Annotated in this window: 57 protein-coding genes (2 of these 57 only partly in view); 43 read left to right on the top strand and 14 right to left on the bottom strand. The window is 59.9% G+C overall.

From position 1 onward, the window contains the following. The 4 genes in view from WC392_09425 to WC392_09410 are tightly spaced (at most 55 nt apart) and all read right to left on the bottom strand, a layout consistent with a single transcriptional unit that may run on beyond the window. Positions 1-421, bottom strand: the start of a protein-coding gene (locus tag WC392_09425) for a peptidylprolyl isomerase (protein ID MFA5242578.1). 449 nt of this gene lie to the left of the window's left edge; the window shows 421 of its 870 coding nt (coding positions 1-421); its start codon is at positions 419-421; its stop codon lies beyond the left edge, outside the window. 55 nt (positions 422-476) lie between these two features. Beyond that, positions 477-740: a BolA family protein gene (locus WC392_09420; GenBank protein ID MFA5242577.1), complete on the bottom strand. Its 264-nt coding sequence runs from the start codon at positions 738-740 to the stop codon at positions 477-479. Next, positions 737-1,033, bottom strand: a complete 297-nt coding sequence (locus WC392_09415; protein MFA5242576.1) for a YciI family protein — start codon at positions 1,031-1,033, stop codon at positions 737-739. Before WC392_09415 ends, WC392_09420 begins: the two co-directional genes overlap by 4 nt. Next, positions 1,033-1,572, bottom strand: a complete 540-nt coding sequence (locus tag WC392_09410; protein ID MFA5242575.1) for a septation protein A — start codon at positions 1,570-1,572, stop codon at positions 1,033-1,035. Before WC392_09410 ends, WC392_09415 begins: the two co-directional genes overlap by 1 nt. Before the next feature lie 72 nt (positions 1,573-1,644). Here WC392_09410 and WC392_09405 point away from each other — a divergent pair, with 72 nt between their 5' ends. The 7 genes from WC392_09405 (at position 1,645) to WC392_09375 (ending at position 6,828) form a co-directional block, all read left to right on the top strand. Further along, positions 1,645-2,511 (top strand): 3',5'-nucleoside bisphosphate phosphatase, encoded by an 867-nt coding sequence (locus WC392_09405; protein ID MFA5242574.1) that lies wholly within the window; start codon positions 1,645-1,647, stop codon positions 2,509-2,511. A 19-nt stretch (positions 2,512-2,530) separates the two neighbouring features. After that, entirely contained in the window at positions 2,531-3,160 is a 630-nt protein-coding gene (locus tag WC392_09400) for an L-threonylcarbamoyladenylate synthase (protein MFA5242573.1), read from the top strand. 151 nt (positions 3,161-3,311) lie between these two features. Further along, positions 3,312-3,959, top strand: coding sequence for a site-2 protease family protein (locus tag WC392_09395; GenBank protein MFA5242572.1), 648 nt, complete (start codon positions 3,312-3,314; stop codon positions 3,957-3,959). Positions 3,960-3,977: 18 nt separating this feature from the next. Further along, positions 3,978-5,180, top strand: coding sequence for a tryptophan--tRNA ligase (locus WC392_09390; GenBank protein MFA5242571.1), 1,203 nt, complete (start codon positions 3,978-3,980; stop codon positions 5,178-5,180). Positions 5,181-5,354: 174 nt separating this feature from the next. Beyond that, positions 5,355-5,588 carry a type II toxin-antitoxin system VapB family antitoxin gene (vapB, locus tag WC392_09385; protein ID MFA5242570.1) on the top strand — a complete coding sequence of 78 codons (234 nt, stop codon included), beginning with the start codon at positions 5,355-5,357 and terminating at the stop codon, positions 5,586-5,588. Then, a complete protein-coding gene (locus WC392_09380) occupies positions 5,588-5,998 on the top strand; it encodes a PIN domain-containing protein (GenBank protein MFA5242569.1) in 411 nt (136 codons plus the stop codon). Before vapB ends, WC392_09380 begins: the two co-directional genes overlap by 1 nt. A gap of 14 nt (positions 5,999-6,012) precedes the next feature. Beyond that, on the top strand, positions 6,013-6,828 hold the full coding sequence (locus WC392_09375; GenBank protein MFA5242568.1) for a M48 family metallopeptidase: 816 nt from the start codon (positions 6,013-6,015) through the stop codon (positions 6,826-6,828). 24 nt (positions 6,829-6,852) lie between these two features. Here the strand turns inward: WC392_09375 and nhaR are convergent, their stop codons facing one another. Continuing rightward, a complete protein-coding gene (gene nhaR, locus WC392_09370; protein ID MFA5242567.1) occupies positions 6,853-7,764 on the bottom strand; it encodes a transcriptional activator NhaR in 912 nt (303 codons plus the stop codon). A gap of 118 nt (positions 7,765-7,882) precedes the next feature. Here nhaR and htpX point away from each other — a divergent pair, with 118 nt between their 5' ends. From htpX to WC392_09335, 7 genes are all read left to right on the top strand, one after another. After that, positions 7,883-8,770 (top strand): protease HtpX, encoded by an 888-nt coding sequence (htpX, locus tag WC392_09365; protein MFA5242566.1) that lies wholly within the window; start codon positions 7,883-7,885, stop codon positions 8,768-8,770. A gap of 175 nt (positions 8,771-8,945) precedes the next feature. Further along, entirely contained in the window at positions 8,946-10,148 is a 1,203-nt protein-coding gene (locus WC392_09360; GenBank protein ID MFA5242565.1) for a TolC family protein, read from the top strand. After that, on the top strand, positions 10,145-11,296 hold the full coding sequence (locus tag WC392_09355) for an efflux RND transporter periplasmic adaptor subunit (protein MFA5242564.1): 1,152 nt from the start codon (positions 10,145-10,147) through the stop codon (positions 11,294-11,296). Before WC392_09360 ends, WC392_09355 begins: the two co-directional genes overlap by 4 nt. Before the next feature lie 119 nt (positions 11,297-11,415). Next, on the top strand, positions 11,416-14,517 hold the full coding sequence (locus tag WC392_09350; protein MFA5242563.1) for an efflux RND transporter permease subunit: 3,102 nt from the start codon (positions 11,416-11,418) through the stop codon (positions 14,515-14,517). Between the two features lie 80 nt (positions 14,518-14,597). Beyond that, positions 14,598-14,924: a P-II family nitrogen regulator gene (locus WC392_09345; GenBank protein MFA5242562.1), complete on the top strand. Its 327-nt coding sequence runs from the start codon at positions 14,598-14,600 to the stop codon at positions 14,922-14,924. 81 nt (positions 14,925-15,005) lie between these two features. Beyond that, positions 15,006-17,411 carry an AAA family ATPase gene (locus WC392_09340; protein ID MFA5242561.1) on the top strand — a complete coding sequence of 802 codons (2,406 nt, stop codon included), beginning with the start codon at positions 15,006-15,008 and terminating at the stop codon, positions 17,409-17,411. A gap of 176 nt (positions 17,412-17,587) precedes the next feature. Further along, on the top strand, positions 17,588-17,995 hold the full coding sequence (locus WC392_09335; GenBank protein MFA5242560.1) for a DUF3301 domain-containing protein: 408 nt from the start codon (positions 17,588-17,590) through the stop codon (positions 17,993-17,995). Here WC392_09335 and WC392_09330 read toward each other — a convergent pair. Next, positions 17,892-18,236 carry an FKBP-type peptidyl-prolyl cis-trans isomerase gene (locus WC392_09330; GenBank protein ID MFA5242559.1) on the bottom strand — a complete coding sequence of 115 codons (345 nt, stop codon included), beginning with the start codon at positions 18,234-18,236 and terminating at the stop codon, positions 17,892-17,894. The genes WC392_09335 and WC392_09330 overlap by 104 nt on opposite strands. 92 nt (positions 18,237-18,328) lie before the next feature. Here WC392_09330 and WC392_09325 point away from each other — a divergent pair, with 92 nt between their 5' ends. Genes WC392_09325 through WC392_09305 form a run of 5 tightly spaced genes read left to right on the top strand, consistent with a single transcriptional unit; the run spans position 18,329 to position 24,072 of the window. Next, positions 18,329-19,093, top strand: a complete 765-nt coding sequence (locus tag WC392_09325; protein ID MFA5242558.1) for a ParA family protein — start codon at positions 18,329-18,331, stop codon at positions 19,091-19,093. A 48-nt stretch (positions 19,094-19,141) separates the two neighbouring features. Continuing rightward, positions 19,142-21,523 (top strand): EAL domain-containing protein, encoded by a 2,382-nt coding sequence (locus tag WC392_09320; GenBank protein ID MFA5242557.1) that lies wholly within the window; start codon positions 19,142-19,144, stop codon positions 21,521-21,523. After that, entirely contained in the window at positions 21,504-22,574 is a 1,071-nt protein-coding gene (gene corA, locus WC392_09315; GenBank protein MFA5242556.1) for a magnesium/cobalt transporter CorA, read from the top strand. The genes WC392_09320 and corA overlap by 20 nt, the downstream gene beginning before the upstream one ends. Before the next feature lie 2 nt (positions 22,575-22,576). Further along, positions 22,577-23,578 carry a glucokinase gene (locus tag WC392_09310; GenBank protein ID MFA5242555.1) on the top strand — a complete coding sequence of 334 codons (1,002 nt, stop codon included), beginning with the start codon at positions 22,577-22,579 and terminating at the stop codon, positions 23,576-23,578. 59 nt (positions 23,579-23,637) lie between these two features. Beyond that, positions 23,638-24,072, top strand: coding sequence for an SseB family protein (locus WC392_09305; protein ID MFA5242554.1), 435 nt, complete (start codon positions 23,638-23,640; stop codon positions 24,070-24,072). Between the two features lie 22 nt (positions 24,073-24,094). On the opposite strand, the gene WC392_09300 is transcribed toward WC392_09305, so the two are convergent. The 3 genes from WC392_09300 to WC392_09290 all read right to left on the bottom strand — a co-directional run bounded on the left by WC392_09300 (position 24,095) and on the right by WC392_09290 (position 25,970). Next, positions 24,095-24,697: a DUF4202 domain-containing protein gene (locus WC392_09300; protein MFA5242553.1), complete on the bottom strand. Its 603-nt coding sequence runs from the start codon at positions 24,695-24,697 to the stop codon at positions 24,095-24,097. Between the two features lie 143 nt (positions 24,698-24,840). Beyond that, positions 24,841-25,269, bottom strand: a complete 429-nt coding sequence (locus WC392_09295; protein ID MFA5242552.1) for a ferritin-like domain-containing protein — start codon at positions 25,267-25,269, stop codon at positions 24,841-24,843. Positions 25,270-25,367: 98 nt separating this feature from the next. Then, entirely contained in the window at positions 25,368-25,970 is a 603-nt protein-coding gene (locus tag WC392_09290) for a peroxiredoxin (GenBank protein MFA5242551.1), read from the bottom strand. A 299-nt stretch (positions 25,971-26,269) separates the two neighbouring features. Here WC392_09290 and WC392_09285 point away from each other — a divergent pair, with 299 nt between their 5' ends. Further along, the gene (locus tag WC392_09285; GenBank protein MFA5242550.1) at positions 26,270-28,792 is read left to right on the top strand and encodes a glycogen/starch/alpha-glucan phosphorylase; all 2,523 of its coding nucleotides are present in this window, start codon (positions 26,270-26,272) and stop codon (positions 28,790-28,792) included. A 121-nt stretch (positions 28,793-28,913) separates the two neighbouring features. After that, positions 28,914-29,291: a disulfide bond formation protein B gene (locus tag WC392_09280; GenBank protein ID MFA5242549.1), complete on the top strand. Its 378-nt coding sequence runs from the start codon at positions 28,914-28,916 to the stop codon at positions 29,289-29,291. Here the strand turns inward: WC392_09280 and WC392_09275 are convergent. Next, on the bottom strand, positions 29,278-29,532 hold the full coding sequence (locus tag WC392_09275) for a hypothetical protein (protein ID MFA5242548.1): 255 nt from the start codon (positions 29,530-29,532) through the stop codon (positions 29,278-29,280). The genes WC392_09280 and WC392_09275 overlap by 14 nt on opposite strands. Before the next feature lie 73 nt (positions 29,533-29,605). On the opposite strand from WC392_09275, the gene WC392_09270 reads away from it, so the two are divergent. From WC392_09270 to moaE, 5 genes are all read left to right on the top strand, one after another. Further along, entirely contained in the window at positions 29,606-30,340 is a 735-nt protein-coding gene (locus WC392_09270; GenBank protein ID MFA5242547.1) for a pseudouridine synthase, read from the top strand. 161 nt (positions 30,341-30,501) lie between these two features. Beyond that, positions 30,502-31,002, top strand: coding sequence for a molybdopterin-guanine dinucleotide biosynthesis protein B (gene mobB, locus WC392_09265; protein ID MFA5242546.1), 501 nt, complete (start codon positions 30,502-30,504; stop codon positions 31,000-31,002). Beyond that, positions 30,995-32,221 carry a gephyrin-like molybdotransferase Glp gene (gene glp / locus WC392_09260; protein MFA5242545.1) on the top strand — a complete coding sequence of 409 codons (1,227 nt, stop codon included), beginning with the start codon at positions 30,995-30,997 and terminating at the stop codon, positions 32,219-32,221. Before mobB ends, glp begins: the two co-directional genes overlap by 8 nt. Before the next feature lie 2 nt (positions 32,222-32,223). After that, a complete protein-coding gene (gene moaD / locus WC392_09255; protein ID MFA5242544.1) occupies positions 32,224-32,478 on the top strand; it encodes a molybdopterin converting factor subunit 1 in 255 nt (84 codons plus the stop codon). Positions 32,479-32,482: 4 nt separating this feature from the next. Next, positions 32,483-32,932, top strand: a complete 450-nt coding sequence (gene moaE / locus WC392_09250; GenBank protein MFA5242543.1) for a molybdopterin synthase catalytic subunit MoaE — start codon at positions 32,483-32,485, stop codon at positions 32,930-32,932. A gap of 214 nt (positions 32,933-33,146) precedes the next feature. Here the strand turns inward: moaE and WC392_09245 are convergent, their stop codons facing one another. Next, a complete protein-coding gene (locus WC392_09245) occupies positions 33,147-36,284 on the bottom strand; it encodes an EAL domain-containing protein (protein ID MFA5242542.1) in 3,138 nt (1,045 codons plus the stop codon). A 2-nt stretch (positions 36,285-36,286) separates the two neighbouring features. Next, on the bottom strand, positions 36,287-37,258 hold the full coding sequence (locus WC392_09240; GenBank protein ID MFA5242541.1) for an ABC transporter substrate-binding protein: 972 nt from the start codon (positions 37,256-37,258) through the stop codon (positions 36,287-36,289). Between the two features lie 85 nt (positions 37,259-37,343). Here WC392_09240 and WC392_09235 point away from each other — a divergent pair, with 85 nt between their 5' ends. The 15 genes from WC392_09235 to WC392_09165 all read left to right on the top strand — a co-directional run bounded on the left by WC392_09235 (position 37,344) and on the right by WC392_09165 (position 52,525). Further along, positions 37,344-37,814, top strand: a complete 471-nt coding sequence (locus tag WC392_09235) for a hypothetical protein (GenBank protein ID MFA5242540.1) — start codon at positions 37,344-37,346, stop codon at positions 37,812-37,814. Positions 37,815-37,984: 170 nt separating this feature from the next. Further along, the gene (locus tag WC392_09230; GenBank protein ID MFA5242539.1) at positions 37,985-38,329 is read left to right on the top strand and encodes a metalloregulator ArsR/SmtB family transcription factor; all 345 of its coding nucleotides are present in this window, start codon (positions 37,985-37,987) and stop codon (positions 38,327-38,329) included. A 170-nt stretch (positions 38,330-38,499) separates the two neighbouring features. Further along, positions 38,500-39,009: an arsenate reductase ArsC gene (locus tag WC392_09225; GenBank protein MFA5242538.1), complete on the top strand. Its 510-nt coding sequence runs from the start codon at positions 38,500-38,502 to the stop codon at positions 39,007-39,009. A gap of 4 nt (positions 39,010-39,013) precedes the next feature. Beyond that, positions 39,014-40,090, top strand: a complete 1,077-nt coding sequence (gene arsB, locus WC392_09220; GenBank protein ID MFA5242537.1) for an ACR3 family arsenite efflux transporter — start codon at positions 39,014-39,016, stop codon at positions 40,088-40,090. Further along, positions 40,083-41,042, top strand: a complete 960-nt coding sequence (locus tag WC392_09215; GenBank protein MFA5242536.1) for a permease — start codon at positions 40,083-40,085, stop codon at positions 41,040-41,042. The genes arsB and WC392_09215 overlap by 8 nt, the downstream gene beginning before the upstream one ends. Then, on the top strand, positions 41,039-41,341 hold the full coding sequence (locus tag WC392_09210) for a hypothetical protein (protein ID MFA5242535.1): 303 nt from the start codon (positions 41,039-41,041) through the stop codon (positions 41,339-41,341). Before WC392_09215 ends, WC392_09210 begins: the two co-directional genes overlap by 4 nt. A gap of 116 nt (positions 41,342-41,457) precedes the next feature. Then, the gene (locus tag WC392_09205) at positions 41,458-42,252 is read left to right on the top strand and encodes an arsenite methyltransferase (protein ID MFA5242534.1); all 795 of its coding nucleotides are present in this window, start codon (positions 41,458-41,460) and stop codon (positions 42,250-42,252) included. A gap of 26 nt (positions 42,253-42,278) precedes the next feature. Continuing rightward, complete coding sequence (locus WC392_09200; GenBank protein ID MFA5242533.1) at positions 42,279-42,548, top strand: thioredoxin family protein; 270 nt, start codon at positions 42,279-42,281, stop codon at positions 42,546-42,548. Next, the gene (locus tag WC392_09195; protein ID MFA5242532.1) at positions 42,500-42,958 is read left to right on the top strand and encodes an arsenate reductase ArsC; all 459 of its coding nucleotides are present in this window, start codon (positions 42,500-42,502) and stop codon (positions 42,956-42,958) included. The genes WC392_09200 and WC392_09195 overlap by 49 nt, the downstream gene beginning before the upstream one ends. A 189-nt stretch (positions 42,959-43,147) precedes the next feature. Then, positions 43,148-46,645: an EAL domain-containing protein gene (locus WC392_09190; protein ID MFA5242531.1), complete on the top strand. Its 3,498-nt coding sequence runs from the start codon at positions 43,148-43,150 to the stop codon at positions 46,643-46,645. Between the two features lie 263 nt (positions 46,646-46,908). Next, positions 46,909-48,339 carry a TolC family protein gene (locus WC392_09185; GenBank protein MFA5242530.1) on the top strand — a complete coding sequence of 477 codons (1,431 nt, stop codon included), beginning with the start codon at positions 46,909-46,911 and terminating at the stop codon, positions 48,337-48,339. Positions 48,340-48,492: 153 nt separating this feature from the next. Beyond that, positions 48,493-49,686 (top strand): efflux RND transporter periplasmic adaptor subunit, encoded by a 1,194-nt coding sequence (locus WC392_09180; GenBank protein ID MFA5242529.1) that lies wholly within the window; start codon positions 48,493-48,495, stop codon positions 49,684-49,686. Then, positions 49,686-50,477 carry an ABC transporter ATP-binding protein gene (locus tag WC392_09175; protein ID MFA5242528.1) on the top strand — a complete coding sequence of 264 codons (792 nt, stop codon included), beginning with the start codon at positions 49,686-49,688 and terminating at the stop codon, positions 50,475-50,477. Before WC392_09180 ends, WC392_09175 begins: the two co-directional genes overlap by 1 nt. Beyond that, positions 50,477-51,697, top strand: coding sequence for an ABC transporter permease (locus tag WC392_09170; protein ID MFA5242527.1), 1,221 nt, complete (start codon positions 50,477-50,479; stop codon positions 51,695-51,697). The genes WC392_09175 and WC392_09170 overlap by 1 nt, the downstream gene beginning before the upstream one ends. Before the next feature lie 36 nt (positions 51,698-51,733). Further along, positions 51,734-52,525, top strand: coding sequence for a secretin N-terminal domain-containing protein (locus WC392_09165; GenBank protein ID MFA5242526.1), 792 nt, complete (start codon positions 51,734-51,736; stop codon positions 52,523-52,525). A gap of 23 nt (positions 52,526-52,548) precedes the next feature. Here the strand turns inward: WC392_09165 and WC392_09160 are convergent, their stop codons facing one another. Further along, the gene (locus WC392_09160; GenBank protein ID MFA5242525.1) at positions 52,549-53,670 is read right to left on the bottom strand and encodes a GAF domain-containing protein; all 1,122 of its coding nucleotides are present in this window, start codon (positions 53,668-53,670) and stop codon (positions 52,549-52,551) included. Positions 53,671-53,778: 108 nt separating this feature from the next. After that, the gene (locus tag WC392_09155) at positions 53,779-54,822 is read right to left on the bottom strand and encodes an AI-2E family transporter (protein ID MFA5242524.1); all 1,044 of its coding nucleotides are present in this window, start codon (positions 54,820-54,822) and stop codon (positions 53,779-53,781) included. A 96-nt stretch (positions 54,823-54,918) separates the two neighbouring features. Here WC392_09155 and WC392_09150 point away from each other — a divergent pair, with 96 nt between their 5' ends. Together WC392_09150 and WC392_09145 are read left to right on the top strand one after the other, a co-directional pair. Then, positions 54,919-55,476 carry a YaeQ family protein gene (locus tag WC392_09150; protein ID MFA5242523.1) on the top strand — a complete coding sequence of 186 codons (558 nt, stop codon included), beginning with the start codon at positions 54,919-54,921 and terminating at the stop codon, positions 55,474-55,476. Between the two features lie 24 nt (positions 55,477-55,500). Continuing rightward, positions 55,501-56,440, top strand: partial view of a serine/threonine protein kinase gene (locus tag WC392_09145; GenBank protein MFA5242522.1) — the 5' portion only. It continues 44 nt past the right edge of the window; only the first 940 of its 984 coding nucleotides appear in the window; its start codon is at positions 55,501-55,503; its stop codon lies off the right edge, out of view.

Genomic DNA, 56,440 nt, shown 5'->3' with positions numbered 1-56,440 from the left:
GGGCCTTGATCTTGTCATACTCGGCTTTCAGCATGTCGTCGCTGACCGGGTTGTTCTTGATGTAGTCCTGCACGAAGGCATTGGCCAGGATGGACTGCCTGGTCAGGTCGATCTGGTCCATGACTTCAGGGGTCTTGTCCAGGCCTTTCTTGAGTGCTTCCTGGGAAACCAGCAGTTGCATCGCCAACTGGTCGATGATGGACTTGCGTGTCTCGGCGTTGTCCGGCTGGCCCATGCCCGCGCGCTGCTTGATCAGCATTTCGACGCGGTTTTTGCTGATGGGTGAGCCGTTCACGGTGGCGGCAGACTCACTCTTTGCAACAGGAGCGGCGTTTTTTGCATTTTCGTCGGCGTTGCAGGCGCTCAGGGTAAGCAGTGATGCTGCGCTGGCCAGCAGAATGCGTGATTTGATTGACATCATTTACAGTTCCTTAACATGATTGGACAAGGGTAATAAAACACAGGGTCAAGCGGCCTTAAAGCTCTCCAGGTGCATAGGCATTTATGCTCAAGGCATGGATCTTGGTTTGCATCAGATTGCCGAGGGCATTATATATCAGGCGATGGCGCTTGATGGTTAACAATCCCTCAAACTGGGGTGACACAATGGTGAGATTGTAATGTCCGCCGCCACTCCTGGCGCCAGCGTGTCCGGCGTGGAGCGCGCTGTCGTCGCCGATTTCGATCGTTTCCGGCGCGAGTGTGGCAAGTCTTTGTTGCATTTCTTCTATCGTGGTCACAATACTTTCCTGAACGGTTTGACACTGACCCTGGCATAAACCCCAGCGGCCACATAGGGGTCGGCCTCGGCCCAGGACTGTGCTTCCTGCAGCGAGGGAAACTCCGCCACGATCAGGCTGCCGGTGAACCCCGCCGGTCCTGGATCATTGCTGTCGATGGCGGGAAAAGGCCCGGCCAGCAGCAGGCGGCCATTCTGCTGTAGTTCCGTGAGGCGCGCCAGATGCGCCGGGCGGGTGGCGAGGCGCTGTGCGAGACTGTCCGGCGCATCCTCGCCCTGAATGGCGTAGAGCATCAGGAGCCTTTCTCTTCTTCAATATACTTGGACAACATCAGGCCCTGCAGAATGACGAAGGCGAACATCAGCCCCATGCTGCCAAAGAGTTTGAAGTTGACCCAGTCATCGGTGGAGTAGTTGAAGGCAACATAAAGATTGAGCATGCCCATCAACAGGAAGAACCCCATCCAGCTCAGATTCAGGTTGCGCCACACGAAATCCGGGGCGGAGAACTGCTTTTCCATCATGGTGCGTATGAGATTTTTGCGGAACAGGCCCGCGCTTGCGGCCAGCGTCACGGCAAACAGCCAGTACAGCACGGTGGGCTTCCACTTGATGAAGGTCTCGTCATGCAGGAACAGGGTCGCGCCGCCGAACAGCGTGATGATGGCCAGGCTCACCCACAGCATGGTCTCCACCTTGCGATGCCTGTACCAGACCCAGCCAATCTGGCCGAAAGTGGCAACCATGGCGACTGCGGTGGCGGTGTAGATGCCATATAGCTTGAAGGCGGCGAAGAACAGGATGATGGGGAAAAAATCGAACAGGAATTTCATTTTTGGGTGGCTTCATTTCAATAGATCGAGCATTTTGCTATGATTAACGTCCTTCTTACAAGTTCCCCCTGCATGCCAAAGATTGACTTGCACAGTCACTCCACCATTTCCGACGGTTCCTACACGCCAGCCGAGCTGGTGACTTACGCTGCATCCAAAGGCGTTGAAATCATGGCGCTGACCGATCATGACGATGTTGGCGGCCTGGCGCAGGCGCGCATCGTGGCCGAGGAGCTGGGCGTCAGTCTGATCAACGGGGTTGAAATATCCGTGACATGGAACAAGCGCACCATTCACATTGTCGGCCTGCGCGTGGACCCAAGCCATCCCGGGTTGCTGGCGGGGCTGGAGTCGATTCGCGCTGGAAGGCTGACACGGGCCGTGGCGATTGCGGCGGAGCTGGACAAGGCGGGGATCACCGGTAGCCTGGAAGGCTCGCGTGCCTATGCCAGGGAGCGCATTATCAGCCGCACTCACTTTGCACGTTTTCTGGTGGCGCAGGGTTATGCCAAGGATGTGAAAACGGTGTTCAAGAAGTTTCTGGTCAAGGGCAAGCCAGGCCATGTGTCGCACCAGTGGGCAGACATGAGCGATGCCATCGGCTGGATCAGGAACAGCGGCGGCGTGGCGGTGCTGGCGCATCCGGGCCGTTACGATATGGGTAAAACCACCCTGCACGGGCTGTTTAACACCTTCAAGGAAGCCGGCGGCGAAGCGGTGGAAGTGGTGTCAGGCAGCCATACCGTTGACCAGTACCGCATTTTTGCCGAATTCGCGCAGCTTTATGAGTTGCAGGCTTCAGCTGGCTCCGATTACCACGGCCCGGCGCATAATTATTTCGACATGGGCAGGCTGCCTCCCTTGCCGTCCGGTTGCGTGCCGGTGTGGCAGGGCTGGCCGGAGTTGGCACAATTTGAGGCACGGCGCATCAGCGCCTGAAACCAGGAGCATTCTTTACTTGTCACAGTTTTTTACCATTCATCCAGACAATCCCCAGCCGCGCCTGATCCGGCAGGCGGTGGACATCATCAGGGACGGCGGCGTGGTGGTGTATCCCACCGATTCCTGCTACGCCCTGGGCTGCCAGATTGGCGACAAGGACGCGATGCAGCGCATCCGCGATATCCGCGGCGTGGACGAGCGCCACCATTTCACCCTGGTGTGCCGCGATCTTTCCGAGCTGGCGCACTACGCCCGGGTGGACAACCAGCAATATCGCCTGCTCAAGGCCAATACGCCGGGCAGTTACACTTTCATTCTGCTGGCCACCAAGGAAGTGCCGCGCCGCCTGCAGCACCCGAAGCGCGCCACCATCGGCCTCAGAGTGCCGGATCACCCGGTGGCGCTGGCCTTGCTGGATGAACTGAAAGAGCCGCTGCTGAGTTCCACCCTGATGCTGCCGGGGGACGAGGATCCGCTGAGCGATGGCGAGGAAATCCGCGACCGGCTGGAAAAACAGGTGGACCTGATTCTCGATGCCGGCAGTTGCTGTATCGGGATGTCCACGGTGATCGACCTGACCGGCAGCGAGCCGGTGTTGATTCGTGCCGGCAAGGGTAGCCTCGAACCTTTCGGACTCGAAGCTTGACGATCATGAAGCTTGCCCTGATCGTCCCCCTCTCTCCTAACTCTCTCCCGAAAGGGAGTGCCCGCAAGGGGTATCACCGCCGGGATTGGCGGCAAAGCCGCTCAATCCGGCGAGAAGAGGGGCGAAGTTTCGCTACGCGAGGTTTGTTTTAATGGAACTTACCCTGATTCAGCAAATTGCGGTTTACGCGCTGCCGGTGATTTTCGCCATTACCCTGCACGAGGCTGCCCACGGTTACGCCGCCAGGCATTTCGGTGATACCACGGCCTACATGCTCGGGCGCATCAGCGTGAACCCGCTGCGTCATATCGACCCTGTCGGCACGGTGCTGGTGCCGCTGGTGACGCTGGCGCTGGGCGGTATCCTGTTCGGCTGGGCGAAACCGGTGCCGGTGAATTTCAGCCATCTGCGTAACCCCAAGCGGGACATGCTGTGGGTCGCCGCTGCCGGCCCCGCGGCTAATCTGGTGATGGCGCTGTTCTGGGCGCTGGTGATGAAGGCCGGGCTGTCCATGCCGGAAAACAGCCTGGGACTGCCCATGGCGCTGATGGGCAAGGCCGGCATTACGATCAACGCCGTGCTCATGGTGCTCAACCTGCTACCCCTGCTGCCGCTGGATGGCGGGCGCATTGCCGTCAGCCTGCTGCCATCGCCCCTGGCCTATTCCTATTCGCGCCTCGAGCCCTACGGCATGATCATCCTGGTGGTGCTGTTGTTTTCCGGCGCGCTGAACGTCATTCTGTGGCCCATGATCAATGCCACCATGGCGCTCATCTCTTCTTTATTTGGCCTTCATTAAAAAGGACGTTTGAACAACATGTATCAGGAACGCGTTTTATCCGGCATGCGCCCCACGGGCGGCCTGCACCTTGGCCACTACCATGGCGTGCTGAAAAACTGGGTGGAGTTGCAGCATGAATTCGAGTGCCTGTTTTTTGTTGCCGACTGGCACGCGCTCACCACCCATTACGACACCCCCGAGGTGATCGAGCGCAACGTCTGGGACATGGTGATCGACTGGCTGGCCGCAGGAGTCGATCCGGCCAATGCCACCCTGTTCATCCAGTCGCGCGTACCGGAACATGCCGAACTGCACCTCCTGCTGTCGATGATGACCCCGCTGGGCTGGCTGGAGCGCGTGCCGACCTACAAGGACCAGCAGGAAAAGCTGTCGGAAAAGGACTTGAGCACCTACGGCTTCCTCGGCTACCCCCTGCTGCAAAGCGCCGATATCCTGATCTACCGCGCCAACCAGGTGCCGGTGGGCGAGGACCAGGTGCCGCATATCGAGTTCACGCGCGAAATCGCGCGCCGCTTCAACCACCTCTATGGCCGCGAGGCCGGTTTCGAGGAAAAGGCCGAGGCCGCGGTGAAGAAACTTGGCAGCAAACGCGCCAGGCTTTATGAAGAGATGCGCAAGCGCTACCAGGAGCAGGGCGACGACGAGGCGCTGGAGGCGGCGCAGGCCCTGCTCAACGAACAGCAGAACCTGTCCATGGGCGACAAGGAGCGCTTGTTCGGCTATCTCGAAGGTGGCGGCAAGATGATCCTGGTTGAGCCGGACGCGCTGCTGACCGCGGCCTCGCGCCTGCCTGGCCTGGACGGGCAGAAAATGTCCAAGTCCTACAACAACACCATCACCCTGCGCGAGGATGCGGAGAGCGTGAACAAGAAAATCCGCACCATGCCCACCGACCCGGCACGGGTGCGCCGCACCGATCCGGGCGATCCGGAAAAATGTCCGGTATGGTCGTTTCACCTGGTCTATTCGAACGGTGCCACGCGCGAATGGGTGCAGCAGGGCTGCAAGAGCGCCGGCATTGGTTGCATCGAGTGCAAGCAGCCGGTGATCGAGGCGGTGCTGAAAGAGCAGGAGCCGATGCGCGAGCGCGCCCGCATGTACGAGGAAGACCCGACCCTGGTGCGCAACATCATCGCCGACGGCTGCGAGAAAGCCCGCAAGCTGGCGAATGAGACCATGCGCGATGTGCGCGAGGCGATGGGGCTGAGCTACAGCTGATGTGACAGCCCGCCAAAAGCGCTGGATAAAAAACCTGGTGTTGGGCTGCGGTTCTCCAGACATGCCTTCTTGCTACGTTTTTCAGCGCCCGATCTTACTTTGCTTGATTCCAAACAAATTTGCTTGCGTGGCAACGCGGTATATACTTGTGTGAATACATAAAGGAGGTGCGCCATGTTGCATACCAAGGTGTTTAAAAGCGGAAATTCTCAAGCCGTGCGCTTGCCCAAGGACTTTAATTTCGACGTGACGGAAGTGGAGATATTCCGTCGCGGTGAAGAAATTGTGCTGCGCAAGCCCCGTCGCAGCGGCAAGGAAATATTTGAGGCGCTGGCGCGTATAGAGTTGCCCGATGATTTTCCCGACGATATTGCCGATGCTCCTGCCGAAGCGCGGGAAATGCTCTGATGCGTTACCTCCTCGACACCAATATTGTCATTTACATTATCAAGCGCCGCCCGCCCGAAGTGGCGGCGCGTTTCGCCGAACTGCGGGCGGATGAACTGTGCCTATCCTCCATTTCCCTGTCTGAACTGCTGTTTGGCGCGGCGAAAAGTCAGCAGCCGGCCAAGGCAATGGAGGCGATCAGCGCCATTGGCGAAGTTCTGGAAATCGCGGCTTTCGACCAGGCTGCTGCGCGTGCCTATGGCCCCCTGCGTGCCGAACTGGAGCGCCAGGGCCGTCCCATCGGCGCTCTCGATACCCTCATTGCAGCTCATGCACTGTCACTGGATGCTACGCTGGTTACCCACAACATTGGCGAATTCAGCCGGGTGCCGGGCTTGCGGGTGGAGGATTGGTGTGCAGGAGTGTCTTGAAGGGTGTGATTCCTATGCCAATAAACGTTAAATACTTACTCGGTGTTGCGCTGGCGCTGGCGGCGCTGGCGGGCTGTGCCACCAATCCGATTACCGGCCGTTCCCAGCTGATGCTGGTTTCGGGGCAGGAAGCGGTGGCCTCTTCCTATCAGGCCTATTCGGCCATGACGGCCAGCTTGCAGCAGCAGGCGAAAATCAATCGCGATGCGGCAAAAGTCGCGCGCATCCGCGCCATTACCGGCCGCCTGATTCCTCATTCCTTTGCCTGGCGCAGCGATGCGGCCCGCTGGAAGTGGGAAGTCAATGTCATCGACAGCCCGGAGGTCAATGCGTTCTGCATGGCGGGCGGCAAGATGGCGATCTACAGCGGTTTCTTCGACAAGATGAACCCGAGCGACGATGAACTGGCGCAGGTGATGGCGCATGAAATTGCCCACGCCCTGTCCGACCATACGCGCGAAAAAATGTCCATGGCCATGGCTTCCGACCTGGGTGTGCAGCTGCTTGCTACCGGTGCCCAGGCATCTGCAGGCCAGACGCAGATGGCGCATGCGCTGGCACTGTATGTGATCCAGATGCCCAACAGCAGGACAGCGGAAAGCGAAGCCGACCAGATTGGTATCGAGTTGGCCGCGAGAGCTGGCTACAACCCCGCGGCAGCCATTAGCCTGTGGCAAAAAATGGCCCGGCAAGGCAATGGCTCGCCCGAGTGGCTCAGCACCCATCCTTCGCACGAAACCCGCATCGCCGAGCTGTCGCGCCTGACGCCACGGATGGAGCCGCTGTACCGCGAAGCCAAGGGCAAGAAGCAGCAAACCTACTCCTTTTGACCTGATTGGCGCGGTAGCCGCGATTCAGGGGGTGCGTTTGATGAACAGTTCCTGGCGTGCTGCCCGGCTGATGGCGACCACGGCAGGGTGAGTGAGCTTGCGTTCCACCGAGATGGCATAGAACTGCTCGATCACTTCTTCAGTGGCGCCGATGCTGACCACCTCGTACTGACGTTTCACCTGTTCCGCAATGGCCGAAGGGGCGGTGAAAATGCCTGCTCCGGCCTGCCCGAAGGCTTTCATCAGGGCGCTATCGTCGAATTCCCCGGTAATGCGTGGGCGAATCCGCTTGTCGCCGAGCCAGCGTATCAGCCTGGACCGTACCGCGACATCTTCGCCCGGCAGGAGCAATGGCGCACCGTCCAGGCAGTGCGGAAATGGCCCCGTGTGCCGTTGCGCCAACTCCTTTGTGGCAAAGAAGGTGAGCCCGCATTCGCCGAGCAGGTGGCTGAATCCCCGCACATCGATGCTGCGCGGCATGGGGCTGTCGGCAATCACCAGGTCGAGCCGGTGCACCGCCAGTTCGGTCAGCAGGTCGGCCACTTTCCCTTCGCGGCAAACAATCCGCGGTGGTTGAGCTTCCTGCATTGCCGGTTCCAATAACAGGTAGGCGAGCGCCTTGGGCACCGAGTCGGTGATGCCAACACTGAATTGCAGCGGGCGCCCAGTGGGGCGGTGGTGCAAAACTTCTTCGAGCTCCTGCCCGAGCGAAAAAATTTCATCGGCGTAACTCAACACCATCCGTCCCGTCTCGGTCAGCTCGAAACTGCGGCCTACGCGCTTGAACAGCTTTTCCCCCAGCACTTCCTCGAACAGGCTCAATTGCCCGCTGATGGTCTGCGGCGTCAGATGCAGCCGCTCGCTGGCACGGGTCACTCCGCCAGCCTTGGCTACTGCCCAGAAATAGTGAAGATGCTTGTAGTTCAGCGCGCCCATGGCTTTTCGATTCGAGATTGACGAATAATAAATCAATTATATTCGACTTTATGGAATTGCGGATGATGATTAAACTGCGTCTCATTGTAAAATTATGAATTCTCAGGAGTCTCGAATCATGAAACGCATCATCTTGTTCCTCGCCACCAACCTGGCCATCGTCCTGGTGCTTTCGCTCACCATGAAGATCCTCGGGGTAGAGCCTTATCTTAACGAGAACGGTCTGAATCTCGGTAGCCTGCTGATTTTCGCTGCTGTGATGGGCATGGGCGGCTCCTTCATCTCGCTTGCCATCTCCAAGTGGACTGCCAAGCGCATGACGGGTGCAAGGGTGATCGAAAACCCCGCCACCCCCGGTGAAGTCTGGCTGGTGGAAACCGTGCGGCGCCAGGCGCAGACCGCCGGCATCGGCATGCCGGAAGTGGCGATTTTCGACTCGCCCGATGTCAACGCCTTCGCCACCGGCTGGAACAAGAACAATGCCCTGGTGGCGGTTTCCACCGGTCTGTTGCAGGCCATGACCAAGGCCGAGGCGGAAGCGGTGCTGGGGCACGAGGTTTCCCACGTGGCCAACGGCGACATGGTGACGCTGGCGCTGATCCAGGGCGTGGTCAACACCTTCGTGATGTTCCTGTCGCGCGTCATCGGTTACCTGGTGGACAAGATCGTGTTCAAGACCGAGCGCGGTACAGGCCCGGCGTTTTTCGTCACCATGATCATCGCCGAGATGGTGCTGGGTGTCCTGGCCTCGATCATCGTCATGTGGTTCTCGCGCCGGCGCGAGTTCATCGCCGACTCGGGCGGCGCTGCGCTGGCCGGCAAGAGAGCCATGATCTCCGCGCTGGAACGCCTCAAGGCCCAACACGAGCCGGCGCCGCTGCCGGAAAAGATGGCCGCCTTCGGCATTTCCGGCGGGATGGCCTCGGGCCTGAAGCGCCTGTTCATGACCCATCCGCCGCTGGACGAGCGCATTGAGATGCTGCGGCATCTCAAGGAGCGCGATTAACCCGGCGGGACCCTGCCTTAGCTCCAGTTTACCAATCCTGAAACCGGTACTGCCCTGCGGCTGATTTCCAGCCGTAGGGGAAGTGTTGCCTAAAATCCGAGCAAATATGAACATGAGACCAATCCATCATCAGCGGTGTTTACGACCCGTACACGCCTGGCTGCTGGCGCTTGCCATGATTGCCGCACCCGCGAGCCATGCGGCGCCGCTCACCCTGAATGAAGTCTTGCGCCTTGCCGCAGAGCACAGTCCGGTAATCGCTGCGGCAAAAGCCCGGGAGCAGGGCGCACAGGCGGCCATGAACACGGCGCTGGCCTATCCCAATCCAGAGCTGGAACTGGCCGCCGGCAATTCGCGTCCGCGCCAGCCGGGGGGCGCCAGCGGGCGCAACGAGATGCTGGGATTGTCCCAGCAGCTTGAATCGCCTTCCCTGCGCGCAGCCCGGCGCGAGGGCGCGGAAGCCGGCATCGTCTCCGGCACGGCGGCGCTGGGGGATGCGCAGATCAGCCAGCGCACCGTGGTGAAGCAGGCTTTCTTCGATGTGCAGCGCCGCCAGGACGAAGCCAGCCTGGCCGCGGAAAACCACGCCCTGCTGCTGCTCATCCGCAACCGGGTGAAGATCAAGGTGGATGTCGGCGAATCCCCGCGCTATGAACTGGTGAAATCGGAAGCCGAGGCGCTAGCGGCGGAAAGCGCAGCCAGGAGCGCAGAGTTGCGTGTGACCCAGGCCCGTGACCGGCTGCGGGCGCTGACCGGTGCGCCGCTTGAGGACGGCTTCGCGGTGGCTGCCGAGCCGCTGCTGGCGGCTGACTTGCCGGCGCTGGACGAATTGCGCCGGGATTTGCTGGAACGCCAGCCCTTGCTCAAGGTGGCCGAGGCCGAGACGCGCCGTGCCCAGGCACGGCTGGAACAGGAGCGCGCCTCCCGCCTGCCGCAGCCCACGCTCAAGTTAAGCGCCGAGCGCGATCCGGACATGAACCAGTGGCGCGCCGGCGTGGTTCTGCCGCTGCCGTTGTGGAACCGCCGCGCGGGGCCCATCGGCGAGGCCGTTGCCGATGTGCACCGTGCCGAGGCCGAAGCGCGGCAGATGCACCTTGGCCTGCTGGCGGAGCTGGATCAGGCTTACGGCCGCTACCAGATTGCCAAACGCCAGGTGCAGACGTTTGAAACCGGCCTGCTCAAGGAAGCGGAAAACGCCATGAAAGTGGCCGAGGCCGCCTACCGTTTCGGCGAGCGCGGCATTCTCGATTACCTCGATGCCCAGCGCGTACTGCGCAATACCCGTACGGATTTCCTCAATGCCCGTTATGAACTGCAAGCCGCGCTGATCGAGATCGAGCGGCTGCGTGCCACCCCATTCCCTGGAGATAAATCATGAAGCGCCCGCTGTTTCCTATTCTTATAGCTGCTTTGCTGGCTGCATCCCTGAGCGGATGCCAGGACAAGGAAAAGCTCCCTGCCGCAGCCGCCGTACCTGTCGACCCGTCGCTGGTGACGGTGCCGGCAGATTTTCTCCAGCGCCTGAAAGTCGCTCCAGCCGGTGAGGGCGAGACTACGGAGACCTTGCGCGTGCCGGCCCGCATCGAGGTCGATGAGCAGCGCGTGGCGCGCATCGGCGCCGCCGTGACCGGGCGCGTGACCCAGATCCATGCCTCTCTCGGCCAGCCGGTGCGGCGCGGCGAGCAGCTTGCCACGCTGCACAGCACCGAGCTGTCCGCCGCCCAGCTGGCCTACCTCAAGGCCCTGTCCCAGGCGGAATTGCAACGCCGCGCGGTGGATCGCGCCAGGTTGCTGTTCGCATCCGATGTCATCGGCGCCGCCGAGTTGCAAAAGCGTGAAAGCGAGCTGGCCCAGGCGCAGGCCGAAATGCAGGCCTCGCACGATCAGCTCAGCGTGCTGGGCATGCCCGAGAGCGCCCTCGTCAAACTGGCGGCAAGCCGCACCGTGCATTCCCTGTCCTCGATCTCGGCAACGCTGGACGGAGTGGTGATCGAACGCAAGGTGACGCCGGGCCAGGTGGTGCAGCCGGCGGATGCGCTCTTTACCGTGGCCGACCTGTCGCATGTCTGGCTGGTGGCCGAGGTGCCCGAGCAGCAGGCGGTTCTGGTGAAGAAGGGCGAGGCGGCCCAGGCCGAAGTTCCGGCGCTGAACGGAAAGCGCATCGAGGGACGGCTGATCTATGTTGCGGATACCGTCAACCCGGACCGGCGCACGGTCACGGTGCGCATGGACGTGGATAATTCCGAGCGCCTGCTCAAGCCGGAAATGCTCGCCTCCATGCTGATCCAGGGCGCCCCGCAGCGCCGCCTGCTGGTGCCGGCGGCCGCCGTGGTGCGCGAGGACAACAAGGACCATGTCTTCGTCCAGCTGGACGGGACGCGCTTCCAGTTGCGCCCCGTCGTCCTGGGGCAGGAAAGCAACGGCCACGTCCCGGTTCAGAGCGGCCTGAAGGGCGGCGAATCCGTCGTCACCGAGGGCGCGTTTCACCTCAACAATGAGCGCAAGCGCAAGGAGCTTGAGGGGTAATGGTGAGGCGGGAGGGGTGAGGGGTGAGGCGCAAAACCGGGTTCGGTGCGTGCCTTTGACTTTCCGCCTCACCCCTCACTTTCTCACCCCTCACCCTTACATAACATAAGAGGCAAAATATGCTGGAATCCCTAATACGAGCGGCGCTCAAGCAGCGCCTGGTGCTGGCCGTGGTGGCGGTATGCCTGGTGGTGTTCGGGCTGGACGCGACACGCAAGCTGTCGGTGGATGCCTTCCCGGACGTCACCAACGTCCAGGTGCAGATCGCCACCGAGGCCCGTGGCCGCTCGCCCGAAGAGGTTGAGCGCTTTGTCACCGTGCCGCTGGAAATGGCCATGACCGGCTTGCCGGGGCTGGAGGAGATGCGCTCGCTCAACAAGCCGGGCCTGTCGCTGATCACCCTGGTGTTTACTGACGCCACCGATGTCTATTTTGCGCGCCAGCTGGTGATGGAGCGGCTGATCGAGGTGGGCGGGCGCATGCCGCAGGGCGTGACGCCGACGCTGGGGCCGCTCTCCACCGGTCTGGGCGAGGTGTACCAGTTCACCCTGGAGCGGCCCGACGATGGCGACAAAGTGCTCTCGGTAGAAGAGCTCACCCAGCGCCGCATTGCCCAGGACTGGGTGGTGCGCCCGCTGCTGCGCGGCATTCCCGGCGTGGCGGAGATCAACTCGCAGGGCGGCTATGTCAAGCAGTACCAGGCGCTGGTCAACCCGGACCGCATGCGCCACTACAAGGTCACGCTGCAGGACGTCTATCAGGCGCTGGCCAACAACAATGCCAACTCCGGCGGCGGCGTGCTGCCGCATTATGCCGAGCAGTATCTGATCCGCGGCGTTGGCCTGGTCAAGGATCTCGACGACATCCGCAGCATCGTGCTCAAGGAGCAGGACGGCGTGCCGGTGCTGGTGCGCGACGTGGCGGAAATCAGCATCGGCCACGAGGTACGCTATGGCGCGCTGCTGAAGAACGGCGTCACCGAGTCGGTGGGCGGCATCGTCATGATGATCCGCGCCGGCAACGCCAAGGAGGTGGTGTCGCGCATCAAGGACCGGGTGGCCGAGATCAACGACAAGGGCATGCTGCCCGACGGTCTCAGGATCGTTCCCTACTACGACCGCAGCGAGCTGGTGGATGCCGCGCTCGACACCGTGGTGAAGGTGCTGATCGAGGGCGTGGTGCTGGTGATCATCATCCTGTTCCTGTTCCTCGGCGACGTGCGTTCGTCGCTGGTGGTGGTGGCCAGCCTGATCCTGACGCCGCTGATCACCTTCATGGTGATGAACCATTACGGCCTGTCCGCCAACCTGATGTCGCTGGGCGGCCTGGCCATCGCCACCGGCCTGATCGTGGACGGCGCGGTGGTGGTGGTGGAGAACACTTTTCAGCGCCTGGCCGAGAACAAGGGCAAGGGGGTGAGCCGGGTGCGGGTGGTGCTGGATGCGGCGACGGAAGTGGCCACGCCGGTGATCTTCGGCGTCTCCATCATCATCCTGGTGTTCCTGCCGCTGATGACGCTTGAAGGCATGGAGGGCAAGATGTTCGCTCCGCTCGCCTTCACCATCGCCATCGCGCTGTTCGTGTCGCTGGTGCTGTCGCTCACCCTTACGCCGGTGCTGTGTTCCTACCTGCTGGTGGGCAAGGACGAGCACGACACGCGCCTGGTGGCCCTGGCCAAGAAACCCTACCTGCGCCTGCTCGACTGGGCGCTGGCCAACGGCAAGAAGACCATCCTGGCCGCATCCGCGGTGTTCGTCGGCACTGTCGTGCTTCTGCCCTTCCTCGGCACTGCCTTCATTCCCGAGATGAAGGAAGGTTCGATCGTGCCCGGCATCAACCGCGTGCCCAACATCTCGCTGGAGGAATCCATCAAGCTGGAAATGGAGGCGATGCGCCTGGTGATGCAGGTGCCTGGCGTGAAGACCGCCGTTTCCGGCGTCGGTCGCGGCGAAAGTCCGGCCGACTCGCAGGGGCAGAACGAGTCCACCCCCATCGTCAGCCTCAAACCGCGCAGCGAATGGCCCAAGGGCTGGACCCAGGACGACATCGCCGCGGGCATCCGGGAAAAACTGATGGCCTTACCGGGGGTGCAGGTCGTCATGGCGCAGCCGATCTCCGACCGGGTGGACGAGATGGTCACGGGGGTGCGCTCCGATGTGGCGATCAAGCTGTTCGGCGACGACATGGACCTGCTCAAGCAGAAGGCCGATGCCATCGCCAAGGTGGCCGCCGGCGTCCAGGGCGCGCAGGATCTGAAAGTGGAACGGGTGACCGGGCAGCAGTACCTGTCCATCGAGATCGACCGCCAGGCCATTGCGCGCCACGGTCTCAACGTGTCGGACATCCACGACGTGATCGAGGCCGCCATCGGCGGACGCACCGCCACCGAGATCTACGAGGGCGAGCGCCGCTTCGGCGCGGTGGTGCGCCTGCCGGAGAAATTCCGCGGCGACGTGGAAACCATACGCAGCCTGCTGGTCAATTCTCCCAACGGCGCCATGGTGGCGCTGGAAAATCTGGCTCATATCCGCGTCGCGGACGGGCCGGCCCAGATCAGCCGCGAAAAAGCCAAGCGCCGCATCGTGGTGGGGGTGAACGTGAAGGACCGCGATCTCGGCAGTTTCGTGACCGAGCTGCAACTGGCGGTGGACAGCAAGATCAAGCTGCCGGAAGGCTACTACCTGGAGTGGGGCGGCCAGTTCCAGAATATGGAGCGCGCCATGGGCCACCTGAAGATCATCGTGCCGGTGACCGTGGCGGCGATCTTCTTCCTGCTGTTCCTGCTGTTCGGTTCGCTGCGCTATGCTTCGCTGATCATCCTGGTGCTGCCGTTCGCCTCGATCGGCGGCGTGGTGGCGCTGTTTGTCACCGGCGAATACCTGTCGGTGCCGGCCTCGGTGGGCTTCATCGCCCTGTGGGGAATCGCGGTCCTCAACGGCGTGGTGCTGGTATCCTATATCCGCAGCCTGCGCGACGAGGGCATGAGCCAGGCCGAAGCGGTGTTGCAGGGCTGCAAGCAGCGTTTCCGTCCGGTGCTGATGACCGCCACGGTGGCGATGCTGGGCCTGATCCCCATGCTCTTCGCCAGCGGGCCGGGGTCCGAGGTGCAGCGGCCATTGGCGATCGTGGTGATCGGCGGGCTGATTACCTCCACCCTGCTCACGCTGGTGGTGCTGCCGACGCTGTATAAATGGTTTGAAGAAAAGCCCGTCGAGGCATAGGAGAAGAATGCAGGTTGGGTTAGCGGCTTTATCGCGTAACCCAACAAACCCAATATGTGCGAGTCTCAAGGAGAATAGACATGAAAGAAATCAAGGCCATCATACGGCCAACCCGGCTGCACAAGATTCGCGACGCTTTCCGTACCCTGCCCGGCTTCCCCGGCATGAGCATCTCCCATATAGAGGGGTGCAGCGCCCATGTGGGGGCGGAGCAGCACGACACGCTGAAGGAGGAATTGACCGACTTCACGAAAAAAGTGCGTATCGAAATCGTCGCGCCCGACGAAATGGTTCCGGAAATCGTACGCATCATTCACCACAATGCTCATACCGGCCAAAATGGAGATGGCGTGCTGTGGGTCACCGAAGTGAGCGATTTTATCCGCATGTGTCACTTCGAGGGCTGAGCGCTAAGGTAATATCCGGGGGCATCCTGCATTTTTTTCTGACTCGTGGGACAATGCCGGTTCCACGCAGACAGGTTCGCCATGCCCTCTATCAAGTTGCTTCCGCATCAACTCCGTCTCACCGTCGATCCCGGAGACCTGGGATGTTCTGATACTTCGCTGCTGGTTTCCGAGCCCCTGCCCTGGATTGGCCAGGAGCGTGCCGAGAAGGCAGCGCGCTTCGGCCTGTCGCTGGATCAGCCGGGTTACAACCTGTTCGTGCTGGGCGAAGTGGGCAGCGGGCGCTCCTCGCTGATGGAAGTGGCGATGCGGGAAGCGGCGGCGCTGCGTTCCGTGCCGCCCGACTTGTGTTATCTGCATAATTTCGATTGCCCCGAGCGGCCGCTGGCCTTGCGTCTGCCTGCCGGGCAGGGGCGGGTGCTGCGCGACCTGATGGCTGAACTGGTCAAAAAGCTGCGTTCGGATATCCCCGCACGCCTTTCCGGGCCGGAGTTCAAAACCGATAGCGAAGCCATCCAGAAATCCTTCAAGGACGAGGAATCGCTGGCCTTTGCCGCACTGACGGCCTTTGCCTCGGCCCGGCACTTCACTCTGCAGCGCGAAGAAGCACGCATGATTTTCACCCTTCTGGGAGAAGGCGGACATGCGCTGACCGAGGATGAGGTGCTTTCCCTTTCGCCGGAGCGCAAGACCGAGGTGGATCGTGCCGAGCTGGAATTGCGCGCCGAGATCAGCCGTTTCCTGGAAAAAATGCAGCCCAAGGAGCGGGCTGCAAACGAGGCGGTGGCCCAGCTTAAACGGCGTGTCGTGAAAGCCCTGCTGGAACACGAGATCGGCAGGATTCGCGCCGCCATGAAGCCGCAGATCAAGGATTCCGTCAAGCTGGGCGGTTATCTTGACCGGGTGGGCGAGGATATTCTGAACCAGATCGAGCTGTTTGGCGCGCAAGATGCACAGGACGAGCTGGCTGCCGCGCTGGGGCGCGAGCGCGTGAACCTGATGGTGGATAACGGCGGACTCGGCGGCGCGCCGGTGCTGATCGAGGACAACCCGCTGTTCCGCTCGCTGTTTGGCAGCATCGAATACCAGGTGGAAAACGACGTGCTGATGACGGACTTCTCGCGCATTCGCGCCGGCAGCCTGCTGCGCGCCCATGGCGGTTTCCTGCTGCTGCATCTGCGCGATCTGCTGGGTGATCCGCTGGTGTGGGAGAAGCTGCGCCGTTTTCTGCGCAGCGGGCGCCTGCAGATCGAGGAGCCGGGCACGCAGTATGCGCCCAGCGCCGTGGTGTCGCTGGAGCCGGAATCAGTGGATGTCAGCGTGAAGGTGATCCTGGTCGGCACCCGTGAGCACTATTACGAATTGCAGGAGGAAGACCCGGAATTCGGCCGCCATTTCCGCATCAAGGTCGATTTTGCCGAAAGCTTCAAGGTCTCGACGGCCTCCCGCCGCGCGACGGCGATCTTCGTGGCGCATACCTGCCAGCGCCTGGGGCTGCCGCATTTCACCGCTGCCGCGGTTGCGCGCCTGCTGGAGGAGATGCAGCGCGAAGCGGACGACCAGCGGCGCCAGTACGCGGTATTCGCCTACCTGGAACAGCTGGTGACGGAGAGCGCCGCGCTGGCAGCGGGCGAACTGGTGCAGCGTGAAGAGGTGGAAGCGGCGCTGGCAGCCAGGATTGGCCGTCATGATTATCCCGGCCAGCGCCTGCACGAATCCATCGCGGAAGGCGAATTGCTCATTGCCGTTCAGGGCGAAAGGATAGGGCGCCTCAATGCCTTGACCCAGATCGACCTTGGCGACCATCGCTTCGGTATGCCGGTGGCAGTTTCGGCGCGCACTTTTCCCGGCAAGGAGGGCGTGCTCAATATCGAACGCGAAGTGCAGATGTCCGGCCCCATCCACGACAAGGGCATGTTCATCCTGCAAACCTATTTTGCCGCCTTGTTTGCACACCTCGGGCCGCTATCGGTGAATGGCGCGCTGGTTTTCGAGCAGGAATATCATGGCGTGGAAGGCGATTCCGCCTCCTGCGCCGAACTGTATGCGCTGCTTTCCAGCCTTTCCGGCCTGCCCATCCGGCAGGGGATTGCCGTGACTGGCGCGCTCAACCAGCATGGCGAGGTGCTGCCCATCGGCGGCATGAACGAAAAAATCGAGGGTTTCTTTCGGGTCTGCCAGACTGCTGGTCTGGATGGTAGCCAGGGCGTGATCCTTCCGGCGCGCAATCTTTCCCACCTGATGCTGAATGCGGAAGTGGTGGCGGCAGTGGAACTGGGGCAGTTCCATATTCATGCCATAGAGGATGTGATGGATGGCCTGGAGTTATTGCTGGGCCAGCCAGCCGGCGAACTGGATGAGAGCGGGGGCTACCCGCACAACAGCGTGCTGGGGCAGGTGCAGAAAACCCTGCTTCATTATCGCCGCATCTGTCATTTGTCCGAGCATCCGAAACCGGCGCGCAAGTCGCGCTATGGAGCTTATTAAAAAATGATCCTGAAAAAAGCGGTTAACCACGGAGTTCACGGAGAACACGGAGAAAAAACAATAGATAGCATGATATTTGGCAATCACCTGTTGGGTGAGGTCATAAATTTCCGCAAACTGCCTTTCTCTGTGTTCTCCGTGCCCTCCGTGGTTATCGAACTGAGGTTTTTTGGGTGATGGAGTTATTCCTGATCATATTTTTTCTCGTCCTCGGCTGGTTCTGGATCGACAGCATGGCGGCACGGGAGCAGGCGGAACTGACAGGCAAGCGGGCCTGCCGCGAGGAAGGTGTTCAGTTTCTCGATGATACGGTGGCCTTTTCCGGGCTGGGCTTTGGCCGGGATGGCTGGGGCCACCTCAAGCTCCGCCGCACCTACCGCTTTGAATTTTCAGACACCGGCGATAACCGGCTCAAAGGCATGGTGGTGATGCTGGGGCGCGAGGTGGAAACCCTGGATCTGGAAAAGCGCTTTCTTGAAGTCAAAGCACCTTTAGTAATTCCACCTCAAATACCAATGTGGCGTTGGGAGGGATCACACCACCCGCGCCACGGGCACCGTAACCCAACTGAGGAGGAATCGTGAGCTTGCGCACGCCGCCTTCCTTCATGCCCCGCACGCCTTCATCCCAGCCCTTGATGACATGGCCGGCGCCGAGCGGGAAGGTGAAGGGGTCGTTACGGTCCTTGCTGGAATCGAACTTGCTGCCGTCGGTCAGCCAGCCGGTGTAGTGTACCGATACCATGCGGCCAGCGGTGGCCTCGGTGCCTTCACCCGGCGTGATGTCTTCGTAAATCAGGCCGTTTCCGGTGGTGGTTTCAGACATGAAAATCTCCCTTTGGGATGAAAAAGCGCCCATTATGCCAGAGCGCAGTAATCTTGCCGAACGCGGGCAAAATCCTTTAGGATTCAGGGATCATGACAATTATTGCGGTATTCAATCAAAAGGGCGGAGTCGGCAAGACCACTACCAGCCTTAATCTGGCCGCGGCCCTGGCGCGTGGCGGGCTGGACCCGCTGGCGATCGATCTCGATCCGCAGGCACACCTGACGATTATCGGCGATGTGCCGGTAGCCTCGGGCGCGGACAGCATGTTCGGTTTTTATGCCCAGTCGCGCCCCCTGTCCGATCTGGTGAGAAAATTTCCGCCCGGCGGCAACATCATTCCATCGCACATGGAGTTGTCCAAGGTTGACGCGCTTCACGGCAAGGGGCTGAAATCGGTCATGCGCCTCAAAACCGCGCTTGAGGAAGAAATGCTGGAACAGGAGGGCGCGCCGATCGTGATCGATTGCTGCCCCATGCTCAATGTGCTGTCGCTTAATGCCATTTTTGCTTCGGGCAAGGTGCTGGTGCCGGTCTCGGCGGATTTTCTTTCGGCCAAAGGCGCATTCCAGCTGGAGAGCACGCTCAAGGCACTGGAGCATGTGGTGAAAAAGCGTATCGAGCGCCGCTATGTGGTGACCCGTTACGATGCACGCCGCCGCATGTCTCGTGAAATTACGGAACAATTGCGCGAGCGCTTCGGTAACGAACTATGTACCACCCATATTTCAGAAAATGTCAGCCTGGCGGAAAGCCCCGCCTACAACAAGGATGTTTTTGCCCATGCACCGCATAGCCAGGGAGCGAAGGATTATGATGCCCTGATCACCGAGCTGGCGGCGGCGGGATTCCTCTGATGTTCCGCGCCAGATTGTTCTCTCTGACCGGTGTTTAAGCAGTAGCCAGTGCTTAAAAAGAATTCAAAATTCATCATCGCTTTCGGTTTTGGCGTTGCGGTGGCGCTGATGCTGACGCTCACCTTTATCGGTATTTCCCGCATGTATGCCATCAAGGGCGAACTGGAATCCATTGTGAACAAGCACAATGTCCAGACCGAGCTGGTGTCCACCATGCGCACCGTGGCGCGCGAGCGGGTGATCAACCTGTATGCCATGACCATGCTGGAAGATCCGTTTGAAAAAGATGAGGCTTACCAGCGCTACAAGTCACTGGCCAATGAGTTTGTAAAGGCGCGCGCGCAGCTTGAGGAGATGCCGCTCGGCCCGGTGGAACGCGAAGCGCTGCGCGATACCCTGCGGCTGATCGGCCAGGCTTCAAAATCCCAGGAAGAAGTGGAACTTTTCGTTGCGCAGGGAGAAATTGCCAGCGCGAATCGCACCTTGCTGCAGAAAGTCATTCCGGTGCAGGGTGAGATTTTCAAGTTGTATTCCCGTTTGATCGACATGCAGCGCGGTTTGGCACGTCAGGCCGTTTCATCCGCCGATGAGGAATTCCGTTTTGCCACGCTGTTCATGTTGCTGAGCGGAGCGACCGCAGTGGTGCTGGCACTGTGGATCGCATCCTACGTTATCGGACGCACGCGGGCGATCGAGGATGCGCTGTTTCAGGAAAAGGAATTGGCGCAGGTCACGCTGCATTCGATCGGCGATGCGGTCATTACTACCAACAGCCAGGGGCAGGTTGATTATCTGAATACCGTGGCCGAGACCCTGACCGGCTGGCCGCTTGCGGAGGCACGTGGCAAATCGCTGCGCGAAGTGTTTTACGTGCTGGATGAGGCGACGCGCGAGCAGATTTCGCACCTTGCCAGCTATACCCTGCCGGACGGTCAGGCCGTTGGGTTGAAAAGCCATTCCCTGCTGGTGCGGCGTGGCGATAGACATGAGTTCGTGATCGAGGATCGTCTGTCGCCGATCTGCAACCGTACCGGAGAAGTGATCGGTGTGGTGGTGGTGTTCCACGATGTATCCCAGGCACGCCAGATGGCCAATCAGCTGTCCTGGCAGGCAAGCCATGACGCCCTGACCGGGCTGGCCAACCGGCGCGAATTCGAGCGTCTGCTAAATGGCCTGATCGATAGCGCCGCGATCGATGGAAAGCATCATGCCGTGCTGTTCATGGATCTGGACCAGTTCAAGGTGGTTAACGATACTTGCGGTCACATGGCCGGCGACGAATTGCTGCGCCAGCTGGTATCCGTGTTCATAGGGCGTGGCCGTGAATCGGACGTGGTGGCGCGCCTGGGTGGCGACGAGTTCGGCATGCTGCTTTACAATTGCGCGCTCGAACCGGCGCTGCGCCTTGCCAATGAGGTGCGCGAGGGGGTGCAGAAGTTCCGCTTTATCTGGCAGGACAAGGTCTTTGAAGTGGGTGTCAGTATCGGCCTGGTGGAGGTGAATTCTTCCAGCGGCGACCTTGCCGCTGTGATGAGCAATGCGGATGCCGCTTGTTACGCCGCCAAGGAAGGGGGGCGCAATCGCGTCCATGCCTACCTGGAAAATGATACCGAACTGGCCCGGCGCCATGGTGAAATGCAGTGGATTTCACGCATCACCAAGGCTTTCGAAGAGGATCGTTTCCGCCTTTATTTTCAGGAAATTGTTGCGGTGTCGCAGCGCCGGCGGGACCAGCAGCACTTCGAGGTGCTGCTGCGCATGGTGGATGAGAAGGGCAAGGTCATTCCGCCCGGGGTCTTCATTCCCGCAGCCGAACGTTATAACCTGATGCCGACCGTGGATCGCTGGGTGATTCGCACCCTGTTCCGATCCCGTGGCGAGGCGTGGCGGCGTTTGTGGCAGGAATGCAAGGGCAGGAATGAGCCATTCCCGATTCTGTGCGCGGTGAATCTCTCCGCCACCAGCCTTAACGATGAGATGTTCCCGGATTTTCTCAAGGAGCAGCTCGAGCATTACGGTATGCCCCCTCAGGCACTGTGTCTGGAAATCACCGAAACTTCCGCCATTGCCAATCTTGGAAAAGTCTCGCAGTTCATGCGCGAACTTTCCAGCCTGGGCTGCCGTTTTGCACTCGATGATTTCGGCAGCGGCATGTCGTCTTTTGCCTATCTCAGGGATCTCCCGGTTCACTATCTGAAAATTGATGGTGCTTTCGTGCGGGACATGGATCAGAACCTGATCAATCATGCCATGGTGGAGGCGATTGCCCGCATCGCCGGCGTGATGGGTATCGAGACCGTGGCGGAGTTTGTCGAGGACCCTGAACTGATCGAGAAGCTGGCGGTGCTGGGGGTGGATTACGCCCAGGGCTACGGAATCCATATGCCGGCACCAATGGAGGGTATGCACTATGGCTCGATACGCACTTAAAAAACGTTCGAAAAAGGCAGGCTTGCCGCCTGGCACCCTGGTCCATATCGGGGAGAAAAAAACCAGCGCCATATCGGTTTCAGTGCTGGATTACGATGAGCAAAATTGCAGCGAAGCCACTTTGACCGATCTCGATCAGTGCATCAGCTTGCGCAACAAGCCGAGCGTAAGCTGGGTCGATATCGAAGGGGTGCATGACATTCAGGCACTGGAAAAAATCGGCCTCTGTTTCGGCCTGCATCCGCTGGTGATGGAGGATATCCTCAATACCGACCAGCGTCCCAAGATCGAGGATTACGGCGACTATCTGTATATCGTGCTGCGCATGCTGAGTCATGAAAAGGAGAGCGGTGAAATCAGTTCCGAGCAGGTGAGCCTGATCCTGGGCGAAAATTTCGTGCTTTCCATCCAGGAAGGGGCCAAGGGCGATGTGTTCGAGCCGGTGCGCACCCGCATCCGCAGCGCTAAGGGGCAGACGCGCAAGCTGGGCGCGGATTATCTCGTCTATTCGCTGATCGACGCAGTGGTGGACAATTATTTCATCATTCTGGAAACAATCGGCGAGCGTGTCGAATTGCTGGAAGAAACCCTGATCAGCGACCCCGGTCCGGAAACCTTGCACCTGATCCACAACCTGAAACGCGAGATGATCTACCTGCGCAAATCGGTATGGCCCCTGCGCGAAGTGGTGAGCGGCATGCAGCGCCGTGATTCGGCCCTGATTCGCGAGGAAACCGGTTACTACCTGCGGGATATATACGATCACACCATTCAGGTGATTGACACCGTCGAGACTTTCCGCGACATGCTTTCCGGCATGCTGGATATTTATCTCTCCAGCATCAGCAACCGCACCAACGCCGTGATGAAGGTGCTCACCGTGATTGCGACCATTTTCATCCCGCTGACCTGGATTGCCGGGGTGTATGGCATGAATTTCAAAAATATGCCGGAGTTGGAGTGGCAATACGGCTATCTGCTGTCCTGGATCGTGATGATGGGTGTCGCGCTGGGCATGGTGGTGTATTTCAAGAAAAAGAAATGGTGGTAGGCGTGGAAAGACTGATCCTGGCAGGGGATATTGGCGGCACCAAAACGCTGCTGCAACTGGCGGCGGTGCGGCAGGGTGCTTTTCACGTCATCTGCGAGCGCCGCTTCGACAGTGCCGCCCATGCTGATTTCAGCTCGCTGCTGGGGGAATTCATGCGCACGGCGGCGCTTCATGCCGCCGACGCGCGGCCGGTGGATGCGGCCTGTTTCGGCGTGGCCGGCCCGATTCATGGGCAAGGCGCAAAAGTCACCAACCTCGCCTGGACGATCCACGCAGACGCGGTGGGCGCCGAATTCGGCATTGCCGATGTCAGACTGATCAATGATTTTACTGCCGTGGGCTGTGGGATCGAGGCGCTGCAGGAAGGTGACGTGACCGCTCTGCAGGAAGGGGTGCCCGAACTGCGCGGCACGCGCGCCGTGCTGGGCGCCGGAACCGGCCTGGGCGAGGGCATTCTGGTGTGGCGGGACGGCCACTATCAGGCCTTGCCTTCCGAAGGGGGGCACGTGGATTTTGCGCCTGCCGATGAAGAGCAGGACGGTCTTTTGCGTTACCTGCGGCCCATTTTTGGCCATGTTTCCTATGAGCGCATTCTCTCGGGGGATGGCCTGGTGAAGATTTTTGAATATCTGGCCGGGAGCGGGCTGGAAACAGCCACGGCCGCACTGCGCCGGGCCATGCTGGAGTGCGACCCGGCGGCAGCCATTTCTGAATTCGGGATCGCGGGCCGCGACCCCGCGGCCGTTCGGGCGCTCGACATGTTTGCCGCCATCTACGGGGCGCAGGCCGGCAACCTGGCGCTCACCACGCTGGCCAGGGGTGGCGTTTACGTGGCGGGTGGCATCGCGCCCAAAATCATGGCCAAACTCAATGGCGGCGGCTTCGTGCGTGCCTTCAACGACAAGGGGCGTTTTTCAGGCTTGATGCAGAGCATTCCGCTGCGCGTGGTCATGAATCCGAAAGTGGGATTGATGGGCGCGGCGCTGGTGGCAAGCAGATTATAGGTGGGTTGACGGCGCTGGCAGGTTAGAATGCGGCCTGATGCGAATTGCGGAGAAACAACATGAGTGACGAGATTTTTGAGCCCAAGAACGATCTTGAGCAGAAGCTGCTGGCAGCGGCGAATGGTGAGCTGGATGTGGATGATCTGATCGGCGGCTTGCTGGATGATCAGGTGTTCATGCCGGTGGAAGATGAAGAATCAGGTATCCAGGGTTTTCAGCGCTCCGTTCATGCCCGCCCGCTGGTGGTGCAGGCTGAGGAAGGGGTCCATGTGCTGGTACTGTTCAGCAGTCCGGAGCGGGCCAAGGTGGTGATGGAAGAATTTCCCAGGTTCGGCGGCGGCTTGCTGGCAGATTTTCGCTGGGTTCTGGAGCACATCGATGCGGGTGCCGGCGTGACCATCAATCCGGGCTGGGATGTGGGAATCGATCTCGATACCGAAACCGTGGCGGCCTTGTCTCAGCAGTTGGCCGAGGAAAAAGCCCAGTTGCACTAAATCTCCGCAGGCGGGGGGGGAATCAGTTCAGTGCTTTCTGCACCACCGCCAGCATTTCTGGCGTGAAATCGAGTTTCAGCGCTGCTTCATGGCCTTTTTCAGACATTTTTTTCCACGTCTTGCGCACGATGTCGAGCAGCTTCTCCTCATCGTACTGGCTGCTGTATTTCTGCACAAAAGCTTCCAGATAATGCTGCAGGAAAGTCAGATCCACCACGTCCTCGAGTAGCTGGGTTTCCGGATTGAGCTTGAGTTTTTCCTTGCGCAACAGGGATTGGAGCCTGGCTATCGTGTCCTCGTCATAGCCCGCTTCCCGCATGATGGCGCCGGCGGTCTCGCCGTGAAATTTGTACAGATAAGTGCGCCATTGATAGTAGCCGGGCTTGTCCATCGGGTAGTCTGCGCGCGGAACTTTCCAGCGGCAGATGTGCTGGGCGCGCACGGCCAGCTGGACATGTTCTGGCGCGTCAGGGGCGAAATGCTTGAGCATGTCGCTCATGCGCTGGGAGTAGAGCAGCTCCTTGGGGTATTCCTTGCCTTCAAACACTTCCTTGTTGGGGTCTTGCGCATTCGCGGCGTCAAACCTGGCTATGGTCAGGTCAAAGCGGGCATTATCAGAAATCATTTTGCTTATCCTTGATATGGGTCAAGACAATATAAAGATATATTACCATTTTCTGATGGAGGCGGTTTTGCTGAAATCAAGGACGAGAAGAGGGAAGTGAGGGTCCGGCATCCGGAGTGAATGCCGGGGATCCCTGAGGAGGTTTACTTGTTGACGATGGCGTTCGACAGGTCGCGCTTGTGTTCTTCTTCCTGAATCAGGATGTCTTCCAGCACGCGGCGCAGGCCATATTCCCTGAGTTCTTCGGCCTGGGCGATGCGTTCCTTGTAACGCTTGATGGCATTGTCCTCGCCCCACAGATCCTGTTTCAGCATTTCCTTGCTGTCGCTGGAGATCTCGCGCTTCTCGACATTGACGGTCGGTACGCCGCCGAGAAAATCGATTTGCTCGGACAGCATCACGGCATGCTGCATTTCTTCCTGTGAGTGGATAATCAGCTCCTTCTGGATCGAATCATACTGTGCACCGCTGATCGCAGCGGCGTGCTGCACGTACTGCACCGCCGCCGCATATTCCCATTCCAGATCCTTGTTCAGTTCCTCGATCAGTTTCTTCTTGGTGATTTTCATCATCGTTCTCCTTGCGGGTTATGAAAATACTCTCTTCAGAAGCAAAAAAGCCGCCTGGGGATCAACTCCCTGGCGGCTTTCGCGAGGCGAAAACTAGAGACTTACAGTTCGCCGGCGTGCTTTGCCAGGTACTCTGCCACGCCCTTGGTGTCGGCCTTCATGCCGGCCTTGCCCTTGTTCCAGCCAGCCGGGCAGACTTCGCCGTGCTGTTCGGTGAATTGCAGTGCATCAACCATGCGCAGCATTTCGTCGATGTCACGGCCCAGCGGCAGGTCGTTCACTATCTGGTGGCGAACCACGCCGCTCTTGTCGATCAGGAAGGAGCCGCGGAAGGCGACACCGGCATCGGCTTCGACATCATAGGCCTTGCAGATTTCATGCTTGATGTCGGCAACCAGCGGGTACTGGACCTGACCGATGCCGCCATTGTTGATGGCCGTATTTTTCCATGCCAGGTGGCTGAAGTGGGAGTCAATGGAGACGCCGATCACTTCCACGTTGCGGTCCTGGAATTCCTTCAGGCGGTGATCAAAGGCGATCAGTTCGGAAGGGCACACGAAAGTGAAGTCGAGCGGATAGAAAAAGATCACCGCGTACTTGTTCTTGATGTGGGTCTTGAGGTTGAAGCCTTCTTCGATGCTGTTATTGCCCATTACCGCCGCGGCGGTGAAATCGGGAGCGGCCTTGCCAACGAGAACTGCCATGATGATTCCTTTCTGGTTATTGACGAAGTGAAAAGCTGCCACGATTTTAGGGCGCAGCCTTAATTTGCTTGCCTGAATACTTCAAGTTTGAAAGCCTATTATATTTAGACTTAGTCCAGAGTGCAACTGAACATTCTTTTGCGGAGAAGGAGTGGCGCTTTCAGATTCGCTATCAGTAGGTAATCTAAGTTAAAATTAAGGGTGTTTGATTGCAGATTTTCTGCCTATCGTATTTTGCTGGAACGGATGGTACGGATGGCAAAGCCATCTTCAACCACGTATTCAAGAAAGAGACCCCCATGATCCAATGCTCGCAGACTGACCTGACCAGTACCCCTTATCCTCTTTTAGTCAATTTGCCGCCTTTGGGCATGGATGCCGGGAGCCTGGCACTGGACTTTCGTCAATATTTCAATCACACACTTGGCCGCGACCAGCATGGAACCCCGCCACACTGTTTCTATACCGCGCTGGCCATGACCCTGCGCGACCGCCTGGTCGAGCGCTGGAAGGCAACCGATGCCGCTTATGATGCCAGCGGCTGCAAGCGTACTTATTACCTGTCCATGGAATTCCTGATGGGACGGGCCTTGTCCAACTCGGTACTTAACCTCAGCATCGCCGATGAGGCAATGAAGGCGCTCAGCCAGCTTGGATTGCTGATGGAGGAGGTGGCGGACGAGGAGCACGATGCCGGCCTTGGCAATGGTGGTCTGGGGCGGCTTGCAGCCTGTTTTCTGGATAGTTGCGCCACCCTGCAACTGCCGGTGATGGGTTATGGTATCCGCTACGAATACGGCATGTTCCGCCAGCATATCGAGAATGGCTATCAGCTGGAGGAGCCGGACCACTGGCTGCGTAATGGCAACCCCTGGGAGCTGGAGCGGCCCGAGTTTACGCAGCGCATTCATTTTGGCGGGCACTGTGATTATTACCAGGACCAGGACGACCGGATGAGGGTGCGCTGGCTGGATACCCATGACGTGCTGGCCGTGCCTTATGACGTTCCGGTGCCGGGTTTTCAGAATGGCACCGTGAATACCCTGCGCCTGTGGAAATCCGCAGCCACGGACGAATTCGACCTGGGCGAGTTCAACGCCGGCAGCTATCCCGAAGCCGTGGCGGCCAAGAATGCCGCCGAGCACATCACCATGGTGCTCTACCCCAATGATACGAGCGAGAATGGCAAGGAATTGCGCCTGCGCCAGCAATATTTCCTGGCATCGGCCAGCCTGCAGGATGTGCTGCATCGCTGGGTGCGCGATCACGGCGAGGACTTCAGCCGGTTTGCCGAGTTGAACTGCTTCCAGCTCAACGATACGCATCCCACCTGTTCCGTGGCGGAACTGATGCGCCTCCTGATGGATGAATATGGCATGGATTGGGATGAGGCCTGGAGCATCACTTCCCGCACCATGGCATACACCAATCACACCCTGCTGCCGGAAGCGCTGGAAAAATGGCCGGTGCGCCTGTTCCGCTCGTTGCTGCCGCGCCTGCTGGACATTATTTATGAAATCAACCGGCGCTTCCTGAATGAGGTGTCCCTGCGCTGGCCGGGTGACAGCAAGCGTTTGGCGCGCATGTCCATCATCGAGGATGGACATGAAGCCCAGGTGCGCATGGCTTATCTGGCCGTGGTGGCCGGTTTCTCGGTCAACGGCGTGGCTGCGCTGCACTCCGAGCTGCTGCAACAGGATCTGTTCCGTGATTTCTTTGAACTCTGGCCGGCCAAGTTCAACAACAAGACCAATGGCGTCACGCAGCGCCGCTGGCTGGCATCGAGCAATCCCGCCCTGAGTCAGCTGATTACCGACACCATAGGCGATGGCTGGGCGACCGATCTGCAGCAGTTGCGCAAACTGATCCCGTTTTCCGACAACCCTGCTTTTCGCGCTCGCTGGCGCGAAGTGAAACTGGCAAACAAGGTGCGCCTGGCAGCGCTGGTGCAGGCCGATTGTGGTGTGAATTTTGATGTCGATGCCCTGTTCGATGTGCAGGTCAAACGCATTCACGAATACAAGCGCCAGTTGCTCAACATCCTGCATGTGATTCATCTTTACGACCGCATCAAGCGCGGCGATACGGCAAACTGGACGCCGCGCTGCGTGCTGATCGGCGGCAAGGCGGCACCGGGTTATGCGATGGCCAAAACCATCATCAAGCTGGCTTGCAGCGTGGCGCAGGTGGTCAATGACGATCCGGCTTGTGATGGCCTGCTCAAAGTCGCTTATTTGCCGGATTACCGCGTGACGGTGATGGAAGTGATTTCTCCGGGCACGGACCTGTCGGAGCAGATTTCGACTGCCGGCAAAGAAGCCTCCGGTACCGGCAACATGAAATTCATGATCAATGGCGCGCTGACCATCGGTACGCTGGACGGCGCCAATATCGAGATTCGCGAAGAGGCCGGGGTGGATAATTTTTTCCTTTTCGGCATGACCGCCGCCGAAGTCGAAGCCCGCCGCCGTGATTACAACCCGCTTGCACTGATTGAAGCAGACAAGGATTTGCAACGTGTGCTCCAACTGATTTCGGCCAATCATTTCAATGCCGCCGAGCCGGGCATTTTTGACGGCATCATCCGTTCGCTCACCGGGCATGGCGATTACTGGATGATCCTGGCGGACTTCAGGAGCTATGTCGAGGCGCAGAAACGTGCTGCCAAGGCCTACCTCGACCAGGAGCGCTGGACGCGCATGAGCATCATCAACAGCGCAAGCAGCGGAAAATTCTCCAGTGACCGCACCATTCATGAGTACAACTGGGATATCTGGCATCTGACGCCAATCGCGGCGCTACCCGTGGGCAGCAAGGCATGATTCTTCCCTTTCGCGCCATGTTCCTGGCCGTCCTGGTGTGCTGCCTGGGCTTGCTTGGAATCGGCCTCTATCTCCAGCATGGACTGAAGCTGGAACCTGCCCGCTGTGTATCCTGCAGCGCGTGGCGTTTGTTGCGATCGGCATGACGGCGATGCTGGCCTTTCTGCACAATCCGGGCGCCATGGCCAGGAAATTTTATGGCCTGCTGATGATCCTGTTTTCGCTTGCCGGCGCAGCGGTGGCCGGGCGCAATCTGTGGCTGCAAAGTTTGCCGCCGGACAGAGTGCCGGAATGCGGGCCGGGACTGGATTACATGCTTGAGGCTTTCCCCTTGAGCAAGGCATTGCCCATGGTTTTTCAGGGTTCCGGCGAGTGCGCCAAGGTGGAATGGAGCATGCTCGGGCTGTCCATTCCAGCGTGGGCGCTGGGGTGGTTCGCGCTGTTTTTCCTGGCGGGTCTGGCCGCGCTGCTACTGCGCGAACGGGTCAGAGGTCGTTGATGACCGCGGCCAGCGTTTCGCTATTGATTTCGCGTCCTTCCTTGGCGGCTTCGAGAATCTTGACCACTTCGCGCGCCTCGGCGAGACTGGTGCAGGAGTAAATCTCCGACCCGCTGAACTGCTTGCGGAACAGTTCGATTGCGCGCTGGTGGGAATGGGTCAGTACCGCCACGGCATGAACTTCGGGTTTGTAGCCATACTGCAGGCCGGTAACCAGGTAGGCTTGATGCTCTTCAACCATTTGTGCCGCCTTTATCTCAGAAAGACGAACAATTTATTGAGTTTTTGTTACAGCAGCGTGACAGAGAAATAATATGACCGAACCCCTCAGACTTTCCAAGCTCATGTCCCAGCTCGGGCTGTGCTCGCGCCGAGAGGCCGATTCCTATATCGAGCGCGGTCTGGTGTTCGTTGATGGCGTCAAGGTCACGGAGCTTGGCACCAAGGTGCTGCCAACGCAGACTGTGACACTGGGCCATGGCGCCAAAACCCAGCAGGCCAGCCGTGTCACCATCCTGTTGCACAAGCCGGTGGGTTATGTTTCCGCCCAGCCGGAAAAGGGCCACAAGGCCGCTGCCAGCCTGATCACCAGGGACAGCCGCTTCAAGGACGACCCCTCGCCGCAGCAGTTCGACCCCTCGCAGTTGTTCGGCCTGGCGCCGGCGGGGCGGCTGGATATCGATTCGCAGGGGCTGCTGGTGCTGACCCAGGATGGCCGTATCGCCAAGCAATTGATCGGCGAAGATTCCGGCATCGAGAAGGAATACCTGGTGCGGGTGCAGGGCAAGCTCGATGAAAACGGCCTGAAGCTGCTGAATTACGGCCTCAGCCTGGATGGCAAGCCGCTCAAGCTGGCGCGGGTGAGCTGGCAGAATGCCGACCAGCTGCGCTTTATCCTCAAGGAAGGAAAAAAGCGCCAGATTCGCCGCATGTGCGAGCTGGTGGAGCTTAAAGTGGTCGGCCTCAAGCGCGTGCGCATCGGCAAGGTCAAGCTGGGCGATTTGCCGCCGGGACAGTGGCGCTACCTGGGGGAAGGGGAGGTGTTTTGAATCCGGAAAAAACGAATAACCACGGAGTTCACGGAGCGCACGGAGAAAAGCAGTCTGTGACCATTTCTGCCGTTGCCTGTCATGGTGAGCGGCAATAATGTGTGATTCGTTTTTTCCTCCGTGTTCTCCGTGAACTCCGTGGTTAAATCGAGGTTTTTACGATGAAAGTATTCGGCCTTGCCGGCTGGTCGGGCAGCGGCAAAACCACCCTGCTGGAAAAATTGATCCCGCTTCTGGTCATGCGCGGCATCCGGGTCTCCACCCTCAAGCAGACCCATCACGACGTCGATCTCGACCAGCCCGGCAAGGACTCCCATCGCCATCGCGCCGCCGGCGCCAGTGAGGTGCTGCTGACTTCGTCTGCTCGCTGGGCCTTGCTCCATGAGCTGCGCGATGAGGCCGAACCCACGCTGGCTCAGCACCTGGCGCGGCTTTCTCCCTGCGATCTGGCACTGGTCGAGGGTTTCAAGCAGGAAGCCATTCCCAAGCTGGAAATTTACCGTCCGGCCAACGGCAAGCCATTGCTGTATCCACAAGACCCTCATATCATCGCGATTGCCAGCGATGTGGCGGTCGAGGCTCCTTTGCCGTCACTTGATCTCAACGATCCGGCCGCAGTTGCCGGTTTTATTTTGCGCCATCTGGAATTGAACAATGAGTGAAATCAAGAAAATGCTGAGTGCCGACGAGGCGCTCGAATTGCTGTTGAGCCATGCCCGCCCCATTGCCGAAACGGAGCGCATTCACACCACCCACGCGCTGGGCCGGGTGCTGGCAAAGCCGCTGGTTTCCAGCGTGACTGTGCCACCGCTCGACAACAGCGCCATGGACGGTTATGCCATGGCCTGCGCCAGTCTGAATCCGGCCGGTGAAACCCGTCTCAGGGTTTCCCAGCGCATTCCCGCTGGTAGCGTGGGGCATGCGCTGGAGCAGGGTAGCGCGGCACGCATCTTCACTGGCGCGCCAGTGCCGCCCGGCGCGGATGCCGTGGTGATGCAGGAGAACTGTACGGTGGATGGGGATGAGGTAATCGTCCGCATCATGCCCAGGCCGGGGGAGAATATCCGCCGTGCCGGCGAGGATATTGCCGCCGGCAGCGAGGTATTGCCTGCCGGAGTCCGGATTCGCCCGCAGGAGATGGGGCTGATTGCCTCGATCGGGCTGGCCGATGTGCTGGTTTACCGCAAGCTGCGCGTGGCGCTGTTCTTCACCGGCGACGAGATCGTCATGCCGGGCGAGCCGCTGGAAGAAGGCGAAATCTACAACTCCAACCGCTACACTCTGCTCGGCCTGCTCGAAGGCATGGGCTGCCGCGTGGCGGATTACGGCATCGTGCCTGACAGTCTGGCGGCCACGGTGGAGGTGCTCAAACAGGCCTGGCACGAAGCGGACCTGATCGTGACCAGCGGCGGCGTGTCGGTGGGGGAAGAAGACCACGTCAAGGCGGCGGTGGAAAGCCTGGGCAGTCTCGACATGTGGAAAGTGGCAATGAAACCAGGCAAACCCATTGCCCATGGCACGGTTCAGGGCACGCCCTTCATCGGCCTGCCGGGCAACCCGGTTTCGGCTTTCGCGACCTTCTGCCTGTTCGTGCGCCCCTACATCCTGCGCTGCCAGGGCGTGGAAAAAACAACGCCGCGCAGCTACCAGTTGCCCGCGGCCTTTGACTGGAGCAAGCCCGGTCCGCGCCGCGAATTCGTTCGCGCCCGCCTGGAACCGCAGGCGGACGGCGCGCCGGGCATCGCCATTTACCCCAACCAGGGTTCCGGTGTGCTGACCTCGGCGGTATGGGGCGAGGGGCTGGCGGAAATCCACGAGGGCACCACCGTGGCGCGCGGCGACTTGATCAAGTTCACTCCCTTTAGCGAATTGCTGGGTTAGCCATGGTTACACTACTTTATTTTGCCCGTCTGCGCGAAGCGCTGGGCGTGTCATCCGAGCAGATCGATTTGCCGCCGGAGGTGCGGGATGTCGCCAGCCTGACGGCCTGGCTGCGCACGCGCGGTGGTGCCTGGGAGGCTGAACTGGCCGCGGGGCGGGCGTTCCGCATTGCGGTGAACCAGGACATGGCCGATGGCGCAAGCGTGATCCGGGATGGCGACGAAATCGCCATTTTTCCGCCGGTCACCGGGGGCTGACGAAATGGCTATCCGGGTGCAGCAGGAAGACTTCGACCTCGGCGCGGAACTGCTCGCGCTGCGTCAGGGCAATCCGAAAATCGGCGCCATTGCCAGCTTTCTCGGCCTGGTGCGCGACATCAACGAGGGCGACGCGGTGGCCGGCATGAGCCTGGAGCATTATCCGGGCATGACGGAAAAGGCGCTGGAGCGCATCGTCGAACAGGCCAGAACGCGCTGGGACATCTTCGATGCCCTGGTGATTCACCGCGTTGGCGATCTCAAGCCCACCGACCAGATCGTCCTGGTGGCCGTGAGCGGCGCGCATCGCGGCGAGGCATTCGCCGCCTGCGAATTCATCATGGATTACCTCAAGACCGAGGCGCCGTTCTGGAAGCGCGAGCAAACGCCATCCGGCGCCCGCTGGGTGGATGCGCGTGAAAGCGACGAGCAGGCAAAAGAGCGCTGGCGCTGATCCAGGGGCTATCTCAGGCCTGATTTGCCCTGAAAACCTCAGTTCTACAACCACGGAGGGCACGGAGAGCACGGAGAAAGGCTGTTTGCGAAAAATTTATGGCCTTACCCAAGGGGTGAATGCCAAATCTCATGCAATCTATGGTTCTTGCTCCGTGTGCTCCGTGAACTCCGTGGTTAGCTGCTTTTTTTAGGTTTAATGAAGTGCAAAAAAATCATGCTGCCGATATGCCCAGATACCGCTTGAATTCATCTTCAGGTATGGGGCGGCTGAACAGGTAGCCCTGGAATATCTTGCAGCCATACTGGGTGAGAAAGGCCAGCTGCTGGTCGGTTTCCACGCCCTCTGCAACCACGGAAAGACTGAGGGACTGGCTCAAGGCCAGAATGGCGCGGACGATGGCGGCATCGTCCGGGTCATGCATGATGTCCGTGACAAAGGAGCGGTCGATCTTGACCTCCTCCACCGGTAGCCTCTTGAGGTAGGAGAGGGAAGAATAGCCGGTACCAAAATCATCGAGCGAGAGGCGAATGCCCAGTGCCTTGATGCTGCTCATCCGTTCGATAGTCTCTGCCACATTATGCAACACCACGCTCTCGGTGAGTTCCAGTTTCAGGCGCGCCGGATTTGCCCCGCTTTGGGCAAGCGCTTGCTCCACCTCTGACACGAAGTCGGGTTGCAGGAACTGGCGGGCGCTGATGTTGACTGACAGGGTCAGATGCTGTGTGGCCGCATGTTCTTCCCAGATCTTGAGCTGAGCGCAGGCAGTGTTCAGAACCCAGTTCCCGAGGGGAAGGATGAACCCGGTTTCTTCTGCCAGCGGGATGAACTGTGCGGGAGAAACGGGTTCCCTGCCGGGCGGCAGCCAGCGCAGCAGGGCTTCTGCTCCGAGGCATGTTCCTGCCGGGTCGACCAGAGGCTGGTAGTAGAGCTGGAATTCGCGTAGCTCCAGACCCTTGCGCAAAGCGCTTTCCATGGCGGTGCGCGCTTCCAGGTTTGCCTGCATGGCGGGGTTGAAAAAACGCAGGGTGTTGCGTCCGGCATCCTTGGCTTGGTAGAGCGCCAGGTCCGCCTGCTTGAACAGGGCATCGAGCGAGCTTTCCTGATCGCGGAACAGGGTCAGGCCGATGCTCGACGAAGTTTGGTATCCCTTGCTCAGCCCTTCAAGATGGAAGGGTTGAGCAAGGTGGGAGCGGATTTTTTCCGCAAGGGACTCTGCCAGTGCGGCAGCGGGTTCTTCCTCCTGGCCGAGATCTTCGAGCAGCAGGACAAACTCGTCTCCGCCCAGGCGCGACACGGTATCCACTTCGCGCATGCTTGCGCTGAGGCGTTTTCCTACTTCGATGAGGAGCTGGTCGCCGACGGCATGCCCCTGGGTATCGTTGAGGGTCTTGAAATGATCGAGGTCAAGAAAAATCAGCGCGCCATACTCGCCGGTGCGGGTGCTGGAAGCGAGGGCATGCTCGGCCCGGTCCATGAGCAGGCGGCGATTGGGCAGTCTGGTGAGGGGGTCGTAGAAGGCGAGATGATGGATGCGTTCCTCCGCGGCCTTGCGTTCGGTGATGTCCGTGAAGGCCGCAACATAATGGGTGGGCTGATTCGATGTATCCCTGACCGTGGTGATGGTGAGCCACTTGGGGTAAATCATCCCGTCCTTGCGCCGGTCCCATATCTCGCCTTCCCAGTAGCCGGTGGCCAGTATGCTTGACCACATCTGCTGGTAGAAGGCGGGGTCCTGCCGGCCGGATTTGAACATGGCCGGTGTTTTGCCGACTACTTCTGCCTCGCTGTAACCAGTGATCGCAGTGAAGGCGGGGTTGATCGCCACAATGTTTCCAAGGGTGTCAGTGACCATGAAAGCCTCTGCTGCGCTGTCCACCACGCGGGCCAGGAAACGCAGCTTCTCCTCATTGGCACGGCGTTCGGTGATGTCGCGGGCGATGCCCAGCACGCCGATGAGCCGGCCCTCGCTGTCACGCATGGGGGTTTTGATCGTCTCGAGCAACCCACGTTGCCCATCATCGGCAAAGGTGACCCACTCCTCGTTGATGCTTGGTTTGCCAGCAGCGATGGCTTCCTGGTCTTTCTGTTGAAAAAAGTCGGCAAGTTCTCGAGGCACGAAATCATAGTCGGTCTTGCCCACGATCTGTGATTCAGGCGCATTGAAAAGGCGCTCGAAGCGCGGGTTGCAGGCCAGGAAAACACCGCCAGGATCCTTGAGCCAGATCAGGTCGGGAATGGTCTCGATCAGGGTGCGAAGCTGGGTATTAGAGTACTTCAGGGCATTGGCCTGCTCCTGGCTGATCTTTTTTGCTGCGGCCAGCTTGCGTCGTGATAGCCACAAGCCAGCGGCCAGGGACAAAATGATGGTTACGGCCAGGATCAGCAGGATGACCTGTGCGCGATAGCGCTTCCAGATGTCGGCCAGGGTGATCTCGGGCGGCGTGTCATAGGGCGGCAAACGCAGTTTGCGTGCCAGATCCTCTACTGAGGCATAACTGGCCGGGACGGTGAAACCATGGATGTCCAGTGCTCTGGCAAGCGGCGTGTCTTCCTCAATGCGCAGCAGCGCCGCGGCAATCCGGCGCGCGCTGGCTTCATCCACCTGTGGTAGAGCCGCCAGCGGCCACTGCGGATAGAGACGGGTAGAAACCGCATAGGGGAATCCTGGCAGATCCTGGCGATTAATGATCCTGAGCTGGCGCATGTCCAGCCGGCCCTCCCCGGCCATGGCTTCGAGCACGCCAGCGCGCGCGAAGCCGGCGTCAGTCTTGCCGGAAAGGACGGCTTCCACAACCTTGTCATGGGGTAGCCCCAGGAAAAGCAGTTGCGTTTCATCGGGAGGCGGCAGGCCGGCATCGATGAACATTTCGACAGGCAACTGGAAACCTTCCATGCAGTTGCGGGAGCAAGTCGCAATGGTGCGTTTTTTCAGGTCGTGCAATGTGTTCAGGTCATTGCGTTCGGCCCGGCTGAAAATGACACCGCCGATGGCCTCCACCGGCTTTCCATCAGCGGTTTCCGTCAGGGTCGCCAGGGCGCCGGAAAGCGCATTGCGCTCGCGGACCAGACGATAGTGGGTGGGATGGGTAAGGATGAAGTCGAGCTTGTGGTGATGCAAGGCTTCTTCCAGATCGGGATAATCGAATGCTTGTACCTGCACCCGGTGTCCCGGCAGTGCCTCGCTCAGATAGTCGCTCAGCGGCTCCCAGCGTGCCTGTGACTCGGCGAGTGGCCTGAGTGACAGGATTCCGACCGTCAGCACATGATCTGCAAGGGCGCAGCGCACCGTTGTCAGCATCATGAGCAGCAGCGGCAGTAAAACAAGTTTAAGCGGAAGTCGGGCCGGCATCTTCAGCTTTCATCAGGAAGGAAATCGGCGCGCACGAGATCGGTGAAATCGTCCTGCCGCGGCAGCAGTTTTTCTCTGGCCATGATCTGGGACAATTCGCGCGCTGCCGAGAGCAGCCGCCCCGGATTTGTGTCCATGAGGCTGCGATTGGCGCGGATGTCGGGCAACTGCAGGCCGCGGTAGGCATCCAGCACTTCACGGGCATCCAGTTGCAGGTGCCCGGCCAGCCGGAATGCCGCATCCTGCGGGTTGCTGCGAAAATGGCGCAGCGCGCGGAAATGCCCGGCCACCAGCATTTTCAGGGTTTCCTGATGTCGCGAGGCGGCCTCCGGCCTGACGGCAAGGACGTCGAAAATGGTGTCGGGCATGTCCCGGCTGTCGTAGATGGTTTTTGCGTCTTCCGCCCTTAGTCGGGTGGCGATGGGCTCATAGGTGATGAGGGCATCAACCTGCCCGCGCCGCCAGGCTTCCATGTGGCCGTCAGGCCTTATCGGGATCGCCGATACGGCCGATGCGGGCAGCTTGGCGGAGCCCAGCAATTTGTGCAGCACCAGCGCTCCGAGCGCGGTTTTTTCCACGCCGATGCGTTTTCCAGCCAGATCTGCCAGGGTGTGAATGCCATGGCGGGCAAGGACGACATCCGCGCCGGCGGAAATGTCGAATACCAGAATGATGGTCAGCCGGATGCCGTTGGCTCGGGCACGCAACACTTCATCCAGCGTCAGTGCGGCGCCATCGGCCTTGCCTTCAGCCAGCGCGGCAAGAGAGCCGGTTGCCGAAGCCGTTTCCAGCAGATCAAGCGATTCGGCCGGGAGCCATCCCTCGCGCTTGGCCAGAAACATGAGTTCGTAGCCCGGCCAGACATGGCTGGCGATAATCAGTTGCTTGGATTGCCGTGCTCCACAGGCGTTGAGCATGGGCAGCAGCGCCGCTGCGGACAGGGCGCGCAGAATATTGCGCCGGTCAGGATTCATGGGAAATTTCTGAACTTTTGCATTGGAACAGTTTACTGTAAATATGGATAATCCCTATTTTTTGACTTTAATAGGAGGATTAATTATGTTTTGCAGGCAAGGTCTGATCAGAATGGTGCTGGCGCTGCTTGTGAGCAGCGCACCGGGTTTGGCGGGGGCGCACGACCACGAGCATTCCCACGATGCGGGAGCGCCTGGAAAGCTTGAGCTTAAACAGGGCGCAAAGTGGCCCACTGATGCGCATCTGCGCCAGGGAATGGACGGCATCCGGCACGCCATGCGCGAAAAGGTGGCGGAGCTGCGCAGCGGCGCGTTTAAGCTGGAACAGGCGCATACCCTGTCGCAAAAGGTGAATGAGCAGATCGCCTTCATGGTGCAGAACTGCAAGATGGACAGCGATGCCGATGCCGTGTTCCATCTGGTGCTGGCGGACATCATTGCCGGCGCGGATGCGCTTGCAGGGCAGGACATGGGCAAGGCACAGCAGGGTGCGGAAAAAATTTCCCATGCGCTGGAGAATTACGGCATCTATTTCGATCACCCCGGCTGGCATTGATCCGGGTGGGGGCTGGTCAAGCGGGGCATTCAGCTTGCTGGCGCGCCCCCTTTTGCATGAAACCGTATTGTGAAGCGCGCAAATCATTAACCCTTTGCTTTACCCCGCTCCTCGCTCCGAGGCGGATTCCTGCTTGACAATATGCGTCATAGCGAATATTGTCTCGCCCCATGAATGAACAATCCTTCTTCGAAACCCTTTCCGACGAAACCCGCCGCCGTCTCCTGCTGCTGATTCTGAAGCACGAGGAATTGTGCGTATGCGAACTGTTCCAGGCGCTGGATGTGGCTCAGCCCAAGGTCTCACGTCACCTGGCGGTGTTGCGTGAGGCGGGCGTGCTGGCGCAAAGGCGCGAGGGCACCTGGGTATTTTACCGCCTCGACCCGCAACTTCCCGCCTGGGCTTATCGCATGCTGGGCTTGATGGTGGAAGGGGTGAGCAATGGCGTTCCGTATCGCGAGGACGCTGAACGTCTGGCGAATGCGGCAATTCGTCCGGTGCGTTGCGCCGCCTGATTTTTTTGACTTTTCATATCCGATTTGGGGGATATACGAAATGGCGAATAATTAAGCTTGATAACTGGATATGTCCAAAACGGCATTTGTAGGGGCGAATTCATTCGCCCATGGCGGTTAAAACCGCCCCTACGAGCCCTAACCCTGATGTGATTTGAGGATAGATGATCATGAGCAAAAAAACTTTCAACGTGCTATTTCTTTGTACCGGCAATTCGGCGCGCTCGATTCTGGGCGAGGCATTGCTCAACCATCTCGGCAAGGGGCAGTTCCATGCCTGGAGCGCGGGCAGCCATCCGGCGGGAGCAGTCAATCCTTTCGCCATCGATTTGCTGCAGAAGAACAAATTGCCGGTCGAGGATCTGCGCAGCAAATCCTGGGACGAATTCTCCGTGCCGGGCGCGCCGCAATTCGATTTTGTCTTTACCGTGTGTGATAACGCCGCCGGCGAAGTCTGCCCAGTCTGGCCCGGCCAGCCCATGACCGCTCACTGGGGCATTGACGATCCCGCTGCAGCAAAGGGCAGCGACGCGGACAAGCGCAAGGCTTTTGTCACGGCTTTCACCCAGCTCAACCGCCGCATCTCGCTGTTCATCAGCCTGCCGGTGGAAAAGCTGGACAAACTGTCCCTCAAGCGCCAGCTCGACGACATCGGACTGCTGCGCGAGAAAGGGGAGTGATCGCATGAGCGCGCAGTGTGAAATCACCGCCAGGAAAGCCGCTGGCGCGGAGCTGGGGTTTTTCGAGCGCTGGCTGACGGTGTGGGTGTTTCTCTCCATCGTGGCCGGTATCGCGCTGGGCCAGCTTCTCCCCGCGCCGGTGCAGTTTCTCGGCAAGCTGGAAGTGGCCCAGGTCAACCTGCCGGTGGGCCTGCTGATCTGGCTGATGATTATCCCCATGCTGATGAAGATCGACTTCTCGGCGCTGGGCCAGGTCAAGAAGCACTGGCGCGGCATCGGCGTCACCCTGTTCATCAACTGGGGGGTGAAACCGTTTTCCATGGCGCTGCTGGCCTGGCTGTTCATCCGCATCGCATTTGCACCGTATTTACCCGCTGAGCAGATCGATAGTTACATCGCTGGCCTGATCCTGCTTGCCGCGGCACCCTGTACCGCCATGGTGTTCGTGTGGAGCAACCTGTCCAGGGGCGATCCGCTGTTTACCCTCTCCCAGGTGGCGCTCAACGACGCCATCATGGTGTTCGCCTTCGCGCCGCTGGTCGGCCTGCTGCTGGGCGTCGCGTCCATCACGGTGCCGTGGGACACCCTGTTCCTGTCGGTGGTGATGTATATCGTCATTCCGCTCGTCATTGCCCAACTCCTGCGCCGGGTGCTGCTGAGCAAGGGTGTACTGGATGCCGTGCTGGCCCGTCTGCACCCGGCCGGCATTTCCGCCCTGCTCGCCACCCTGGTGCTGCTGTTCGCCTTCCAGGGTAAGGCTATTCTCGAACAACCGCTAATTATCCTGCTGCTGGCCGTGCCTATCCTGATCCAGGTGTATTTCAATTCCATGCTCGCCTACTGGCTCAACCGGACCGTTGGTGAGGTGCACAGTGTGGCCGGGCCTTCGGCACTGATCGGCGCCAGCAATTTCTTCGAGCTGGCGGTGGCGGCGGCGATTTCGCTCTACGGCTTTGAATCCGGCGCGGCGCTGGCGACGGTGGTGGGGGTGCTGATCGAGGTGCCGGTGATGCTGTCGGTGGTGCGCATCGTGAATGGCAGCAAGGCCTGGTACGAGGCAGGAGCGAAACAGCATGTTTGACGCCCTTGCCTCCTGGCTGATCTATGACCTCGCCGGGCTGCAAGGCACGCCCTTCGGCGCTGCCGCCCATTTTTTCGTGATGGATGTGACCAAGATCCTGGTGCTGCTGACTTTGGTGATCTATCTCATGGGCCTGCTGCGTGCGCTGCTCAAGCCGGAGAAGGTGCGCGAATTCATCCGCCATCGCGGTAATTTGCAAAGCCGTTTCATGGCGGTGGGCCTGGGGGCGGTTACGCCGTTCTGTTCCTGCTCCTCCATTCCGCTCTTCATCGGCTTTGTCGAGGCGGGCATCCCGCTCGGCGTCACGCTGTCCTTCCTCATCGCCAGCCCGATGATCAACGAAGTGGCGGTGGTGGTGCTGGCTTCGGTAATCGGCTGGAAATTCACCGTGCTGTACGTGCTGACCGGGCTCAGCGTCGCTTTGATTGGCGGCTTCGTGCTGGAGCGCTTCAAGCCGGAGCGCTGGGTTGAGGACTATGTGTGGAAAATTCACATGGGGCAGGTGGCAGAGGTGGAAGAGGACAAGTCCCTGCGTGCCCGTCACGAGTACGCCGTCTCTCAGGTGAAGGAAATCGTTGGGCGTATCTGGAAGTTCATTTTCATCGGCGTGGGGGTGGGCTCCTTCATCCACGGTTATGTTCCAGCCGAGCTGGTTGCCAGCGTGGCGGGCGATGGCGGGCTGCTTTCGGTTGTCGGCGCCGTGCTGATCGGCGTGCCGCTGTATTCCGACGCGGTCGGCATCATCCCCATTGCCGAAGTGCTGCTCGGCAAGGGCGTGCCAATCGGCACGGTGCTGGCCTTCATGATGGCGGTCACCGCGCTGTCGCTGCCAGAAATGATCATTCTGAGAAAAGTCGTCAAAGTGCCCCTGCTGGCGCTGTATTCCACTTATCTGGCCACGGCATTCGTTATCGTTGGCTTGTTGTTCAACCAATTGAGAGGTTTCATATGAATACCGATTTGCATCCTTCCATCGTGGCGCTGGTGTCCCTGGCGGCCAACATTGCCACCAATCATCCCAAACAGGGCCTGTGCCAGGTGGACAAGCTGAAACAGTATGGCGTGGCGCAGGCACAGATCGACGCGGTGGTCGAAATCGCGCGCCATATCCGTGACGAGGCGGCACAGGCGCTGGATGCCAGTTTCGACGAGGCATGCCGCAAGGAAGCCGCCAATGCCAGCTTGTCCGCCATCGGCATCGCACAAGGTGCCTGCTGTACGCCAACGAAATCCGGCCAGTCGTGCTGCTGAATTTGGAAAAATCCATTGAACCACGGAGCACACGGAGAGCACGGAGGAAAGACGGGTTTTCTCCGTGCGCTCCGTGTGCTCCGTGGTAACTGTTTGTTGTTTGAAGGGAAACTGAAATGCAAAGCGTAAAACATGATGAAATCCGCCAGGCAGTGCGCGAAAACTACGGCGCGGTGGCCCGCTCCGACGCCGCCTGCGGCTGTGGCCCGGCGTGCTGCACCCCGACCGGATTGCCGGGCGCCGACATCCTGTCGCGCGGCATCGGCTACAGTGAAAGCGAAGTGGGTGCCGTGCCGGAAGGCGCCAATCTGGGTCTTGGCTGCGGCAATCCCCAGGCCATCGCCGCGCTGAAACCCGGCGAAACCGTGCTGGACCTGGGCAGCGGGGCGGGTTTCGACTGTTTCCTCGCGGCGCGTCAGGTGGGCGATAGCGGCCAGGTCATCGGCGTGGACATGACGCCGGACATGGTGAGCAAGGCGCGCGCCAACGCGGCCAAGGGCGGCTATGCCAACACCGGATTTCGCCTCGGCGAGATCGAGCATTTGCCGGTGGCCAACGCCACGGTGGATGCGATCATTTCCAACTGTGTCATCAACCTTTCCCCCGACAAGGCACAGGTGTTCCGCGATGCTTTCCGGGTGCTGAAAAGCGGCGGACGGCTGGCAATTTCAGATATAGTCGCGACGGCGGAATTGCCCGAGGAGGCAAGGCGCGATCTGGCGCTGTATACCGGTTGCATGGCGGGGGCGTCGCTGATCGGGGAACTGGAGGCGATGATGCAGAGTGCCGGTTTCGATCAGGTGCGTATCACGCCGAAGGACGAGAGCCGCGCATTTATCCGCGACTGGGCGCCGGGAAGCAAAATCGAGGAATTCGTGGTTTCCGCCAATATAGTGGCGGTCAAACCGTAAAACAATTTTTAACAAGGAGCTGGAAAATGAAGAACATCAAGGTATTGGGCACAGGCTGCGCCAACTGCACCGCGACCATGAAGCTGATCGAGGAAACCGCCAGGCTCAAGGGCGTGGAAATTCAGCTGGAAAAGGTCGAGGACATGGCCGCGATTCTGGGTTTTGGCGTGATGTCCACCCCCGGCGTGGTGATCGACGGCAAGGTGGTGCATGCGGGCGGCGTGCCGGGCAAGGCCAAGATCGAAGAATGGCTGGGCAGCAAGGAATCCTGCTGCGGCTGTTGCGGCAAGGAATAGGCAAGATGGTCAAAACCGTATTGATCCTGTGTACCGGCAACTCCTGCCGCAGCCAGATGGCCGAAGTTCTGGTCAACCATGATCTCGGTCCTGAAATTCGTGCGCTGTCGGCCGGCACCCGCCCCCAGCCCAAGGTGGCGGATGGCGCCATCGCGGCGCTGAAAGAGGGCGGCATGGCCACCGAAGGGCTGTACCCCAAGGATGTGGACGCGGTGATGAACGAGAATATCGACCTGGTGGTGACGGTGTGCGACAACGCCAGGGAATCCTGCCCGATTTTCCCCAGGCCGATTCCCGCCATTCACATGCCGTTCCACGACCCGCACGGCGAGCCGCTGGAAAGCTTTGTCAGGGTGCGGGACGAGATCCGGGCCCAGTTGATTCCAGAGATTGTGCGGCGGCTGAAGTAGTCCGCTTTCAATCGCGGACGCCACCTCCATGAGGCCATGGTTGCAGGGAGGTGAGCGGTTTCATGGAGGAAATTACGGGTTGCAGGTGCCGTGACAAGCTGCGTGGGGCTTGCAGTTATCGCGGTTCTTGCGCGAGAATGATTTTTATCAGCATTGGCATCAGCATGGTGAAATCAATCTTTGCTTAAGATGACCTCAATACACAGGATTTCCAAATTCTCTGGCAGCGTCTGGCTGACGCTGGTTCTGTTCGTCCTTCTTTCCATCGCATTTGCGGTTTACGCCTGGTCGGAAAAGCAGATCGACCGCGCCCATGAAGTGCGGCATCAATCCTATTTGCTGGCCGACACCTTGCGCCAGTCTTCGGATGATCTGACGCGGATGGCCCGGACCTATGTGGTGACCGGCAATCCCGTCTACAAAAACTACTATCAGGACATCCTGGACATTCGCGACGGAAAGAAAGCGCGGCCGGAAAAGTACGAAAATGTCTACTGGGATCTTGTCCTGGCTGACGGCAAGCTCCCACGCGCCGGAAACGGGCGGCCCGTTGCGTTGCTGGACCTGATGCGCCAGGCCGGGTTTACCCGGGAAGAATTCGACAAACTGGCGGAAGCCAAGGCCGATTCCGACGCGCTGGCCGCGACGGCATTCGAGGCCATGAGGCTGGCGGAATCCACAGGGCCCGAAGCCGAGGCAAACCGGGCCCGTGCACTCATGATGCTGCATGACGCCAAATATCATCAGGCCAGGGCCGCGATCATGCTGCCCATCCATGATTTCCATGTGTTGCTGGACAAGCGCACGCTCGATGCCGTCCATGCCGCCGAGCTCCACGCCGCGAATCTGCAGCTCCTGTTTATTACGCTGGGGCTGGCCCTGGTGCTCGCGCTGTGGCGGAATTATTCGGTATTGCGCGCAACGCTGGGTGGTGGTGCCGGCGATGTCCAGAAGCAGATAGCCAGAATTGGCAGGGGAGATCTTTCTGCCGCCATCCCGGTTGCCAGGGGTTCGGAGAACAGCGTGCTGGGCTGGCTGTCTGAAACGCAGATCAGGCTGAGGGAGCTGGATCGCGAGCGCAAGGCGGACGCGGCAAAAATCAAGCATTTGAGCCAGATCTATGCCGCATTGAGTCAGTGCAACCAGGCGATTTTACGCTGCACCAGTGAGCAGGAGCTGTTCCCGCAAATTTGTCGCGTCACGGTACGGTACGGCGGTATCAAAATGGCGTGGATCGGCATGCTGGACGAGGATGGCCGGCAAGTCAGAGCGGTTGCCAGCTACGGCGATGACATGGGATATCTGGATGGCATCGAGATTTTGCTGGATCCTGCTGTTCCATCCGGGCACGGCCCGACCAGTATCGCCATGCGCGAGAACCGGCCTTTCTGGTGCCAGGATTTTGCCATTGATCCCAGCACTGTATCGTGGCGCGAACGAGGTGCGCGCTCAGGCTGGGGTGCCTCGGCTTCGTTGCCGCTGCTGCGTAACGGTGAGGTCATCGGCAGCTTCAACCTGTATAGCGGGGAGGCAAATGCATTCGATGAATCCATACGTGCCCTGCTGGTCGAAATGGCGCTGGATATCAACTTTGCACTGGAAAACTTCATGCGCGAGAATGAGCGCAGGCAGGCCACCGGGGCGCTGCGCGAAAGCGAGGCGCGTTACCGCGCGGTGACCCAGTCCACCAGCGATGCGATTGTCACTGCGGATAGCGCGGGGAATATCGTGGACTGGAACCGGGGCGCGGAAGTCATCTTCGGCTATACCGAGGCCGAGGCCAGCGGCCAGCCGCTGACGATACTGATGCCGCTTCGCTACCGGGAGCGGCATCTCGCGGGTATGAACCGGGTGCTGTCTGGTGGAGACCCGCAAGTGCTCGGCCAGACGCTCGAACTGGAAGGGCTTCGCAAGGACCAGAGCGAGTTCCCTCTGGAACTCACGCTGGCCAAGTGCGAACTTGCCGGCGGCTGGTTCATTGCTGCCACCATTCATGAAATTACCGGGCGCAAGCGGGCCGAGATGCAAATCAGGCTCGCCGCCGAGGTGTTCGAGCAAAGCAACGAAGCTTTCATTATTACCGATGCCGCCCACAACATCATTCTGGTCAACCATGCGTTTACCGTCATCACCGGTTACAGCGAGGCCGAGGTTCTGGGACAGAATCCGCGCATACTGGCCTCGGGGCTCCATGCGCCAGAATTTTTCCGCACCATGTGGGCAACCCTCGGTTCGCATGGATATTGGCAGGGCGAGGTGTGGGATCGCCGCAAGGATGGGCGTATTTACCCCAAGCGGCTTTCGATCAGCAGGGCACTCGATGCACAAGGTAATCCAACCCACTATATCGGCATTTTCAGCGACATTACCGAGCACAAGGCGACGGAGGAACGGATCCAGAAATTGGCGCATTTCGATGTGCTCACCGGATTGCCGAACCGGGCATTGCTCAGCGATCGCATGCATCACGACCTCAGCATGGCCCAGCGCAATCATGGACACCTGGCCCTGCTGTTTCTCGATCTCGATCACTTCAAGAACGTGAACGATACGCTCGGTCACCGCGTCGGCGACGAATTGCTGGTGGAGGTGGGGAGACGCCTGAAATCCGTGGTGCGCGAGGAAGACACGGTCTCGCGCCTGGGCGGGGACGAGTTCATCCTGGTGCTGCCGGATACCGATGCCAGCGGCGCCGCGCATGTGGCCGGTAAATTGCTGGAGGTGGTCGCCCAGCCTTGCCAGATCGAACAGCATGAACTGTTCATCACGCCATCCATCGGCATCACCATTTATCCCGGCGATGGCGATAATTTCGATCTGCTCTCCCAGCGTGCCGATGTTGCGATGTACCGCGCCAAGCGCGATGGCCGCAACAGTTACCGCTTCTTTACCCCGGAAATGCAGGCGCGTTCAGCACGCACCCTGCAACTGGAAAATGCATTGCGCCACGCGCTGGAACGTGGTCAGTTGCAATTGCACTATCAACCCCAGGTGTCGTTGCAGGACTGGCGCATCATCGGTGCGGAAGCCTTGTTGCGCTGGCAGCATCCTGAACTGGGCCTGATTTCTCCAACTGAATTCATCCCGATTGCGGAGGACAGCGGCCAGATTCTGCAGATCGGGGAGTGGGTGATGCGCAGCGCGCTTAACCAGCTAAAGACCTGGATCGACAATGGTCTCGCGCCGATGACGATGGCGGTCAATCTTTCAGCGGTGCAATTCCGTCATCTCAGCCTGCCCGATCTGGTGGCACGGATTCTCGACGAAACACAACTGCCGCCGCAGTATCTTGAACTGGAGTTGACCGAAGGCGTTGCCATGGATGACCCGCTCGCGGCCATCGCGGTGATGGATGTCTTGCATGAGCGCGGCATCCGCATGTCGATCGACGATTTCGGCACCGGCTATTCCTCGCTGAGTTACCTCAAGCGCTTCCAGATCTACAAGCTCAAGATTGACCAGTCCTTCGTGCGCGACATCACCGAAGACCCGGATGACAAGGCAATCGTCGGCGCCATTATCAGTCTTGCGAACAGCCTGGGCATGATGACCATTGCCGAAGGCGTGGAGACGGAAGGGCAACTGGCGTTCCTGCACGAAAAAGGTTGCAATGAAGTGCAGGGCTATCATTTCAGCAAAGCGCTACCGGCAGAACAGTTCGAGCAATTCGTGCGGGGTAGAATCTAGCGCGCTGGGAGACCATCCTGAAACAGAGCCGCGAGAGCGCTTCGGCATCGGGCATGTGCCAGGGTTGGCTACAAACTTCAGACCTGCCTATAATCCGGGATAATCCATTAGAGTCAAAACATTGCTGCGAATGCGATCGCAAATCGCGGCGAGGGCGCCTCTCCTGCATGCACAAGCATTCCAATGGACAATCCGGGATAATCGGAAGTTGAACTAACCATGCAAAACACCATCCAATCAGCCTCTCGACCATTTCCAATCTTATGAAATACGGTTTTATACGCATATTGCCGGGGGTTTTTCTGCTGGCGGGCAACGCCCTGGCCGCCGGAGTTGGCGATCCCTTCGACACGGATGCGCTGGTTCCGCCCAGGCCGGTCCTGTATGGCCCCGCCGCAGAGGGCGTCATGCCCTGTACCGCGCCGCAGTCCGCCGCGCCGCTGGCGCTCTTGGAGGTGGTGGACCTTGCGCTGTGCAACAACCCGCAAACCCGCGAGGTGTGGGCCAATGCCCGCGCCCAGGCGGCCCAGGTGGGGGTGGCCCGGGCGGCATATCTGCCCGGCCTGTCCGGCAGTGTTTCCGCCAGCCGCAACTGGACCGATACGGATGGGAGCCGCTCGCCTTACGATCAGAATGGCACCGGACTGACTCTGTCCTACCTGCTGTACGACTTCGGCGCACGCGAGGCGGCGCTGGAGAATGCCCGCCAGTTGCTGGCTGCCGCGTCTGCCACGCAGGACAGCACGGTACAGGCGGTGTTTCTCGCGGCGGTGCAGGCTTTCTATCAGGCGCAGGCAAACGTATCGGCGCTCTTTGCGGCACAGGAATCCGAGCGCGCCAGCAAGGAAAGCTTCAGCGCCGCCGAGGCACGCTACAAGGCCGGAGCCGCCACCCCTGCCGACAAGCTCCAGGCGCAGACTGCCTGGTCGCAGGCGACGCTCAACCGGATTACCGCAGAAGGCAGTCAGAAGAGCGCCCAGGGCGCGCTGGCAAACGTCATTGGCCAGGATGCCCATCGCCCCCCGAGCCTGGTGCCCGCGGCAGAGGTCACGCCGGGAGATGCGTTCGAGCGTGACGTGAATGCGCTGGTTGAAGAGGCGCGCCGCCGCCGTCCTGATCTGCTGGCTGCCGAGGCCCAGGTCCGTGCCGCCGCGGCAAACCTGAATGCGGTTCGCGCCGCAGGGCGGCCCAGCATTTCCCTCGCAGCCAGGAGCGATCTGTCGAACACGGATGGCAGTGCCACATCGCATGGCTCATCGGTCGGCGTTACGCTGACCATTCCATTTTTCTCAGGCTTTGCACCGGCTTACCGCGTGCGCGCCGCCGAGGCCCAGGCCGATGCCAGGGGTGCCCAGCGCGATCGCATCCGCCTGCAGGTGGCGCTGGATGTGTGGAACGCCTACCACAGCCTGCATACCGCCACCCAGGCGCTGCGCACCAGCAGCGATCTGCTGAACAGCGCCACCCAGTCGGAACAGGTGGCGCTGGGCCGCTACAAGGCCGGCGTGGGCAGCATCCTCGATGTCCTCAATGCCCAGAGCGCGCTGGCCAGCGCCCGCCAGCAGCGGGTGCAGGCAGCGCTCAACTGGAATGTTTCCCGCGCCACCCTGGCCCAGTCCATGGGCAACCTTGATTACGGCCTGTTGCAGACCCTGCCTGGCGTTGCCACTAGTGAGGAGCATAAAAAACCATGAATTTGAAAAACTCATTCAACCACGGAGTTCACGGAGAACACGGAGTAAAAACAATGAATTGTGCATTTCTTGGCATTTACCCGTTGGGTGAGGTAATAAAAAAATGTAAATTGCCCTTCTCCGTGAACTCCGTGGTTTCGAATTAAGGTTTTGATGATGAAGCGTTTCCTGAAAAATCCCTTTGTCCTGTTTCTGCTTGTCTGCGCGCTGATCGCCGCTGGCGTCTTTGGCTGGCGCCAGTACAAGAGCGTGAGCCCGGAGCAGCGCTACAAGCTGCAGGCGCTGGAGCAGGGCGAGCTGAAGCAGAGCGTTTCCGCCAACGGCACCCTGAATCCAGTCACGCTGGTGAACGTGGGCACCCAGGTTTCGGGCGCGGTGAAAAAACTTTATGTCGATTTCAATGACAAGGTCGAAAAAGGCCAAGTGCTGCTGGAACTGGACCCCGCGTTGCTGAATGCCCAGGTCAAACAGAGCGATGCCAATGTGCAGAACGCCCTGGCCTCGGTCGAACTGGCGAATGCCAATCAGGCCAGGGCACAAGGACTGTTTGCGCAGGAATATGTCTCGCGCCAGGAGCTGGACCAGTCGGTGCAGGCTCGTAAAGCGGCACAGGCGCAACTGGCGCTGGCACGGGCGCAGAACGAGCGGGACCGCGCCCAGCTGGCCTATTCCATCATCCGCTCGCCGGTTTCCGGGGTGATCGTGGCGCGCAATATCGATGTCGGCCAGACCGTGGCGGCCAGCTTCCAGACGCCGACCCTGTTCCAGATCGCCCAGGACCTGTCGCGCATGCAGATCGACTCCAGCTTTGCCGAGGCGGATATCGGCAGCATCCGCGTCGGGCAGGCGGTGCGCTTCAATGTCGACGCCTTCCCCAGCCGCAGTTTCAAGGGCGTGGTGAAGCAGATCCGCCTGAACCCCACCACCCAGCAGAACGTGGTGACCTACAACGTGGTGATCTCGGTGGACAATCCCGAGCAGATCCTGCTGCCGGGCATGACTTCCTATGTGAGCATCGTCGTTGCCGAGCGCGAGAATGCGCTGCTGGTGCCCAATGCCGCGCTGCGCTTCAAGCCGGACGTGAAGGACGGCGAGATGAATGGCGAGGGTAAGGCGGGCAACGGCAAGAAACCCGGCAAGAAGCGCGATGCTTCCAGCGGTACGGTTTACATCCTGCAGGGCAAGGAACTCAAGCCGGTCAGCATCAGCCTCGGCATTACCGACAGCCGCAACACCGAGGTGCTGGGCGGCGATCTCAAGGCCGGCGACAAGGTGGTGGTCGGTGAAGGCCCGGCTGAAGAAAATTCGCCGGGCAAGAAAAGCACGGTACACATGAGGATGTTCTGATGGAGGGCGCCCTCTCCCCTGACTCTCTCCCTGTCTTCACTTCGACAGGCTCGGCGCAGCGCGCCCACGCTCAGGCAACAGGGGAGAGCCAGCCCGTCATCCGCGTGGAGGGGCTGCACAAATCCTATGAAACGCCGGCCGGGCCCTTTCCTGTGCTGAAGGACGTCAACCTCAACATCGCTCCCGGCGAGTTCGTCGCCGTGATGGGGCCGTCCGGCTCGGGCAAGTCCACTTTCATGAATATCCTCGGCTGCCTGGACCGGCCCAGCGCCGGGCATTACGAGCTGGATGGCCGCAGCGTGGCGGAACTGTCCAAGGACGAACTGGCCCTGTTGCGCAACCGCACCATCGGCTTCGTGTTCCAGGGCTTCAACCTGCTGCCGCGCATGAGCCTGGAGGACAACGTCGCCCTGCCTCTGGTCTACTACGGGGTGAAGCGCGAGGAGCGGCGCGCCCGCGCCCGCGAAATGCTGCAAAAGGTGGGGCTGGGCAACTACGCCAAATCGCCGCCCAACCGCATTTCCGGCGGGCAGCAGCAGCGCGTGGCGATTGCCCGCGCGCTGGTGAACCAGCCGCGCCTGATCCTCGCCGACGAGCCTACCGGCAATCTGGACAGCCATACCGGTGAGGAAATCATGGCCCTGTTCGATGAACTCAACCGCGAGGGCATCACCATCGTGCTGGTCACCCACGAAGCGGACATTGCCCGGCACGCCAGGCGCCAGGTGCGATTTCTTGACGGGCGCATCGTGCATGACGGGCCGACCGGACACCATGAGGAGTCCGCCTGATGCTGTATGCCATGCTGGGCGAAGCCTGGCACGCCATGGGCGCGAACCGGCTGCGCACCTTCCTCACCATGCTCGGCATGGTGATCGGGGTCGGTGCCGTGGTGCTGATGATGGCGGTGGGGCAGGGGGCGCAGTATGCCGTCAGCCAGTCCATCAGTTCCATGGGCAGCAATCTGTTCATTCTGATCTCGGGTTCGACCACCTCGGGTGGCGTGCGCTCCGGCAGTGGCGGCGCGCCCACGCTGACGGTGGCCGATGCCGACGCCATCGCGGAATTGCCGGGGGTGCAGGCGGTCGCGCCAGTGCATCCCGGCAGCACCCAGATGGTGTACGGCCCCAACAACTGGAGCGCTAGCACCTACGGCACCACGCCTGACTATCTGAATGTGCGTTCCTGGGCCGTGGTCAGCGGTTATCCGTTCAGCGATTCCGACCTGCGCTCGGCAACGCGGGTGGCCCTGATCGGCAAGACCGCGGCCAAAAACCTGTTCGGCGACGAGGATCCGGTAGGCAAGACCATCCGCGTGCGCCAGAGCCCCTTCGTGATCCTCGGCGTGCTGGCGGCAAAAGGGCAGAGCCTGGACGGGCGCGACCAGGACGACACGCTGCTGATTCCCCTTACCACTGCCCAGCGCAAGGTATATGGCACGCCTTTCCAGGGCTCCGTGCGCATGGTCATGGTGCAGGCGGAATCCGCTTCGGTCATGCCGATGGTGGAAAAATCCATGACCTCGCTGTTGCGTCAGCGCCACCGCCTGCGCGAGGGCATGGATAATGATTTCTTCCTGCGCAATCTGGCCGCGGCAGCGGATTCGGCGGCGGAAACCGCGCGCACCATGTCCTTGCTGCTCGGCGCCATCGCCTCGGTTTCGCTGCTGGTGGGCGGCATCGGCATCATGAACATCATGCTGGTCTCGGTGACCGAGCGCACGCGCGAAATCGGCATCCGCCTGGCCATTGGCTCACGTGAGCGCGACATCTTGCTGCAATTCCTGCTGGAAGCCATCATCATCTCGGTGGTGGGCTGCTTTATCGGCCTGGTGCTGGGCGTGGGCGGCGCGCTGCTGGTCAATTTCCTGACCGAGGCCACGGTGGTGATCTCAGGCAGTTCGGTGCTGGTTGCCTTCGGCGTGGCCGCCAGCGTGGGCGTGTTCTTCGGCTTCTACCCGGCGCGGAAGGCCGCGCGGCTCGACCCGATCGAGGCGCTGCGCTACCAGTAATATTGCCGCCCAGAGAGCGGCAAACAGGAGAAAACCGTGAAACGCTGGCTCATGCTTTTAATGCTATTTCTCACCTTTCCCGCCGTTGCGCAGCAGGAACTGGAGATTATCCAGCTCAGAAACCGCACTGTCGACCAGATCGTGCCGGTGCTCAGTCCTCTGGTAGAACCGGGCGGTAGCGTCTCGGGCATGAACGACCAGATCATCCTGCGTGCCAGCCGCAGGAATATCACGCAAATACGGGAAGTCCTTGCCACGCTCGACACCCCTCCCAGAAACCTGGTGATCAGTGTCAGCAATGACATCAGCCAGGAGAACGAAAGCGCAGGCGCTGCATTATCCGGACGCATCGAACTGGGGCAGGGCGGCAATACCCGGATTCGGGGGCAGGCCTATGAGACGGTCAGCAGCGGCAGCCGGAACAGCAACCAGCGTATCCAGGTGATGGAAGGCGGCAGCGGCTATCTGATGGTGGGGCAGTCGCTGCCCGTTCCGCTCCGCCAGGTGGTGCTGGGGCCTGGAGGCGCGGTGGTATCGGAAAGCCTGGTTTACCGTGATATCGGCAGTGGCATGCATGTGACGCCAAGGGTGACCGGGAACCGGGTCACGCTGGAAATCAGTCCGCAGTTCGAGCGGGAGAGGGGCGGGCGGGGTGGCGCCGATATTCAGCGCCTCAGCACCTCCATTTCCGGCAGGCTGGGGGAGTGGATCGAGCTCGGCAGCAGCAGCCAGGAAGAAAGCGGGCGTGAGCGCGGCTACACCAGCTCCGCGAACACGCGCGGGCGCGACAGTCGTAGTATGTGGCTAAAAGTTGAAGAGATTAAATGATCTGCCGGACTCATGAGGCAAGGCTAGTCACGGGCGGCATTTAGCGCTTTTATTTCAGAAAGCAACTCGTCGCGTTCCGCCTTGAGGGCCTGGTTTTCCCTGCGTAAGGAATTCAGTAACTGGATACGTTCCAGGATACGTTGAACGCTCATCGAGAATGCGGATAGAAATATCTCGTCATTCGTATCGAAAGGACAGGGCAACGCTTCCTCGCCCACCATCAGCATCCCCTTCAAAGGCCCGGGCATCATGATGGTGACCCCAATGGCATTTAACAACGCCCCCTCGCCCGTGCCATTGCCTTGGAACCGGAATGTGCCGCTCGGCCGTGCCTCCTCGTTATTGGGTAACCAAGCCTCGTAGTGAATGCGCAGTTTTTTTGTCACCTCGGGATTTTCATTTGAAGAAAAGACGGAAAGGCCGCCATTCGTTTTTCCTTCGACCAGAAGCGCTCCCCAGCCAGCGGTCAGCAGATTTTTAGCCTGGATGGCTGCCTGAGTGCAAAACACCTTGAGATCGCCGGTTTTTTCCAGTTCGGCCTGTGCTTCGCTCATCCATTCCTGGGCTTGTCTCCAGAGCGCCTGCTTCCGGTTCATCTCCTTCAATTCGGAGACATATTTTGCCGATTTGAGATTCAATTGGGTGTTTTCAACCGCAACCGCGATGAATTCGATAAGCCGCGCCCCCTTTTCAAGATCCTTTTCCGAGAATGGCTCCATTTCCCGCGAGCGGTTGACGCTGATCACTCCGACGATCTTGCCCTCGACCAGCAGCGGCCAGCACATGGCAGACCAGGGTGCCGGCCTTGTTCTTTTGGATAATCTGTCCGCGAGCTTCTGGTCATCCGACAAATTGCCGTTCAGCAAGCGGGGCTTTCCTTCTGATACGACCAATCCCAGGATTCCAGAGCCCGCAGCCAGCTCGCTGCCTACCACGCCCTCAGGCAATCCAATGCCCGCCTGAATCTTCAAGGCCCTCTGGCTGCCGTGCACTTCTGCCAGACAACCGCTGCCGGCGTTGAATGCGCCAACAATATTTTCGAGCAGATGCCGCCATATTTCGGATGGGTCAGTGCCTTCATTCGTGGCGCGGCCAAGTTGCTGAAGGTGGTAGATCCATGTCAGTTCATGCTGATCCAGAGGCATGTGGAGTGGCCTTTTTTCGGTATTGAATTCAGATGTTGGGTGGGGCGTTCGCCCATGCTCTGCCTGTATTTAAAGACCCGGTATCAAATTTCCATCCCCGGTGCTGAGCTATGTGTTGCTTCCATGCGCGGTCCACTTCTGCATCAGGCTGAATCCCACCGCCAGCAGGGTTGGCCCGATGAAAATGCCCACGAAACCGAAGGCGAACACGCCCCCCATCACGCCAAACATCACCAGGATAAACGGCAGATTGCTGCCGCGGCTGATGAGCAGGGGTTTTACCACGTTATCCACGCTGCTGATCAGGAGCAATCCCCACAACAGCATGAAAATCGCCCACCCTGTACTGCCCTGGTAGAACAGCCAGATGGCTGCGCCGCCCCAGATCAGAGGGGGGCCGACGGGGATCAGGGAAAGAGCAAAGGTGGCCACGCCGAGCAGCAGCGCTGCCGGTACGCCGGCAATTGCGAATCCGAGTGTGGCCACGATGCCTTGTGCCAGTGCTGTTCCCACCAGCCCATACATGACGCCACGCACAGTGTGGTTGATCGTACCCAGGACACTCGCCGAATTGGGGCCGGCCAGATGTTCCATCACCCCGTCCAGTCCACTAACCAGCGCTTCACCGTCGCGGTACAGGAAAAAACTGACGAAGGCGGCCAGACTCATTTCCATTACCCCCTGCCCGAGCAGGATGCCGCCACTGAGGAGAAATTTCCGGGTGGGTTCGAGCAGGCGCTTGAGCAGCGCCATCATTTCTTCCTGGCTGGTTGCGATCAGGTGCCAGTAATCGTTGATCGATTCGCCCACCAGCGGCAGCCCCATCAACCAGGCTGGCGGCTGTAGTGGCCCATCCTCGATGGCCAGGATGATTTGGTCGTAAAATGCGGTGATATTGTCGGCAAGGTTGTATGCCACCAAAGCCAGCGGCAGGATGACGGTGATGATCAGCGACAGCGTCATGGTGAGCGCGGCCAGGTTCTGTCTGCCCTTCATTTTGCGCAACAGCCAGAGATAAAGCGGCCAGGTCGAGATGCACACCACAGCGGCGAACAGGGTCGCGGTCAGGAATGGCTGTAATACGAGGAAGCAGCCAACTACCAGAATCAGTACGGCGGCGAGTTGAGCATAGTATTCGAAGCGTTTTTCCATGTGCCTGGCCTTTGGGGAACGCAATAACGGGAATCAAAATTCCAAATCAGGTATTCTTCGGCGTTTCATAATCGACGCTTTAGCGGAAGCAATTATATGGCACTCAAGGCAACAATTTTCAAAGCCGAGCTGCAAATCGCCGACATGGACCGCAATTATTACCATGACCACACTCTGACCATCGCTCGCCACCCATCGGAAAACGATGTGCGCATGATGGTGCGCTTGCTGGCCTTTGCCCTGCATGCCGATGAGAACCTGCTATTCGGCCAGGGGCTGAGCACCGACGATGAGCCAGATCTGTGGCAAAAGGACCTCACCGGCGCTATCGAGTGCTGGATCGATGTGGGTCTGCCTGACGAAAAACTCATTCGCAAAGCCTGTGGGCGCGCAAGGCAGGTGTTTGTCTATTGCTATGGCGGACGTGGCGCGGATATCTGGTGGGGGCAGAATAGAGGCAAATTCGAGCGGCTTGAAAATCTCGCTGTCATGAACCTGCCGCTTGCCACCACTCAGGCCATGGCGGGGCTGGCGCAACGCAATATGCAGCTGCAATGCACCATTCAGGAAGGGCAGATTTGGCTGTCCGACAAGAACAATACCGTACAGGTCGAGTTGATGGCGCTGAAACAAGCCGCGCCATCAATGCGCTGATATTCCCTGGTCGCCATGAATAATATGCCCTTGACTCCCTTTTCCTCACTGACACCGGATGTGATTCTGAATGCGCTGGATAGCGTCGGTTTGCGCAGTGACGGGCGCCTGCTCGCACTCAACAGTTACGAGAACCGTGTCTACCAGATCGGCATGGAAGAGGGGCCGCCGCTGGTGGCGAAATTTTACCGGCCGGCGCGCTGGAGCGATGATGCCATTCTCGAAGAGCATGCCTTTACCCTGGAACTGGCCGAGCGCGAAATTCCGGTGGTGCCTCCGCTATTGCTGGCAGGGGCGGGTACCTTGCACCTGTTCGAGGATTTCCGTTTTGCCGTTTTCCCAAAACAGGGCGGGCGGGCGCCGGAACTGGAGGACAGCAATACCCTGGAATGGATGGGGCGCTTCCTCGGGCGCATACATGCGGTAGGGGCGTTGCGGCCGTTCAGTCATCGCTCCGTGCTGGATGTTGCAAGTTTCGGCACCGGGCCGCGAGATTACCTGCTGGCCAATGGCTTTATCCCGCCTGATCTGGACGCAGCATGGCGCAGCGTTGTGGCGCTGGCTCTGGAAGGGGTACAGCGCTGCTTCGAACGTGCCGGCAGCGTGCGTATGCTGCGTTTGCATGGCGACTGCCATGCCGGCAATGTGCTATGGACGGACAGCGGGCCGCACTTTGTCGATTTTGACGATGCCCGCATGGGTCCGGCAGTGCAGGATCTGTGGATGATGTTATCAGGCGAGCGCGCCGACATGGCGCGGCAAATGGCCGATTTGCTGGCAGGGTACGAGGATTTTCAGGAATTCGATCCGCGCGAACTCCACCTGATTGAAGCGCTGCGCACCCTGCGCCTGATCCACTATGCTGCCTGGCTGGCCCGGCGCTGGGATGATCCGGCATTTCCCGCGGCATTTCCCTGGTTTAATACCCAGCGCTACTGGCAGGATCATATTCTGGCGTTGCGCG

This window comes from Sulfuricella sp., assembly GCA_041651995.1.
Classification (GTDB): Bacteria; Pseudomonadota; Gammaproteobacteria; order Burkholderiales; family Sulfuricellaceae; genus Sulfurimicrobium.
This window is presented reverse-complemented; position numbering and strand designations above follow the sequence as displayed.

What these genes read in the sequence shown, in the direction of transcription:
- WC392_09195 (MFA5242532.1), top strand. Translation starts at nt 42,500, where the DNA reads ATGGCTGGGCAGCAAGGAATCCTGCTGCGGCTGTTGCGGCAAGGAATA.
- WC392_09340 (MFA5242561.1), top strand. Translation starts at nt 15,006, where the DNA reads ATGCCCTCTATCAAGTTGCTTCCGCATCAACTCCGTCTCACCGTCGAT.
- WC392_09175 (MFA5242528.1), top strand. Translation starts at nt 49,686, where the DNA reads ATGGAGGGCGCCCTCTCCCCTGACTCTCTCCCTGTCTTCACTTCGACA.
- WC392_09240 (MFA5242541.1), bottom strand. Translation starts at nt 37,258, where the DNA reads ATGAATCCTGACCGGCGCAATATTCTGCGCGCCCTGTCCGCAGCGGCG.
- WC392_09155 (MFA5242524.1), bottom strand. Translation starts at nt 54,822, where the DNA reads ATGGAAAAACGCTTCGAATACTATGCTCAACTCGCCGCCGTACTGATT.
- WC392_09185 (MFA5242530.1), top strand. Translation starts at nt 46,909, where the DNA reads ATGAAATACGGTTTTATACGCATATTGCCGGGGGTTTTTCTGCTGGCG.
- glp (MFA5242545.1), top strand. Translation starts at nt 30,995, where the DNA reads ATGAGTGAAATCAAGAAAATGCTGAGTGCCGACGAGGCGCTCGAATTG.
- WC392_09270 (MFA5242547.1), top strand. Translation starts at nt 29,606, where the DNA reads ATGACCGAACCCCTCAGACTTTCCAAGCTCATGTCCCAGCTCGGGCTG.
- WC392_09235 (MFA5242540.1), top strand. Translation starts at nt 37,344, where the DNA reads ATGTTTTGCAGGCAAGGTCTGATCAGAATGGTGCTGGCGCTGCTTGTG.
- moaE (MFA5242543.1), top strand. Translation starts at nt 32,483, where the DNA reads ATGGCTATCCGGGTGCAGCAGGAAGACTTCGACCTCGGCGCGGAACTG.
- WC392_09405 (MFA5242574.1), top strand. Translation starts at nt 1,645, where the DNA reads ATGCCAAAGATTGACTTGCACAGTCACTCCACCATTTCCGACGGTTCC.
- WC392_09375 (MFA5242568.1), top strand. Translation starts at nt 6,013, where the DNA reads ATGCCAATAAACGTTAAATACTTACTCGGTGTTGCGCTGGCGCTGGCG.
- WC392_09305 (MFA5242554.1), top strand. Translation starts at nt 23,638, where the DNA reads ATGAGTGACGAGATTTTTGAGCCCAAGAACGATCTTGAGCAGAAGCTG.
- arsB (MFA5242537.1), top strand. Translation starts at nt 39,014, where the DNA reads ATGAGCGCGCAGTGTGAAATCACCGCCAGGAAAGCCGCTGGCGCGGAG.
- WC392_09290 (MFA5242551.1), bottom strand. Translation starts at nt 25,970, where the DNA reads ATGGCAGTTCTCGTTGGCAAGGCCGCTCCCGATTTCACCGCCGCGGCG.
- nhaR (MFA5242567.1), bottom strand. Translation starts at nt 7,764, where the DNA reads ATGGGCGCGCTGAACTACAAGCATCTTCACTATTTCTGGGCAGTAGCC.
- WC392_09180 (MFA5242529.1), top strand. Translation starts at nt 48,493, where the DNA reads ATGATGAAGCGTTTCCTGAAAAATCCCTTTGTCCTGTTTCTGCTTGTC.
- WC392_09415 (MFA5242576.1), bottom strand. Translation starts at nt 1,033, where the DNA reads ATGCTCTACGCCATTCAGGGCGAGGATGCGCCGGACAGTCTCGCACAG.
- htpX (MFA5242566.1), top strand. Translation starts at nt 7,883, where the DNA reads ATGAAACGCATCATCTTGTTCCTCGCCACCAACCTGGCCATCGTCCTG.
- moaD (MFA5242544.1), top strand. Translation starts at nt 32,224, where the DNA reads ATGGTTACACTACTTTATTTTGCCCGTCTGCGCGAAGCGCTGGGCGTG.
- WC392_09335 (MFA5242560.1), top strand. Translation starts at nt 17,588, where the DNA reads ATGGAGTTATTCCTGATCATATTTTTTCTCGTCCTCGGCTGGTTCTGG.
- WC392_09275 (MFA5242548.1), bottom strand. Translation starts at nt 29,532, where the DNA reads ATGGTTGAAGAGCATCAAGCCTACCTGGTTACCGGCCTGCAGTATGGC.
- WC392_09410 (MFA5242575.1), bottom strand. Translation starts at nt 1,572, where the DNA reads ATGAAATTCCTGTTCGATTTTTTCCCCATCATCCTGTTCTTCGCCGCC.
- WC392_09345 (MFA5242562.1), top strand. Translation starts at nt 14,598, where the DNA reads ATGAAAGAAATCAAGGCCATCATACGGCCAACCCGGCTGCACAAGATT.
- WC392_09245 (MFA5242542.1), bottom strand. Translation starts at nt 36,284, where the DNA reads ATGCCGGCCCGACTTCCGCTTAAACTTGTTTTACTGCCGCTGCTGCTC.
- WC392_09380 (MFA5242569.1), top strand. Translation starts at nt 5,588, where the DNA reads ATGCGTTACCTCCTCGACACCAATATTGTCATTTACATTATCAAGCGC.
- WC392_09395 (MFA5242572.1), top strand. Translation starts at nt 3,312, where the DNA reads ATGGAACTTACCCTGATTCAGCAAATTGCGGTTTACGCGCTGCCGGTG.
- WC392_09325 (MFA5242558.1), top strand. Translation starts at nt 18,329, where the DNA reads ATGACAATTATTGCGGTATTCAATCAAAAGGGCGGAGTCGGCAAGACC.
- WC392_09330 (MFA5242559.1), bottom strand. Translation starts at nt 18,236, where the DNA reads ATGTCTGAAACCACCACCGGAAACGGCCTGATTTACGAAGACATCACG.
- WC392_09190 (MFA5242531.1), top strand. Translation starts at nt 43,148, where the DNA reads ATGACCTCAATACACAGGATTTCCAAATTCTCTGGCAGCGTCTGGCTG.
- WC392_09160 (MFA5242525.1), bottom strand. Translation starts at nt 53,670, where the DNA reads ATGCCTCTGGATCAGCATGAACTGACATGGATCTACCACCTTCAGCAA.
- WC392_09285 (MFA5242550.1), top strand. Translation starts at nt 26,270, where the DNA reads ATGATCCAATGCTCGCAGACTGACCTGACCAGTACCCCTTATCCTCTT.
- WC392_09210 (MFA5242535.1), top strand. Translation starts at nt 41,039, where the DNA reads ATGAATACCGATTTGCATCCTTCCATCGTGGCGCTGGTGTCCCTGGCG.
- mobB (MFA5242546.1), top strand. Translation starts at nt 30,502, where the DNA reads ATGAAAGTATTCGGCCTTGCCGGCTGGTCGGGCAGCGGCAAAACCACC.
- WC392_09205 (MFA5242534.1), top strand. Translation starts at nt 41,458, where the DNA reads ATGCAAAGCGTAAAACATGATGAAATCCGCCAGGCAGTGCGCGAAAAC.
- WC392_09150 (MFA5242523.1), top strand. Translation starts at nt 54,919, where the DNA reads ATGGCACTCAAGGCAACAATTTTCAAAGCCGAGCTGCAAATCGCCGAC.
- WC392_09200 (MFA5242533.1), top strand. Translation starts at nt 42,279, where the DNA reads ATGAAGAACATCAAGGTATTGGGCACAGGCTGCGCCAACTGCACCGCG.
- WC392_09350 (MFA5242563.1), top strand. Translation starts at nt 11,416, where the DNA reads ATGCTGGAATCCCTAATACGAGCGGCGCTCAAGCAGCGCCTGGTGCTG.
- WC392_09215 (MFA5242536.1), top strand. Translation starts at nt 40,083, where the DNA reads ATGTTTGACGCCCTTGCCTCCTGGCTGATCTATGACCTCGCCGGGCTG.
- corA (MFA5242556.1), top strand. Translation starts at nt 21,504, where the DNA reads ATGGCTCGATACGCACTTAAAAAACGTTCGAAAAAGGCAGGCTTGCCG.
- WC392_09225 (MFA5242538.1), top strand. Translation starts at nt 38,500, where the DNA reads ATGAGCAAAAAAACTTTCAACGTGCTATTTCTTTGTACCGGCAATTCG.
- WC392_09230 (MFA5242539.1), top strand. Translation starts at nt 37,985, where the DNA reads ATGAATGAACAATCCTTCTTCGAAACCCTTTCCGACGAAACCCGCCGC.
- WC392_09355 (MFA5242564.1), top strand. Translation starts at nt 10,145, where the DNA reads ATGAAGCGCCCGCTGTTTCCTATTCTTATAGCTGCTTTGCTGGCTGCA.
- vapB (MFA5242570.1), top strand. Translation starts at nt 5,355, where the DNA reads ATGTTGCATACCAAGGTGTTTAAAAGCGGAAATTCTCAAGCCGTGCGC.
- WC392_09360 (MFA5242565.1), top strand. Translation starts at nt 8,946, where the DNA reads ATGATTGCCGCACCCGCGAGCCATGCGGCGCCGCTCACCCTGAATGAA.
- WC392_09300 (MFA5242553.1), bottom strand. Translation starts at nt 24,697, where the DNA reads ATGATTTCTGATAATGCCCGCTTTGACCTGACCATAGCCAGGTTTGAC.
- WC392_09295 (MFA5242552.1), bottom strand. Translation starts at nt 25,269, where the DNA reads ATGATGAAAATCACCAAGAAGAAACTGATCGAGGAACTGAACAAGGAT.
- WC392_09170 (MFA5242527.1), top strand. Translation starts at nt 50,477, where the DNA reads ATGCTGTATGCCATGCTGGGCGAAGCCTGGCACGCCATGGGCGCGAAC.
- WC392_09390 (MFA5242571.1), top strand. Translation starts at nt 3,978, where the DNA reads ATGTATCAGGAACGCGTTTTATCCGGCATGCGCCCCACGGGCGGCCTG.